The sequence below is a fragment of the Sphingomonas sandaracina genome (assembly GCF_036663695.1).
GTDB lineage: Bacteria > Pseudomonadota > Alphaproteobacteria > Sphingomonadales > Sphingomonadaceae > Sphingomonas.
The window spans coordinates 676,694-733,139 of record NZ_JAXOJK010000003.1 but is presented as its reverse complement, the minus strand read 5'-3'; the positions used below and the strand labels follow the sequence as shown (position 1 = coordinate 733,139).

Sequence of the window (56,446 nt, the reverse complement as noted above, 5' to 3'; positions counted from 1 at the left end):
CAAAGCCTCCTACCGCAAGTGCGAGCAAGGCCAGCCGGGCGTTGACAGGTGGAACACGAGACGTGGCAGTGGATTGGACGGTATCGATCATGCGGCTTAGTTCGCAGTTGCAGCATGAACCTTCAAGACATCCGCGGCCGATCAATTGTCAGCCGCAGCAAAGCCTGGGTTCGCCAACGCCCCTAAACGTTCGACATCTACCGTCTAGACAGCGTCCACGATAGGCGCGGTCATGATCACACGCAGCCCGGGCATGTTGTCGTCATGCTCGATCGTGCCGGACAGCCCGGCGACGATCGCGTTCATCATCCGGCTGCCGAAGCCCTCGCGCGTGCCGACCTTGCCCGACCCTTCGTCGGCGACGATCAGGCGCAGCCGGTTACGATGCTGTTCGAGGGCGATCAGGATCGGGCCGGGGTGCCCGCCATACGCATATTTGCTCGCGTTGATGACGAGTTCGGTCAGAACCAGCCCGATATTCACGGCACGATCGGTCGGCACGAGGATGGGCGCGAGATCGAGCCGCATGTGTGCCGCCCACTCCGCTCCCAACGAGGTCTTCATGTCGCCCGCGAGCTCTTCCAGATAGCGCGAGAGATCGACCGACTCGACCTGATCGTCGCGGTACAGCCGGCGATGCACGAGCGCGACCGCCGCAAGTCGTGCCTGCGCCTCGGCGAGATGCTCCTTCACCTTGGCATCGTCGGACGCCTTTGCCTGGAGCGCGAGGAACGCAGCGACCAGTTGAAGGCTATTCTGGACGCGGTGGTTGACCTCCTTCATCAGGACGTCCTTCTGCGCGATCAGCACGTCCTTGTCGGCTAGAGAGCGCTGCAGGTCGGCGTTGAGCAGTCGGAGCCGCTGGTTGATATGCGCGTCGTGGAACGCGCGGCGCAGGCGGTGGGCGGCCTCGATCTCTTCCAGCGTCCAGCGTCGCGAACGTCCCGACACGATCTGCGTCCAGGACTGGAACGAGGTGCGCGGCGTCAGCACCGCAGTCGGATCGAGCGACACCGCCTTGTGCGGATTACCCGCCCATTCGACCTCCTCAGCCTGTTCGGCGCGGAACCAGAACAGCATCGCGCCCTCGTCGATCAACGGCATCGCCAGCATCCCGCTGGCGCAGGCGCGATACGCTTCCGCGCGCGGCAACAGCGAGGGAAGTTCGTGCGTCGCCAGCGGCTCGATCCCGCTGCGCGCGCAGACCCAGGCGGCAAGATCGCGAATTTCGTCATGCGCGGGGCAGACTCCGTCGGTATCGACGATCGTCCCTTGCACGAACGCGAAACCGTCGGCGTCGAGCATCCGCCGCAGATCGTCGCGCAACGTCACGACGATGCTGCGCGGCGCGGGTTCGGTCGCGAGCTTGGCGATCACCGCATCCTCGGCACCGCGCAGGCGCAGCCGTTCGCGGTAGATCTCGGCCTCTTCCTTCGCGCGAATCTGCCGTGCGAGACCGCTTGCCAGCGTCGCCGAAGCGGCGCGGATGTCGGGGCTCAGACCACGCGGCGTGGCGTGATGGCAGGCGATCAGGCCCCAGAGCAGCCCGTCCTTGACGATCGAGATCGAGGCCGATGCCGCGACCTCCATGTTCGCGAGATAGCGCAGGTGGATCGGCGAAACGCTCCGCACCGTCACGTCGCTCAGGTCGATCGTTTGAAACCCCGCGGGACGCAGAACCGCGGGCGCATAGTCGATCGTCGGGATCGTCCGGGTGCGATTGCGTATGTACAGCGCGCGCGCCTGCTTCGGAATGTCCGATGCCGGGAAATGATGGTTGAGGAAGGTGCCGAGGCCGGCTGCCTTGTCCTCCGCCATGACACGCCCGGCATCGTCGTCGAGGAAGCGATAGATCATCACCCGGTCGAACCCCGTCAACTGACGGAACGCGATCGCGGCACGCTCGCACAAGGTGATCAGATCGGTCGCGCGTTCGAACATCGTGATCATCGGATTGAGCCGGCCGAGCATCTGCGTGGCGGTCATCGGCGCGGTATCGACGGGTTCGAGTTCGGCCAGCAGATAGTCACCGCTGCGGTGGATCGTGACCTCGAAGCGTTCGCGATTGCCCATAATCGGCGTGCCGACGAGTCCGCCCGGCGGCACGTCGTCCGCCTGCACGGCATGCCCCGTCAGCTGCGACAGATCCGCGCCGAGCCATTCGGCCGCCAACCGCCCCTCGATGTCGCCCGCCCCCGCGACGATCGTCAGGGATACGGCATCGGCGACCAGCAACAGACCATGTGGCTGGATCGAGCCGGGAATGTGGATCTGCTCACGGTCGCACGCCGTCAGGTTCAGGCCGCTGTCCTGAACTTGCGCCTGATCAAGCTCGGTGACGTCTACTTCGTTCTGCGTAGTCATCGGCCAGGGCTCTCCAGTCAGTAAGACCGCTGTGGCGTTCCTTGCGGAACAAAGCAAATACCCGGAGAGGCAATCGTATCGATAGGATCATGCCGGCGGGGCAGATGCGCCGTAGCGCCGCGCGATGATGGCGCAGGCGATCAGCTGCAGCTGGTGGAACAGCATGACCGGCAACAGGATCACGCCGACTTGTGCAGGCGGGAACAGCACGCCGGCCATCGGGACGCCCGAGGCGAGGCTTTTCTTCGACCCGCAGAACTGGAGAACGATCGCGTCCTCTCGCGGGAGCTTCATCAGGCGGGCGACGGCGAACGTCAGAGCGAGGACGAACGCCAGCAGCGCGGTGCAGAGAAAGCCGATCAGGATCAGGTCGCCGATCGACACCTTGGTCCATAGCCCCTTGACGACCGCCGCGCCGAACGCACTGTAGACGACCAGCAGGATCGAACCGCGATCGACCACGGTCAGCATCGCCTTGCGCCACGTCACCCATGCGCCGATCCATGGCCGCAGCAGATGCCCCGCGACGAACGGGACCAGCAGTTGCAACACGATCGCCTGGATACTTTCGATCGAGATCCCGCCGCTGCCCGAGACGTTCATCAGCAACGCGACGAGGGCGGGCGTGACGAGGATGCCGAGCAGGTTCGAGAACGACGCGCTGCACACCGCCGCGGCGACGTTGCCGCGGGCGATCGCGGTAAAGGCGATAGACGACTGCACGGTGGAGGGAAGCAGGGTGAGGAACAACAGCCCGGCCGCAAGCGGACCGGTAACGAATGGCAGCGCGGTCAGCCCCAGCCCGAACACCGGGAACGCCACGAACGTCACCGCCAGCACCGCCAGATGCAGCCTCCAGTTGCGCAGGCCCGACAGGATCGCATCACGCGACAGCTTGGCGCCGTGCAGGAAGAACAGCAGGACGATGCCGATATCCGCTGCATAGCCGACGACCGGCGCCATTTCGCCACGCGCGGGCAGCAGGCTGGCCAGCACCACGGTGCCGAGCAGCATCAGGATGAACGGCTCGAAGACCGCCAGGAAGCGTCCGATCATGGATGCGCCTTCACATAGGCATCGAGCGTCGCGAGGTGACCGCTGAGCGCCTCGTCGTCGAGGAAGCTGCCGAGAAAACTGTTGCGGGCGAGCGTCACGACCTGCTCGCGCGATAGATTTTTCGCGCGGGCCGTCTGCCGGAAATTCTCGCCGATATAGCCGCCGAAATAGGCCGGGTCGTCCGAATGGATCGTCGCGCGCAGGCCGAGATCGAGCATCCGGTCGATCGGATGATTCTCGAGCCGGTCGACATTGCGCAAGGCGACATTCGACAACGGGCACACCGTCAGCGTCATGGCATCGCGCGCGAGCCTTGCGACCAGCGCCGGATCTTCCAGCGCACGGTTGCCGTGATCGATGCGGTCGACCTGCAGGATGTCGAGTGCTTCGTGGATGTACGCGGGCGGGCCCTCCTCGCCGGCATGCGCGCACAGCATCAGCCCGGCATCCGCCGACGCCGCGAACACGCGCGCGAATTTCGAGGGCGGATGGCCGACCTCGGACGAATCGAGGCCGACACCGATGAACTGGTCGAGCCACGGCTCGGCTTGGGCAAACGTCTTGAACGCGTCCTCCTCGTCGAGATGACGGAGGAAGCTCATGATCAGCCCAACACTCATGCCGTGCCGGGCCTGCGCCTCGTCGATCCCCGCGAACAGACCGCGTGCGACCACGTCGAACGGAATGCCGCGATGCGTGTGCGTCTGTGGATCGAAGAAGATCTCGGCATGCACCACGCCATCCTGGGCGACGCGGTCGAAATAGGCGACCGCCAGATCGCGGAAATCCTCCTCGGTCTGGAGCACCGCGGCGCCCGCGTAATAGATGTCCAGGAACGTCTGGAGATTGGTGAAGCTGTAGGCCGCACGGACGTCCTCGACGCTCTTGAACGGGATCGCCACCTTGTTGCGTTCGGCCAGCGCGAACATCAGTTCGGGCTCCAGACTGCCCTCGATATGCAGATGCAGCTCTGCCTTGGGCAGGTTCGTGACGAAGTCGCCGTTCGGGATGGGGTGTGTCATGATCCGTCCTGTCGTTTGGCCGCGTTGGCTGCAACCATTCCGGCCGCCATGCACTACCGCAAGTGCGAAAGCCGTTGCATGACAATCCTGTCACGTTACCGAGCGCCGATACTCGACCATTTGCGAAGGACATAATCGATGGCCACAGGATTGGTCGCGCTGCTCGACGACATCGCCGGAATCACCAAGCTCGCCGCCGCCAGCCTCGACGATATCGGCGCGGCGACCAGCAAGGCAGGCAGCAAGGCGATCGGCGTCGTGGTCGACGATGCCGCGGTGACCCCGCGTTACATGGTCGGGTTCGAGCCTAAGCGCGAACTGCCGATGATCGGCAAGATCGCGCTCGGCTCGTTCCGCAACAAGCTGATCTTCATCCTGCCCGCGGCGTTGGCCCTGAGCGCGTTCGCACCCTGGGCGCTGACGCCGCTGTTGATGATCGGCGGCACGTATCTGTGCTTCGAAGGCGCGGAGAAGATCCTGGAAGCATTCGGCGGCGGTCATGCCGAGGAAGTCGTCGCCGAGCCGGTCGACGCGGCGACACTGGAAAAACAGAAGGTTTCGGGCGCGATCCGTACCGACTTCATCCTGTCCGCCGAGATCATGGTGATCGCACTGTCCGACGTGGCAACCAAGCCGATCTGGGAACAGGCGATCGTGCTCGCCCTGGTCGGAATCGTCATCACGATCGCGGTCTACGGCGTGGTCGCGCTGATCGTGAAGATGGACGATATCGGTCTCCATCTCGCGCAACGCAGCAGTGCGTTCGTCCAGGCGATCGGCCGCGGATTAGTCAAGGGGATGCCGCTCGTGATGTCGGCACTTTCGGTGGTCGGGACGGCGGCAATGGTATGGGTTGGCGGCCAGATCATCGTCCACGGGATCGAGACGTTCGGGTTCACGACGCTGCCGCACTGGATTCATGACACGGCAGAAGCCGCCGCGCATGCGGTGCCGTTCGCGAAAGGTGCTGTGAACTGGGCGATGAACGCGTTCTTCTCAGGGGTGGTCGGATTGATCCTGGGCGGCGCGATCGCGCTGGGGCTGCATGCGGTGAAGAAGCCCAAGGCGCACTGACCGCGAGAACGTCGTCCGCCCTCCCTTGTTCTCCCGCGAAGGCGGGAGCCCAGACTGGGTCCCCGCCTTCGCGGGGAAACACGTCGCGGTTGGTTATGAGGCGCCACCATCACAAAACACCACCCCGGCGAAGGCCGGGGCCCAATTGGGGAACGGAAGTAATGGCGGACAGCACCTCGTTACTCGGACCTACCAATTGGGCCCCGGCCTTCGCCGGGGTGGTGCTCATTTAGCCGGGGTGTCGGCATAGGGAGGGAGAGAGGCAGCTCCTACTTAGCCGTCCACTTCCCCATCCAGCCCAGCACTTCCCCATACCATTGCCGCGAGTTCTTCGGTTTCAGTACCCAGTGATTCTCGCCTGGATTGACCAGCAATCGCGACGAAATCCCGCGGCGCTGCAACGCGGTGAACGTCGCCAGTCCTTGCGTGTACGGAATGCGGAAGTCCTTCTCGCCGGTGATCACCAGCATCGGCGTCTTCCACTTGGCGACGTAGTTGACGGGGTTCCATTTCTCGAACGCCTGCGGGTCCTCGTAATAGGCCTTCCCGCCATGCTCCCATTCGTCGAACCAGAGTTCCTCGGTCTCGTACGCCATCGCGCGTGCGTCGAACACGCCGTCATGCTGGACGATGCACTTGAAGCGATCGGGCCATTGCCCCTCGATCCAGTTCATCATGTAGCCGCCGTAGGACGCGCCGAGCGCGCAGGCGTTATCGGCGTCGAGCCATGCGAACTTGGTCGTCGCCGCCGCCAAGCCCTTCTTCAGATCATCGAGCGGCCAGCCGCCCCAATTGTTGCTGATCGCATCGGTGAAGCCCTGCCCGTAGCCGGTCGACCCGTGGAAATCGACCGCAACCAGCCCGTAGCCCGCACCTGCGAACACCGCCGGGTTCCAGCGATACGACCAGCTGTTGTTGCTCGATCCCTGGGGACCACCGTGCACCATGTACGCGATCGGCACCTTGCCGGTGGCGCCGTACGGCTTCACCGCATAGCCCCAGACGGTATCGGCATTCGCACCCTTGAACGAGAACCGCGTGACGGTCGGCATGTCGATCCCGGCAAGTCTGGCGGCGTTGACCTGGGTCAGCCGCTGAGGCGCGCCAGTGCCGGCAATGCGGTAGAAATCGTCGGGCGCGGTCAGGCTGTTCATCGCCACCACGACGCCGCGCGGTGTGACCGCCACCGCACCGACATGGCCCTCCTGCGTCAGGCGCGTGACAGCGCCGCTCTTTGCATCGACGCGGAACAGCGGCGTCTCCTGCGTGTCGTCGGCCGTGACGTAAATCGACCTCGAATCAGGCGCCCAAGCGATCGATCCGACCGACCGGTCCCAGCGCTCGGTCAGCGACAAGGTCTTGCCGCTCGCGATATCGCGCAGGGTCAGCACCTGCCGGTCCGCCTCGAACCCAGGCCGCCGCATCGCGAAATAGGCGAGCGTACGGCCATCGGGCGACACCGTCGGGAGGTTGTCGGTCGCCATGTTCGCCTTGGTCAGGTTGACCGGTGCAGCCGAGCCGTCCGCGGATACCGAGAAGATGTCGAGATTGGTCGACAGCGCCTCGATCCGGCCCGCCTCGCGCAGCGCGAAATACACGGTGCGACCGTCTGGGCTCCACGCCACTTCCTCGGCGCCGCCAAAAGGCTTGGAGGGCGTATCGCCGACCAGCGCGCCGACCAGAGGAACGCCGTTGCCGGTCGCACCGGACGCAGTCAGCGGCAAGACGAACAGCTGTGAGCGCGTGCCGTCAGCCCACGTATCCCAGTGGCGCACGAACAACTGGTCGTACGTCCGGCCAGCGCCCGCGTTCGGATCCTTCTTTACCATCGCCGGCTCCAAGCTGGGCGCGCCCGGCTTGCGATCGGCCCAGACGAGCAGCTTGTCGCCGGTCGGCGCGACCTTGAAACCGCTGAACCCGCCCTTGAAGCTGGTGATGCGCCGCGGCGTGCCACCAGTGACGGGCACCGACCAGACCGCATCCTCGCCGCCCTTGTCCGAAGTGAAATAGACCGTGTTACCGACGATCTGCGGGTCGTTTTCGTTCACCTGCGGATCGGCCAGCAATTTGACCGGCGCGGCGCCCGGTTTGCTCAGATCGACGCGCCAAAGATCGTAACGCCCCTTGTCGGCGGCGAGATCGGTCTCGCGCTGCGCCCAGACGAGCCAATGCCCGTCCTGCGACGCGGTCGGCGTGCCGACACGGCTGAGCATCGTGACGTCGTCGATGGTAAGCTGTCGGGCGGCGGCGGGAGCACTTGCGAAGGCAAGGACGGCAAGGCTGGCGGAGAGCATGATCTTCATGGCGTGGAGCATAGGATGCTTGCGGGATCGCGCGCAATCGCGAGGTTGCGCTTGGCATGCTCGACAATTTCGGCACTAACGCTGGGATGCCGCTCAAGCATTCCTTCGCCCCGATCGCCGACGTCGATGCCCGCTTGCTAATACTGGGCAGTTTGCCGGGTGACCGTTCGCTCGCGGCGCAACGCTATTACGCGCACCCGCAGAACCAGTTCTGGCGGTTGATGTCCCCGGTCGTCGGTCGCGATCTCGTACCGCTCGACTATGACGACCGCCTCGTCGTGCTGCGCACGCGTGGTGTCGCGCTGTGGGACGTCATCGGATCGGCGCGGCGTGTGGGCAGCACCGACGCCGCAATCGTCGACGCCGAGGGGAACGACATCGTCGGCCTTATCGGCCGCCTGCCCCGGCTTCGCGCGATCGCGTTCAATGGCGGCATGGCGTGGAAACGCGGCAAGACGCTGCTGGGCCACGGCGCCGGCCACGCTGCGCTCGTCCCGCTGCCGTCTAGCAGCCCCCTCCATACGATCGGCCTCGCCGCCAAACAGCCGGAATGGAGCAAGCTCGCGGCATTCCTGGACTGACGGATCGCTAGGTAAGTCCTTCGCATACTGGCGTATCCTACCGCGGTGCGGCAGAAGCGGCGCCATGTCGCTAGAATCGCTCATTTCACACTACGGCCTGGCCGCGATATTTCTCGGGGCGGCGTTCGAAGGCGAGACGAGCGTCGTTACCGGCGGGTTGCTGGCACACCAGCATCTGTTGCCACTGGTCGGGACCGCGGTGGCGGCGGTGACCGGGTCGATCTTCGCCGATCAGCTGTTCTTCTTCGTCGGCCGGCGTTACCGGGATACGCCGCGGGTCCGGCGGATCGCCGACAAGCCGGCCTTCGCCAAGGCGCTCGATACGCTGGAGCGGCATCCGACGATCTTCATCCTCGGCTTCCGTTTTCTCTACGGACTGCGGACGATCAGCCCGATCGCGATCGGCACCTCGCACGTGCCGGCGCGGACGTTCATGCTGCTCAACGCAATCTCGGCACTGGTGTGGGGCGTCGTCTTTACCGGAATCGGCTATATCTTCGGGCACAGCCTGATCGACGTCGTCGACCAGATCGTGCCGCGGCATAAGCTGCTCGGCGTCGCGGTCCTTGCTGGCGTCGCCGCCCTGGTTATCGCCGGCCTGAGAATTTGGCGCGGACGGCGTACCGCGTCGGCGGCCGGTTCGCGGGAAACCGGCCTCCGACGCGGCTGAAGCACTCAGACGTCGAGGTTGGCGACGTTCAGGGCGTTGTCCTGGATGAACTCGCGGCGCGGTTCGACGACTTCGCCCATCAGCTGGGTGAAGATCTCGTTCGCGCTCTCCGCGTTGATCGCGGTCACGCGGAGCATCGAGCGGACCGACGGGTCGAGCGTGGTTTCCCAGAGCTGTTCCGCGTTCATCTCGCCCAGCCCCTTGTAGCGCTGGATCGCAAGACCTTTCCGTCCCGCGGTCAGGATCGCGTCGAGCAGGTGGCTCGGGCGCGAGACCTGTGTCGAGCCGCGTGCGGCGACGGCGGTGACCGAACCGATCACGCCGGCACCGGCCTCCGCACCCTCTTCCGCCTCGGGCTCCTCGACCTGCGAGGCCTTGCTCGCGGGCACGAGATTCGAGGTGTGGGCATAGCTTTCGGCGTGCTCGCCCGACAAGGCGTGCAGCTTTCGCGCCTCGGCGGACACCAGAAAGCTGGCCTCGATGATGTGGTGGTCGGTCACGCCGCGCCACGCACGCTGGAAGTGGATGCCGCCGTCTTCGGTCAGCACCGCGGTCCAGCGAGCATCGCCATCGTCGAGTTCGAGACGACGGGTGACGGTTTGCAGTCGCGACGTGCGATCCTCGACCAACGCTTCCGGATCGAACACGCCGCCGAGCGCGAGTGCCTCGATCATGCCTGCATCGTAGCGCTTGGGGACGTAGCGCATCAGCGTTCGCATCCGGCGCGCGTGATCGACCAGATCCTTCAGGTCGCGACCCGAACGACCGCCACCGGGGCCGTCGAGCACCATCGTACCGACGCCCGCATCGACCAGATATTCGTCGAGCGCCGCGTCGTCCTTCAGGTACACCTCGGACCGCCCCTTCGTCGCCTTATATAGCGGCGGCTGGGCGATGTAGAGATAGCCGCCCTCGATGATCTTGGGCATGTGGCGGTAGAAGAGCGTCAGCAGCAGCGTGCGGATGTGCGCGCCGTCAACGTCTGCGTCGGTCATGATGACTATCTTGTGATAGCGCAGCTTGTCCGCGTTGAAGTCGTCGCGAATACCCGTGCCCATCGCGGTGATGAGCGTGCCGATCTCGCGGCTCGACAACATGCGGTCTTCACGCGCGCGCTCGGTGTTGAGGATCTTGCCGCGGAGGGGGAGAATCGCCTGGAAATGGCGGTCACGGCCCTGTTTTGCCGAGCCGCCTGCCGAATCACCCTCGACGAGGAACAGCTCGGACTTGGCGGGATCGCGCTCCTGGCAGTCGGCGAGCTTGCCGGGCAGCGAGGCGATGTCCATTACGCCCTTGCGGCGTGTCAGTTCGCGGGCGCGCTTGGCTGCCTCGCGGGCGGCGGCGGCGTCGATGATCTTGGCGACGATCGCCTTGCCGTGTGCTGGGTTCTCTTCCAACCATTCGGCCATCTTGTCAGCCATCAGGCTTTCCAGAGGCTGGCGGACTTCGGACGAGACGAGCTTGTCCTTGGTCTGGCTGCTGAACTTGGGATCGGGCAGCTTGACCGAGACGATCGCGGTCAGGCCTTCGCGCATGTCCTCGCCGGTGAGCTGGACCTTTTCCTTCTTCAACATACCGGATTTCTCGGCGTAGTTGTTGAGGGTACGCGTCAGCGCGGCGCGGAACGCGGCCATGTGCGTGCCGCCATCGCGCTGTGGGATGTTGTTCGTGAAGGCGAGGACGTTTTCGTAGTAGGAGTCGTTCCACTGGAGCGCGACGTCCATCGTGACGTCGTCGCGGGTGCCCGTGATCGCGACCGGCTCGGGCATCAGCGGCACCTTGGCGCGATCGAGATACTTCACGAACGCGGCGATCCCGCCCTCGTAATAGAGCTCGACAGTCTTCATTTCCTCATGCCGCGCGTCGGAGAGGAACAGGCGGACGCCGGAGTTGAGGAAGGCGAGCTCGCGATACCTGTGTTCGAGCTTGTCGAAGTCGAAATCGGTGATCTTGAAGGTGGCGGGCGACGGGAAGAAAGTGACGCGCGTACCCTTCTGACCGTCCGTCGCGGGGCCGACGACCTTCAGCGGTGCGACGGCATCGCCGAACGCGAAGCGCATGTAATGCTCCTCGCCGTTGCGCCAGATCGTCAGGTCGAGCCATTCGCTGAGGGCGTTGACGACCGAAACACCGACGCCGTGCAGGCCGCCCGAGACCTTGTACGCGTTCTCGTCGTTGGTGTTCTCGAACTTACCGCCGGCGTGGAGCTGAGTCATGATGACCTCGGCCGCCGACACGCCTTCCTCTGTGTGGATACCGGTCGGGATGCCGCGACCGTTGTCGGTGACGCTGACCGAGCCGTCGGCGTTGAGGACGATGTCGATCCGGTCGCAATGCCCCGCCAGCGCCTCGTCGATCGCGTTGTCGCTGACCTCGAACACCATGTGGTGGAGGCCGGACCCGTCGTCGGTGTCGCCGATGTACATGCCGGGGCGTTTGCGGACCGCGTCGAGGCCCTTCAGGACCTTGATCGAGTCCGCGCCATAGTCGCCCATGTTCGGGAGGTTGGGATTGTTGGTTTCGGGGTTGGATGCCATGCCGAGTATATAGGCATTCGGAGGCCGAAACGGAAGCGAAATGGCCTGTGGGGGCTGGGGTGCGCGGGAGTGAAGTACAGGAAGTGCAGACGCTGGGAGCGTTTCGCGGGAGCTGTGCACTTCACTCGACGGGCGCACGGGTTTCGAAGGGGTTCGGATCGCCATGCGTGGAGGGTGGCCGGGTGAGGCTGTGTAGGACAGCGGCTTGGTAGCACGCGCCGGGCATGTCCCTCTTGCCTTGGTGAGAGGGAAGGAGGAGCCATAGGCGACGGGAGGGTGAGGGTCAGTTGGGATTAGCGTCCCGAACCTCACTCCCCCTCACCCTTCCCACGGCAAGCGCCGCGAGCCCCTTCCCTCTCCCCTGAGGGAGAGGGAGACCGTTCTTAGAAACGATCGGCGCGCTGGCCGAGCAGCGTCACCTCGACGCGGCGGTTGAGGCGCATGCCGGCGGCCGTCGCGTTGGTTGCGACCGGCTGGTTCTCCCCGTGGCCGACCACGCTGAAGCGGGCGCGGACGACGTCCATGTCGTCAAAGGCCTGGCGAACGCTCGCCGCACGCCGCTCCGATAGGTCCTGGTTATGCGCGTCCGTACCGCGCGAATCCGTGAAGCCGTCGATCGCGACACGGACGCCGGGGTTGCCGCGCAAATAGCGGGCGAGCGGCCGCAGCTTCTCGATGGCGCCGGGACGCAGGACGTCGCTGTCCGTGCGGAACAGCACGTCCTCCTGCAGCGTCAGCGTGGCACCACGAGGCGTCTGCCGAAAGCCGTAGTTGCGCATCGCGCCGCGGTCCCATGTGGTCACGGTCTCGACCACCGTGCCGCCGCGGTTGCCACGATAGCCGCTCGGATCGCGACCATAGGCGTCCCAGTCGAACCGGTCGCGACGGGGGCCTGCAATACGCGCGAATTCGCGGTTGGCATCGTCGGCTTCCCGGCGGCTGATCCGGCCGTCGCCGTTCGCGTCGAAGTTCGGCATCACGAACGCGCGGCCGCGCGGCGTATTGCGCAGTTCGGGGAAGAGCACCGGCACGCCTGCGCCTTCGAGACGATAGCCCGGGCGCGACCAGGGGGCACGGCTCATGTCGTAGCGGCCCTCCGGGCGTCCGCCGTCACGGGCTTGCGCGAAAACGGGGGCGGTGGTTGCTGCGACCATCAATACGCCAAGGGCAGCGCGCGTCAAATTCCGGGTCATTACGATCTCTCCGTGTCTTCGATGGACGGAGGTTTGCCCGCGCCCAGTTGAACGCGCCGTGAGTCCGATCGACAGGGCGCGTTCAGGCTAACGCCCGACCGCGATCCGTGTCGCCTGCGCGCCGATCGCGTCGAACAGCGCGTCTTCGGTGCCGGTCATCCACACCTGCCCGCGCCCTGTGAGCCGAACGAACAGCGCCGCGCGACGGGCGGGATCGAGGTGCGCGGCGACCTCGTCCAGGAGCAGCACGGGGGGCTGCCCGGTGCGTTCGGCGACGAGGTCGGCGTGCGCGAGGACGATGCCGAGGAGAAGCGCCTTCTGTTCGCCGGTGGACGCGAGCGACGCGGCGCGTGCCTTGTCGAGATGGGTGACGATCAGGTCGACGCGGTGGGGTCCGCTGAGCGTGCGCCCGGCCGCGGCATCGCGGGCGCGGCCCTGCGCTAGTTCGGCTTGGAGGCGATTGGTGTCGCCGGCCCAGCCTTCAAGTGTCAGGCCGGCGCGAGGGAATGGGCTGTCGTTCTGGTGCGCGAGCCTCGCCCCAAGCAGGCTGACGGTCTCGCGTCGGGCCGCGTCGACAGCGGCGCCGTGCTCGGCCATCTGCGCTTCGAGCGCGGAAAGCCAGTCGCCGTCGGGGCGGCCTTCGTCGGCGAGCAGGCGGTTTCGCGCGCGCATCGCGGCGTCGTAGCGGGCGGCGTGGTGGGCGTGGCTCGGGGCGAGTGCCAACGTGAGGCGGTCGAGAAAGCCGCGACGTTCGCCGGCGGGGGCGACGAAGAGGCGGTCCATCGCGGGCGTGAGCCAGAGGATCGTAAGCCACTCGGCGAGCGCGTTGGCGGTGGTGGTGGCGCCCTGGATGCGAACGATGCGGCGTTCCGGGGCGGAGGCGAGCGTGCCGGTTGCGACGTCGACTTCGCCGGCTGCGGGTGCGTCCTGCTCCTCTTCTAACTCCCCTTCCGCTTGCGGGAGGGGTTGGGGGAGGGGCGCGTTTTCCTCGCGAGCGGACGCCAGTACGTACGTCGCGCCCTCCCCTAACCCCTCCCGCAGGCGGGAGGGGGAAAGCGTGGCGGCGACGCCGAAGCCGCCTGCCCCGCCTTGCCGCGCCATCTCGCCGAGCGCAGCCCTCCGCAATCCGCGGCCGGGCGCTAGCAGCGACACCGCCTCCAGGATATTCGTCTTGCCCGCACCGTTCTCGCCGGTCAGCACGACGAACCCTGGTCCCGGCGTCAGCGTCAGGTCGGCGTGGTTGCGGAAATCGGTGAGGACGAGGCGCGAGAGCATTGCCTCGGCCTTAGAGCAGTTTCGAAACCGATTGCATCGCCCTTTTCCCGTATAGCCCGAGCGACGCCGGAGGGCGTGACCCAAGCACCGGTGCTTCGACTTCGCTCAGCACGAACGGGGTAAGGGACCGATCCCATCACAGCCGCGCTAGCGACGCGCCCAGTCCTCTATCGCGCATCGCGTCAGGCGGCGATCCGCTCCGGCGCGATTGCGGGTGCCGCCACTGCGGTCGCCGCCTTCTGCGTGCTGAGATACGATGCGAGCGCCGGTCCGAGTTCGCGCTGCGCCCGCAGATACGCGACCGGCGTGACGATGCCGAGCCGTTGGCGCGCGGCATCCAGCGGTTCGTGGAGCAGCTCGAGATAATCCTCGCCAGACACCCACTTCGCTTTCCGCCCGTTGCGATAGCCTTCCCAGACCGCCTTCGCGAACAGCTTGCTGCCGGTGACGCGCATGCTCTTTAGCGCCGCCGCCGAGCCGATCAGCGCCCAGCCGAGCCCGCCGACCTGCGCGTAACTGAACGCAACGAGCGCCGCCTCGCCCATGCTCTCGTCCGCCTTGTAGCCGGTGAGCACGTGCCAGATGTCGTGCGTATCGCGCACCCGCCGGCCAAACCACGCGTACGGATGCGCCATATCGTCCTCGCTTGGCTCGAGCCGCGAAACCTCGACCAGCCCGTCCGCCGAATAGCCCGTCGTCTCGAGGAAAGTGCGATACGCCGCCCCGACCGTGCCCGGCGCAAAGCTCGCGACGAACGTGGGGTCGGAGAAACGCTGCGCCAGTTCGACCCGGTCATAGGCGATCCGCCCGCCCTGCTCGGAAGCGATCAGCCGCGCATAGTTCATCGGCGCATTGCCGACGTTCAGCGCGCGCATGATCCGGAACACCTGCGTGGTGTCGTCGCCGTTCGCGAGCAATTTCTTGATCGCATCGAACGCCGTACGCCAATCGCGACGACCGGTCGTACCGGGAAACGGAGGAAGCTTCGCCATCGAGTCGACTCCTTACTGACATTGCTGTTAGTATGGCGGCACGGGTTGGGCGTCAAGTATCACCGATGGCCGCGATCATGACGTCGACGGCGCGAGCACCCTCGATCATGCCTTTGTCGAGCGTGGCGAGCGCGAAGCTTCGACGTTGTGCAATCGCCACATGCAGTGCGTCACTGGCGCGCAAGCCCCGCGATCCGGCATCAACCAGCGTCGCGGCACGATCGAAATCGGCAGCTTCGACTTCGACGATCGCCAGACCTAGCGCGGTCCGGCGCCACGCCTCAGCTGCAACGTCACGTCGATCGCGCGAGAGCACACCCATTCGGTGCTTCATTGCAAAGGCGCTAGCAACCTCGGTCGCGACCCAGCGGCTGATAACGAGATCGTCCTGCCGTTGGCGTTCGATCCAGGCTGCGGCAAGATCGCTGCGTGTTTCTTCGACGAACAGCGCGACGATCAACGATGCGTCGCAATAGATCATCAAAGGAGGTTCTGTCGGCGCAATTCCTCGACCGTGGTCGTATCATCGGCAGCGGCCCCAGCGCGAACCTGGCGGAGGGCCTCCCAATCGATCACTGGCCGTGGGCTCTCCACCGGCACGAGTCGCGCGACGGGTCGACCGCGTCGCGTAATCTCCAGCGTCTCGCCAGCCTCGGCGCGGCTGACGAGTTCGCTCAGATGCGCCTTGGCATCCGCAAGCTTGAAAGCCTCCACGACTCGCTCCTGACCAGTTGGATAACCAACTTAGTCACGAGCGAGACGATCAGCAATCAACTCACACCCGCATCGGCATAAGCACGTACAGCGCGGGCGACTTGTCGTTCTCGCGAATCAGCGTCGGGGCGGCGGCGTCGGCGAGGTGTACCTCGACCATGTCGCCGTCGATCTGCGCTAGAATGTCCATCAGGTAGCGGCTGTTGAAGCCAATCTCGAACGGGAGCGCAACGTAGTCGCCGGGGACTTCCTCCGCCGCGGTGCCGTTTTCGGGCGAAGTCACCGACAATGTGATCTTGTCGCGGTCGAGCGCCATTTTTACGGCGCGCGTTTTCTCCGTCGCGATGGTGGAGACGCGGTCGACGCCTTCCATGAAGCTCTTGGGGTCGATCTTCAGGATCTTGTCGTTGCCGGTCGGGATCACGCGGCTGTAATCCGGGAACGTGCCGTCGATCAGCTTCGAGGTCAGGATCGCCTGGCCGAGGTCGAAGCGGATCTTAGTCGGCGACAGCGAGACGCCGACCGAACCGTCGACCTCGTCGAGCAGTTTGCGCAACTCGCCGATGCATTTGCGCGGCACGATCACGTCGGGCATCGATTCGGCACCCTCGGGACGCGGCAACGTCACACGCGCGAGGCGATGGCCGTCGGTCGCGGCGGCCTTCAGCACCGGGTTCGAGCTGTCGCCGTCGGCGACGTGGAGGAAGATGCCGTTGAGGTAATAGCGCGTCTCTTCGGTCGAAATCGCGAAGCGCGTCTTGTCGATGATCTGCTTGAGCGTCTCGGCGGGCAGCTCGAACTGGGTCGGCAGTTCGCCTTCCGCGATCACCGGGAAATCGTCGCGCGGCAGCGTGCCGAGCGAGAAGCGGGCGCGGCCTGCGACGATGCTCATCCGGCCTTCCGACGCGGCGAGCTGGACTTGGCTACCCTCGGGGAGCTTGCGCGCGATGTCGAACAACGTGTGCGCGGACACGGTGGTCGCGCCGGGCTGGTCGACTGCGGCTGCGATCGATTCGTTGATCTGGAGATCAAGGTCGGTCGCCATCAGCTTGAGCGTGCCTTCGGCGGTCGCCTCGATCAGCACGTTCGACAGGATGGGGATGGTGTTGCGCCGCTCCACCACGGACTGGACATGGCTCAGCCCCTTGAGGAGCGTTGCGCGTTCGATCGTCGCCTTCATCAAAATTCCCCCCGCCACCGCAGCCGGACTCGGGGCTGGGGGCAATCCGCAGATGGCTTACCCAACAACAAAGGGTCGGAGCAAGCGCCCCGACCCTTCTTTGATGACGGTAAACGTCGCGTTAAAGCGCGATCAGAAGCGGAAGCCGTAGCTTGCGACGACCTGGTGACGATCGGTGTCGACGTCGAATCGACCACTCGTGCCGCCGGTCGCGTAATCGATGTTGCCGCGCTCATAGTTCGAATAGCGATATTCGAGCTTGGCATAGCTGTTCGGGCCGACGGCGTGCTCGGCGCCCGCACCGACGCGCCAGCCGTTGAGCTTGAAGTTGTTGTCGGTGGTCTGGCTGGTGTCGCCGGCCAGGACGTTAAGCTTCGAATTGGTGTAGCCGCCCTTGACGTAGAGCATCGTCGTCGGGGCGACGACATAGCCTGCGCGCGCGCCGACATAGATGTCGCGGCCCTGCTTGACGCGGCCATAGCCGAAGTCGCTGGTGAAATCGTTGCGGTCGCTCTTCGCGGTCGAGCCGGTCAGTTCGGCTTCGGCGCCGAGCACGACGTTGTCCGAGGTCGCGATGTCGTAGCCGATGCCGCCGCCATACAGCAGGCCGCTGATCTTCTGGTCGTCGCGCCCGTTGTTGTTCGACACGCTGCTGCCGGCGCCGGTGTGGTCGTAGCCGAGCGTGCCCTCGACGCGGGGGCCGGTGAAGGTCGGGTTGGTCTGTGCGAGGGCGGGGGCGGCTACAGCGGTGGTGGCGAGCAGCGAGACGGCGATAAGCTTACGCATTGGGTTACTCCATTGATGTCTTCGTCACACCCCTGCCAAGATAGGCAAACGCGGGATGGATCGCTCCAATGGACCAGCGCGCGCGGCGTTGCATGAACCCCAGATAAACGCGGAAATCCGTTGCTTTTGCGCCACAGGGGGTTGAAATGCGGGCCATGACTCCAAGCCAACGGCAGGGTGAAGCGGACGCCCGCCCAACCGGTACTCCGCCCTCGCGACAGGGGCGCGATTTCGTCGCGCGGCACGGCGAAACCGTCTTCAACGCGGCGCACCGGTTGCAGGGCGACGCCGCGCATACGCCGCTGACACGCGCAGGTTTCGCGCAGGCGGACGAGCTTGGGCGTGCGTTGCGCGGGGTGCTGGGGGTGAAGCCGGCGCTGACCTTGTGGGCGTCGCCGACGGGCCGCGCGTTGCAGACGCTGGCGGTGATCTGCGAGCATCTGGAGCTGGACTGGCACGGCGCGCGAACCGATCCTCGGCTGGTCGAGATCGACATGGGGTCCTGGGGCGGGCGCTATTATGCAGACGTGATCGACGAAGTGGGGCCGGTGATGCTGCCGGGCGGGATGCTGAAGCCCTCGCCCGACGGCGAGACCTATGCGCAGATCGCCGTGCGGGTCGGCGGGTGGCTAGCGGATACCGCGGCGGATGCCGGTGATCGGCTGGTGATCATGCACGGGGTTTCGAGCCGGGTGATGCTGGGGGTGATGACCGGCGCGGCGGTCGATCCCGTGCTGGGTGCGCCGGTTGCAAAGGGGTTGCCGCAAGGGTCGGTCACGCTGGTGGAGAACGGGCAGGCCACCGTGCCGCATCTGGGGACGGGGTTCGCGCCGGCGTGAGCTTCGGTTGGGTCGGAGGTCTTACTTTCAGGCTGCGGACTTCTGCTCCCCCCCCTGGAAGGGAGGGGTTGGGGGTGGGTCGGCTTCCGCATGGTCGAACCGTTGGGACTCAAGCTGGCCGACCCACCCCCTGCCCCTCCCTTTCAGGGAGGGGGGTTGTGTTGCGTTTGGTGTTGGCGGTGGGGGCGCTAGCGATCGCTGCTCCCGCGGCGGCGCGGGACACGATCGGCATCTACAAGGGTTGGGGAGCGTTTCGTGATGCGACCCCGCCGCGCTGTTTTGCGATCGCGCGGCCGGTGATGGCGGGGGGGCGCGCTTCCGGGTTTGCCAGCGTGGCGACGTGGCCGAAGCGGGGTTTGCGAGCGTCGCTGTATGTGCGGCTCAGTCGTGAGCGGGATCGGTCTGCGGGGGTTACGCTGACCGTCGGGGAGCGACGATTCGTGTTGGTGGCGAACGGGCTGGATGCCTGGGCCAGCGATGCGCCGAGTGACCGGGCGATCGTCGCGGCGATGCGGTCGGGACGGAGCATGAGCGTGGAGGCGGTGGGGGTCGGTGGGCGGCCGTTTGCGGATGTGTATGCGCTGTCGGGGGCGGCCACGGCAATCGATGCGGCTGTGCTGGCGTGTAGCTGACCGCTCCTCGCACGCTTTTCACCACCCCGGCGAAGGCCGGGGCCCAATTGGGGGACGGGCATGATGAAGCGAGGTCCTCCGTTACGAGCACCTTTCCAATTGGGCCCCGGCCTTCGCCGGGGTGGTCGTGACGACGGGCTGAGCGTCATTATTGTCGCCCCCCAATTGGGCCCCGGCCTTCGCCGGGGTGGTGGCCTTCTTGGTGAAGGCCTGGATCGGACGGACAGACTTCTTCCCGCTTCCCGCAGCCAGTAGAAAAAACAGCAGAAATCCGCTATGGGCGCCCGCATGCAGACTGCCGCGAACCTCATGCCTATCCCTGGGCACATCGATCCCGTGCCCGTTCCCCGCAGCTTCGTGCCGCGCAGCGATGGGCGGATCGACCTGCTCGGGCTGTCGCTCGCCGATCTGCGGATGGCGTTGGAGACGTCGCAGCTCGAGGAGAAGCAGGCCAAGCTGCGCGCCAAGCAGCTGTGGCACTGGATCTACAATCGCGGTGCGACCGAGTTTTCGGCGATGACCGACATCTCGAAGACGATGCACCCGTGGCTGGAGCAGCGCTTCGTGATCGGCCGGCCGAACGTGGTCGAGGCGCAGGTGTCGACCGACGGCACGCGGAAATGGCTGCTGCGGTCGGATGACGCGCAGGATTACGAGATGGTGTTCATCCCCGACGCGGATCGCGGCACGCTGTGCGTGTCGAGCCAGGTCGGCTGCACGCTCAACTGCACCTTCTGCCACACCGGCACGATGCGTCTGGTACGCAACCTGACCCCGGCCGAGATCGTCGGCCAGGTGATGCTCGCACGCGATTCGCTGGGCGAATGGCCGAGCCAGCCCGAGGGGCGGATGCTCACCAACATCGTGATGATGGGGATGGGCGAGCCGCTCTATAATTTCGAGAACGTCCGCGATGCGTTGAAGCTGGTGATGGACGGCGCTGGCCTCGCGCTTAGCCGCCGCCGGATCACGTTATCGACGTCGGGCGTGGTGCCGATGATGGCGCGCGCGGGGGCCGAGATCGGCGTGAACCTAGCCGTGTCGCTGCACGCAGTGACCAAGGAAGTGCGCGACGAGATCGTGCCGCTCAACCGCAAATACGGCATCGAGGAATTGTTGCAGGCGTGCGCGGACTATCCCGGCACCAACAACGCCCGGCGCATCACGTTCGAATATGTGATGTTGAAGGACAAGAACGACTCCGACGACGACGCGCGCGAGCTGGTGCGGCTGCTGCGGAAATACGAGCTGCCGGCGAAGGTGAACCTCATTCCGTTCAACCCGTGGCCGGGTGCGGCCTATGAGTGTTCGACGCCGGAGCGGATCAAGTCGTTCTCCAGCATCGTGTTCGCAGCAGGCATCTCGGCACCGGTGCGGACGCCGCGCGGGCGCGACATCGATGCGGCGTGTGGACAGCTGAAGACCGCATCCGAGAAGAAGAGCCGCGCGCAACTGGATCGCGAAGCGGCTGCCCCCGCCCCCGCCCCCGCCCCCGCCCCCGACGATGCGAACGCCGAAACGACCGCTTTTGCTTGAGTGGAGTGCGATTGCGCTGGCGACGGGAGCCGGCGTTCTCGGCGGTGCGATGAACGCCTTGGCGGGCGGCGGCAGCTTCGCGACGATGCCGACTCTGATCGGGCTCGGCGTGCCCTCGACCTTCGCGAACGCGACGAGCAACGTCTCGCTCCAGCCGGGCGCGATGGCGAGCGCATGGGCATATCGGCATGGGCTCGGGCCGATTTCCGGCGTCGGCATGAAGACGATGGCGGGGGTCACCTTCGTCGGTGGGCTGGTCGGCAGCCTGTTGCTGGTGGCGACGCCGGCCAGCGCGTTCGACGTCATCGTGCCGTGGCTGTTGCTGTTCGCGACGCTGGCGATCGCGTTCGGCACGCGCGCATCGCTGTGGCTGCGCGCGCGGGTCGAGATCGGGCCGAAGTCGCTGGTCGCGGTGCAGGCGTTGCTCGGCATCTATGGCGGTTATTTTGGCGGTGGCGTCGGGCTGATGCTGACCGCGGCCTGGGGATTGCTGTCGGGCGCAACGCCTGCGACGCTCGCGCCGCCGCGGACGTTGATGCTGGCGGTCGCCAACCTTGCCGCGACGATCATCTTCATCGCGATGGGCATGGTGGTGTGGGCGCTGTGCGTGCCGATGCTGATCGGCGGGATCGTCGGCGGGCATTTCGGGGCGAAGCTCGGCCTGGTTTTGTCGCCGCGCGTGATCCGGGTGTGGACGCTGTTGGTGACGATCGCGACGACGATCGTGTTCTTCTGGAGGGCGTACGGCTATTTGATCGCCACCCAAACTTGATTGCCCGCCACCCCAGCGGAAGCTGGGGTCTCGTGCGGCGGGGCGCGCGCGTCGTTACAGGGATATCTAGCTTACGCTGGGATGACGAATTTGGGGGCAGATCGAGGTGTCAGCCCGGTCGGCGCATCTTGAACAGCGCATCCTCGGTTATCGCGAAGTAATCCGCCGGGCCGCCGCCACGCAGGATCGGTTGCGCGCGGGCCGTCTGGTACACGCCGTCCTCGAGCATCGCCGGGTCGATGTGGATCGCGACCGCTTCGCCGAGCACCAGCCACTGGTCGAGTTCGCGGCCTTCCTTCGTTTCCAGCCGGATCAGCTGCGTCAGCTTGCACTCGAACTGCGCGCGGGAGGCGGCAACGCGCGGCGGCTTTACCTTGGTCGACGCCGCCATCTCAAGCCCGGCGAGCGCGAACTCGTCGACGTCGGCAGCCACGTTGGCCGCGGTCGTGTTCATCGCGTCGCCGAGATCGCGCGTGACCAGGTTCCAGACGAACTCGCCGGTCGCCTCGATATTGGCGACGCTGTCCTTCCAGCCCATCGACGAAAAGCCGATCAGCGGCGGGGAATAGTTGAACAGGTTGAAGAACGAATAGGGCGCTAGGTTCGCCACGCCGTCCCTGGACACCGTGCTGACCCAGCCGATCGGGCGCGGGGCGACGATCGCGTTGAGCGGATCGTGCGGAAGGCCGTGGCCGTTCGCGGGCTCATAAGAATGCCATTCGGTCATGCGCTGCGTTCCTGCTATGTAACCTGTTGATTGCCCTAGAGCGAAGACCAAGCATGAACGATCCCGCCCCAATCGTACCCGCGCCCCTTATCATCAAGCGCCACCGGCTGGCGACGCGCGTTTGGCACTGGGTGACGGTGGTGGCGATGTTCATCATGATCGGCAGCGGGATCGGCATCCTGAAAGCGCATCCGCGGCTGTATTGGGGGCGCTACGGTGCGAATTTCGATACCGCGTGGACGACGCTCGACCAGTGGCCGACCTGGCTGGTGTCGCTGCTCAACCTGCTGACGATCCCGGTGAGCTACAACCTTGCCATCTCGCGGCGCTGGCATCTGCTGTTCGCGCTCGTGCTCAGCTTCGCGCTGCTCGGGTTCATGATCGTCAGCCTGATCAACAAGCATTTCCAGCGCGACCTTCGCGTCCGTGCCGCCGAGCTTACGCCGCGCGCGCTTGCGCATGACGTGAAGGGCCATCTGGCCTTCCGCTTTCACGATCCCGAGCGGCCGTCCGCCTATAATATCCTGCAGAAGCTGTCGTACGTGGCAACGATCTTCGTGTTGATCCCGGTGATGATCCTGACCGGGCTCGCCATGTCGCCCAACATGGATGCGGCGTGGCCGTGGCTGCTGGAGGTGTTCGGCGGACGGCAGTCGGCGCGCTCGATCCACTTCATCGCGGCCACGGGCCTCGTGCTGTTCAGCATCGCGCATCTCGCGCTGGTGATCCTCGCGGGGACGTGGAACGAGGTGCGGTCGATGATTACCGGGCGCTGGGCAGTACCCGCCCACGCCGAGGAGGACGTCGCATGAGTTCGCTGATTACCCGCCGCTCGGTAGTCGTCGGCGCGACGATCGGTGCAGGCGCGCTGCTGACCGGCTGCGACAAGATCGCCGCGAACCCAGAGGCGCGGAAGATCCTGTTCATGGGCGAGGATATGAACCGGGGGCTGCAACGCGCGCTGACCAACCGCAACGCGCTGGTGCCCGAGTTCAGCCCAGCGCAGATGTCGCCGATCTTCCGGTCGAACGGCACGCGCGATCCGGGGACGGCTGCGTATAGCGCGATGGTCGCCAATAATTTCGCGGACTACCGACTCACGGTCGGCGGGCTGGTCGATCGTCCGCTGTCGCTTTCGCTGTCGCAACTCCGTCGGATGCCGTCGCGTGCGCAGATCACGCGGCACGATTGCGTCGAAGGTTGGAGCGCGATCGGCAAATGGCAGGGGCCGAAGCTCGGCGCGCTGCTGACCGCCGCGAAGATCCGCGACACGGCGCGCTATATCGTCTTCACCTGCGCCGATCTCTACGGCGGCGCGCCCTATTACGAGTCGGTCGACCTGGTCGACGCCTTCCACCCGCAAACCATCCTCGCCTGGGCGCTCAACGACCAGGTGCTGGACGTCGCGCACGGCGCCCCCGTCCGGCTGCGCGTCGAACGGCAGCTCGGCTACAAGCACGCCAAATACGTCATGGCGATCGATGCGGTCGAGAGCCTCGCCGGGATCGGCAAGGGCAAGGGCGGATACTGGGAAGATAATGTAGATTATGACTGGTACGCCGGGATCTGAGCCGGCGCGAGGGCTAGCGCATTTCCGTACCAGTCATTAGCTAACCCACCATGGCACTTTTCGATCGTTTCCTGGCCCGGCAGGTGAAAACCGGCGAACTCACGCTCATCCATGCCGACGGCACGACCAAGCATTTCGGCAAGCCCGACCCGGCTTATAACCCCGTCACGATCCGCCTGACCAAGCCCGGTGTCGCCGGCGCGATCGTCCGCCACCCGGCGCTGGGCGCGGCGGAGGCGTTCATGGACGGGCGCCTCGTGATCGAGCGCGGCGACATTCGCGATCTGGTCAATCTGCTCAAGGGCAACAGTCCGTGGGAGCGGGGCGGCGGGCTCAATCCGTCGCTGCCGATCAAGCTGCTCGACACGATCGTCCACCGCGTCGACCGGGTGAACATGGCGCGCCGGTCGAAGAAGAACGTCGCACATCATTACGATCTGTCGGACCGGCTGTACGATCTGTTCCTGGACGCGGACCGGCAATATAGCTGCGCGTACTTCACCGATCCGGGCAACAGCCTCGAGCAGGCGCAGGGCGACAAGAAGGCGCATATCGCCGCCAAGCTGGCGATCGAGCCGGGGATGCGGGTGCTCGATATCGGCTGCGGCTGGGGCGGGATGGCGCTGTACCTGCATGCGAAGACCGGGGCGGAGGTGCTCGGCGTGACGCTGAGCGAGGAGCAGCTGAAGGTCGCGCGCCGCCGCGCCGAAGAGGCCGGGGTCGCCGAAAAGGTGAAGTTCGAACTGATCGATTACCGGGCGCTGACCGGGACGTTCGACCGGATCGTGTCGGTCGGGATGTTCGAGCATGTCGGCCCGCCGCAGTACAAGGCGTTCTTCCGCAAGTGCCGCGACCTGCTGACCGAAGAGGGCGTGATGTTGCTCCACACGATCGGCCGGATGGGCGGGCCTGGCGTGACCGATACGTTCACGACCAAGTACATCTTCCCCGGCGGCTATAATCCGGCGCTGTCGGAGATCGTGCGCGGGTATGAGGGGCTGAAGTTCTTCCCGACCGATATCGAGGTGCTGCGCGTCCATTACGCGCTGACGATCGACCAATGGTACGACCGGACGGTGGCGGCGAAGGACGCGGTCGTCGCGCTGTACGACGAGCGGTTCTACCGGATGTGGACCTTCTACCTGGCCGGCGCGGCGGCGGCGTTCCGCACCGGTGGCATGGTCAATTACCAGATCCAGCTGTCGAAGAGTCGGATGACGTTGCCGTTGACACGCGACTACATGATCGAACGCGAGCGGGCGTTGCGCGAGGGGTGACCTAATCCCCTCCCTTCCAGGGAGGGGAATCTGGCGTGGCTCAACGATGTCCCTGCACCTCGGCCTTGGCCGCAGCGCGCTCGTCGCCGCCGATCTTGCCGTCCTTGTTCGCGTCGTATTTTGCGAAGGTCTCGGCGAGCAACGCCTGCGCCTCGGCTTGCGTGACCTTGCCGTCCTTGTTCTTGTCGGCGCTCGTGAACCAGAGGTCGGCGAGGCGCCGGGCGTGGACCGGGTCCGGACGCCCTGCCCCGACCTTCATGTTGCCGATCCGCGCCTGCACCTCGGCCCGCGTAAGCACGCCGTCTTTGTTGGTGTCCGACACGGCGAACTCCTTCTTGAACTTAGCCGACGCGGAGGCGCGGGTTTCCTGCGCGAGCGCAGGGGTCGCGAGGCCGGCAAGAGCGATGAGGGTCAGCGTTTGGCGTAGCACGATCGAAGTACTCCAGTGAATTTGCGGCGCGGGTAGCGCGGACCGGTTGTACGCGCCATGAACGCGGGAGTTTCACGGGGGGAGTTTCACCGGGGGAGTTTTAGGGGGGTAGTCTCAGGGGCCGGTTGCATGCAGGCCGCCTACCGCATAGGGGCGCGGGCATTGGATACTGCCCGAAGGACATGCCCGTGACCGATCAGATCAATCCCGCCGGCGGCGCTGGAATCACCGGAATCAATCGCGTCGTGCTCGCCTATTCCGGTGGGCTGGACACTAGCGTGATCCTGAAATGGCTTCAGCAGACGTATAAGTGCGAAGTCGTGACCTTCACCGCCGATCTCGGCCAGGGCGAGGAGCTCGAGCCGGCGCGCGCCAAGGCCGAGATGATGGGCGTGAAGCCCGAGCACATCTTCGTCGACGACCTGCGCGAGGAGTTCGTGCGCGACTACGTGTTCCCGATGATGCGATCGAACGCTCTGTACGAGGGGCTGTACCTGCTCGGCACCTCGATCGCGCGGCCGCTGATCGCCAAGCGCCAGATCGAGATCGCCAAGATGGTCGGCGCCGACGCGGTCAGCCACGGCGCGACCGGCAAGGGCAACGATCAGGTTCGCTTCGAGCTCGGCTATTACGCGCTGTCGCCCGACATCAAGGTGATCGCGCCGTGGCGCGAGTGGGATCTCACCAGCCGCACCAAGCTGATCGAGTTCGCCGAACAGCACCAGATCCCGGTCAGCAAGGACAAGCGCGGCGAGTCTCCCTTCTCGACCGATGCCAACATGCTGCACACGTCGTCCGAGGGTAAGGTGCTCGAAGATCCGTGGGACGAGGTCCCCGACTATGTCTATTCGCGCACCGTGAATCCCGAGGACGCGCCTGACGTCCCGGAATACATCACGATCGATTTCGAGCGCGGCGACGGCGTGGCGATCAACGGCGAGGGCATGAGCCCGGCGACTTTGCTGTCGACGCTGAACGAGTATGGCCGCCGTCACGGGATCGGCCGCCTCGACCTGGTCGAGAACCGCTTCGTCGGCATGAAGAGCCGCGGCATGTACGAAACCCCCGGCGGCACGATCTATCAGCTCGCACACCGCGGCATCGAGCAGCTGACGCTGGATCGTGGCGCGGCGCATCTGAAGGACGAGCTGGCACCGCGGTATGCCGAGCTGCTGTACAACGGCTTCTGGTTCAGCCCCGAGCGCGAGATGCTCCAGGCGGCGATCGACCACAGCCAACTGAAGGTGTCGGGCACGGTCCGGCTGAAGCTCTACAAGGGCGGCGTGTACGTGGTGGGCCGCAAGTCGCCCAATTCGCTGTATTCGGAGAAGGTCGTGACGTTCGAGGACGATCAGGGCGCCTATGACCAGCGCGACGCGGAAGGCTTCATCAAGCTGAACGCGTTGCGCCTGCGGTTGCTGGGGCGGCGCGACCGGTAAGGCCATCACCTGATCCGGCGATCATTGCGCGTTAACCAAATATCATGGACTAGAAAGGCAAGGTCGTTCTTCTGATTCGGGAGAATTGACGTGCTGGCTGCGGTTCATGACAAGTTGGTGTTCGGCCGTCGGGTTCGACGTCTGGCCGCCGTGATCGCCGAACGGCTGCCCGCCGACGCGCGAGTGCTTGATGTCGGATGCGGCAGCGGCGACCTGGCCGTACTGATCATGCAGACGCGGCCAGACGTCACGATCGAGGGAATCGATGTGCTGGTCCGTCCCAACACGGCGATCCCGGTCCATGCGTTCGACGGCGCGCATATCCCGTTTGCGGACAACGCGTTCGACGCGGCGATCGTCGTTGACGTGTTGCATCATACCGACGATCCCGAGGCCGTGCTCGCCGAGATTGCGCGGATCGCGCCGATGGTGATCATCAAGGATCATCTGCGTGACGGCATCGCGGCGAACACCACGCTGCGCTTCATGGACTGGGTCGGCAATGCCGCCCACGGCGTCCGGTTGCCGTACAACTATCTGTCGCGCAAGGAATGGAACAGCATCTGGCGGACGCTCGACCTCGGCGTCAGCAGGTTCGCGAACCGGCTGTCGCTGTACCCGCGCCCCTTCTCGTGGGTATTCGATCGCGGGCTGCATTTCGTCACGGTGCTGTCGCGCTGAACCGAAGCGCGGTTTGGCGGGCATGAAAAAGGGAGAATACGGCAACCGTATTCTCCCTTTTTCATGCCCGCCAAACCGTCACAGATCGGGTCGCGTATCGATCAACCCGATCAGGAAGCTGGTGAACATCGTCTGCAAGCCAAGCACGCTAGCCAGCATCGCGGGGATTGCGGCCCGCATCATGTGAACCGGTTCCATCGGGCCGAAACCGGTGCGACCCCATTGCAGCAGGAGGGCGAGACTGCCGGCGAGCCCGAGTAACAGCAGCGCACCTCCCAGGATGCAGCCTCGTTCCACGCTGAAATATCGACGGAATTGTTCTACCCGCGGGCTGGTCGGCCATAGTCGGCTAGCGACACCGTACAGCCGCGCAAGCACACCGAAACCGATCAACTGGCTGCCGAGCAACGTGGCCATCGCCGCGAACAGCATCGTTGTCGCGCTGAGTTCGACACCCGCAAGCTCAATGCCGCCGGTAGCCAGCGCGGCGACGCCCGCCCCCCCTGCGGTTACGCCGACCAAGCCGGGATAGACGAACAAGTACCGCGGGGCGTAGGTCAACAGGAACCGGAGATGCCGCCAGCCGTCGCGCCAGGTGCGCAGATGCGGTGGGCGACTGCGTCCGTCGCACGCCAAAGTCGTCGACACCTGCCGCACGTCGAGACGATGCATGACCGCCTTGACGATCATCTCGCTGGCGAACTCCATGCCGGGCGACCGCAAGCCCAGACCGAGTACAGAATCGCGCCGGAAGCCGCGAAGCCCGCAATGGAAATCGCCGATCCGCGCGTTGAACAGGCGACGACCGAGAAAGCTTAGGACGGGATTGCCGAGATAACGGTGCAGCGGCGGCATGGCACCGCGTGCGATGCCGCCCTGGAAGCGATTGCCCATCACGAGCTCGCCCCCCTCGCGCAGCGCCGTCACGAACGGCATCAGCGCAAGAAAATCATAGCTGTCGTCGGCATCGCCCATGATGACGAACCGACCGCGCGCGGCAGCGATACCCCCCAAGAGAGCTGCGCCGTATCCGCGCGCCTCGACGCCGACGAGCCGGGCGCCCATCGCGTTGGCGATCTGGCGCGAGCCGTCGGTCGATCCGTTGTCGGCGATCACCACCTCGCCGACGATTCCGCTCGACCGCAGGAATGCCTGCGCCTTGCGGATGCAGAGTGCCAGCGTCTCCGCTTCGTTGAGGCAGGGCATGACGATCGACAGTTCGACCGCATCCTCAGCCTTGATCCCTGACGGTTCGCGTTCGACGATCGGCGACTGATAGGCCAGCACTGTCGGCATGGATGATCCTCCCTTGCCTGAAGGCTTACGGACCGAACGCTAAAAAGAGGGTTAACTATTCATCGTTAAGCCGGCCCGGTTCGACATAGGATATCGCATGCAAAACCCGCCGATCGACGTCGTCGCCACCAATACTCGACGAAGCACGGTTCGCATCGACGTGATCGTCGCGCTGGTTCTGGCGACGCTCTTGTCGATTTGCTGGACGATCACCGACTGGTCCCGGATCGGGCGGCTGATCCTGCCCGATGCCGACGACATGATGCGACTGGCGCAGGTCCGCGACTGGGTGAACGGCCAGGCGCTCAACGACTGGACGCAGTACCGGATGGCGCCCCCGTTCGGCACGCCCATGCACTGGTCGCGATTGAACGATTTCGGTATCGCCGGCATCATTGTGGCGGCGACCCCGCTGATCGGGCGCCACGGTGCGGAGATCGCCGCCGTCATACTCTACCCGGCGGTGCTGTTCGCGTTCAACATAGCCCTGTCGGCGAGGATCGCACGACGTCTATGGGGTGACCAGGCCGGTATCGTCGCGGCGATCCTGGCGGCGCTCGCCTATCCGGGCATCACGTTGTTCATTCCGGGACGGATCGATCATCACGCGCTCCAGATCGTCGTCATCGAAGCGACGGTTCTCGCACTGATGCATCGACCAACGATCGCCAGTGGCATCCTGGCGGGGTTGGCCGTCGCCGTGAGCCTGGTCATCGGCCTGGAGACCGTCCCGCAGGTCGCCATGCTGGTCGGTACGATCGCAGTGTTCTGGGTCGTGAACGGACAGGACGAACGGCGGCGTCTGGCGGGGTTCGCGGCGGCACTCGGAGGGATGACCGGCGTCTCCGTGGTCGCGATGCGCCCGACCTATTGGTCGGTCGAGCTGTGCGATGCCTTCACGCCGGCGTCTGCGACCGGCACGCTGGCGGTCGCCGCGGCGCTGGGTATGCTGGCCTATGCGACGCCATGGCTGTCCGGTTGGCGATCGCGGCTGTTCGTCGGCAGCGTGGCCGGCGTAATTGCACTGGGCGGAACGCTGGCCGCCTATCCGGTATGCCTGAGCGGGCCTTATGGCCTGGTCGATCCGTTCCTGCGGGCCGCCTTCCTGCCGCATATCGACGAAGCCAACAGCATCTTCGCGCAGGCGTCGGCGGCGCGAACCTTGTCGATCGGCGGACTGTTGCTCGTCGGCTGTATCGTATCCGTCTGGATGGTCGCACGCGCCCCCGAAACATGGGCTCGGGCCATGCCGGTCGTCGGCGTGATCCTCGTCTCGGCGCTTGTCACGCTGTCGCAAGCGCGGGGGACCTATATCGGCGCGCCGATGGTCGCCCCCGTGCTGGCCGGGCTGATCCTGGCGGCGCGGCGCCGATCGACATGGCAGACACCCGCTCTGATCGCGGCCTGGCTGGCGTCCGCGGGCATAACCTATGCCGAAGCCCCCGTGGTGGCGGTGCGTGTCCGCAATCCCGGCGTCCGCATTCCCGCCGCAACGACCCCACAGATCTTGTGCAATACGGGCGATGCATGGGAGCAGGTCGATCGCTATCCGGCGGGCGTCGTGATGGCGCCGACGAACATGGCGTCCTACCTCATCGGCGCGACGCATCTGTCGACGGTCGGCGCCGGCTACCACCGCAACAACCGTGGCAACATGGCGATGTACCGCTATTTTCTCAGCCGCCCCGATCGCAGCGCGGCGATCGCGCGGGCGTGGAACGTGACCTATGTCGCTTTCTGCCCGGGAGATTTTTCCGAGATCGACGTGACCCACAGCTATCCGGACAGCCTTGCGACGATGCTGCAAACCGGCCGCCCTCCGGTGGGCTTCGTACGTCTCCCCTTGCGTGGGGCAAGACTACACCTCTATCGCATCCGATAGCGACGTTGCAGTAGTGGGGAATGAGTGGACGACGGCATGACGGGGCGGCTGAACTGGTGGCAGACGCGTGGCTTCGTCGTGGCGGTCGCGCTGGCGTCGATCATACCGTTGCTGTGGCCGGAGATCCCGCCGCTGGTTGACCTGCCGGGGCATATGGGGCGCTACCGCGTCCAACTGGCGATCGGCGATAATCCCTGGCTTTCGCAATGGTATAACTTTCGCTGGCAGATGATCGGCAACCTCGGCATCGACCTGTTGATCGAGCCGCTGGCGCCGATCTTCGGGTTGCAGCTGGCGGTGAAGCTGATCGTGATGGCGATCCCGGCGCTGACCGTGACGGGGCTGCTGTGGATCGCGCGCGAGGTGCATGGGCGAATCCCGGCGACCGCGTTGTTCGCGCTGCCGCTTGCCTACAGCTATCCGTTCCAGTTCGGGTTCGTGAATTTCGCGCTGGCGATGGCGCTGGCGCTCAACCTGTTCGCGCTGTGGCTGCGGATGGGGCGGCTCAAGCGGACGCGGCTGCGCGCGGCGATCTTCATTCCGGTCTCGTGCCTGTTGTGGCTATGCCACACGTTCGGCTGGGGCGTGCTGGGCGTGCTGGCGTTCTCTGCCGAGCTTATCCGCCAGCATGATATCCGCCGCGACAGCGATCCCAAGAGCTGGGCGCATGGCTGGTTCAGGGCGTGCATCCAGGCGGGGCTCAACTGCCTGCCGCTCGCGTTGCCGATGGTGATGATGGTGGTGTGGCGATCGGGCGATCATGTCGGCGGCAAGACGCAGGACTGGTTCAACTGGCGCTGGAAGATGAACTGGATCACGATGGTCCTGCGCGATCGGTGGATGGCGTTCGACATCGCCTCGGTCACAGTGCTGTTCGTGATCCTGTTCCGCGGCGTGCGCGACCAGACGATCGAATATTCGCGCAATCTGGGGCTGTCGGCGCTGTTCCTTGCGGCGGTGTACGTGCTGTTGCCGCGGATCGTGTTCGGGTCGGCCTATGCGGACATGCGGCTCGCGCCGTTCGTGCTGGCGATCGCGGTGATCGCGCTAAGGCCGCGGCATGGATTGTCGCTCCGCGGTGCGGCGGTGCTGGCGGTACTGGGGTTCGCGTTCTTCGGCGTGCGGCTGGCGGGGACGACGGTCAGCTACCTGATGTACGACCGCAGTTACGACCAGGCGATCGCGGCGATCGATACGGTCCCGGAGCGGTCTCGCGTGGTGTCGTTCGTCGGGCGGCGGTGCCGTGACGACTGGGCGTATTCGCGGCTCGAACATGTGCCGGCGCTGCTGCTGGAGCGGCGCCTCGCCTATACCAACGATCAATGGTCGATGGCCGGTGCACAGTTGCTGACCACGAACTATGCGGCGGCCAAGGGCTTTGCGCATGATCCGTCCGAGGTGGTCAGCGACATCCGCTGCCGTGGTCAGTTCTGGCGGCCGATCTCGATGGCGCTGGAGAAGTTTCCGCGCGATGCGTTCGATTACGTGTGGCTGATCCACCCGCCGAAGTTCGATCCCGCGCTGGTCCGCGACCTGACGCTGATCCGGCGCGACGGCACCAGCCTGCTGTACCGGGTCAACCGGACCGCTTCGCCCCCGTCGGCTGCTCGCCCCGCCGGAACGGAGTAAGCTCGCCGAGATACTCCTGCTGCTCGGCGACGGCTTCGCGCTCGCGGACGAGATAGTCGGCGATCGCACGGCGGAAGCTCGGGTCGGGAATATAGTGCGCCGAGTATGTCGCGACCGGGGCATAGCCGCGCGCGAGCTTGTGTTCGCCCTGTGCGCCCGCCTCAACGGTCTGCAGGCCGCGCGCGATGGCGGCGTCGATCGCCTGGTAATAGCAGAGTTCGAAATGGAGGAACGGCACCTCCTCGGTCGCGCCCCAATAGCGACCGTAGAGCGTGTGTTCGCCGATCAGGTTGAGCGCGCCGGCCACGGCCACGCCATCGCGCTCGGCGAGGATCAGCAGGACCTGGTCGCCCATCGTCTTGCCGATCCGGTCGAAGAAGCTGCGCGTCAGGTACGGTTGACCCCATTTGCGGGCGCCGGTGTCCTGGTAGAACACCCAGAACGCATCCCAATGCGCAGGCGTGATGTCGGCGCCGGTGAGGTGGCGGATCGTCAGGCCTTCGACGGCGGCGGCGCGTTCCTTGCGGATGGCCTTTCGCTTGCGACTGGCGAGCACCGCGAGGAAATCGTCGAAGCTGGCGTAGCCGTCGTTCTGCCAATGGAACTGCGTGCCCTGGCGGATCAGCCAGCCTGCCGCCTCGAACAGCGTCACTTCGTCGGGGTCGATGAAGGTGGCGTGGGCGGAGGACAGCCCGCTCTGGTCGGTCACCGCCTCGAGCGCGGCGATCAGCGCGGGGGCTTGGTCGCGGTCGCGGAGCAGGAGACGTGGGCCGGGCACCGGGCTGAACGGCGCGGCGATCTGGAGCTTGGGGTAATATTGCCCGCCTGCCCGCTCCCATGCGTCGGCCCAGCCTTGATCGAACACGTATTCGCCTTGGCTGTGGCTCTTGGCATAGGCCGGCGCGATCGCGGCGGGCTTGCCGTCGGGGCCGTCGACCACGATCGGCAGCGCCTGCCAGCCCGAGCGGCCGCCGACGCTCTTCGAGGTTTCGAGGGCGGACAGGAAGGCGTGGCCGACGAACGGGTTGGCTGTGCCGGCGCAGGCGTCCCAATCCTCGGCCACGATCGAGGTGACGCCTTGGGCGATGCGGGCGGTGACGGCGTTCATTGACGCCTAGGTAGAGACGCGCGGGCGCGCCTCCAAGGAGGTCAGGCGGAAACCTGCACGATCGCATCGATCTCGACCGCGGCGCCGAGCGGAAGGACGGGAACGCCGACCGCCGAGCGCGCGTGCTTGCCGGCATCGCCGAACAGCGCGACCATCAGGTCGGAGGCGCCGTTCGCGACCTTGGGCTGGTCGGTGAAATCGCCGGTCGAATTGACGAACACGCCGAGCTTCACGATCCGCTCGACCCGACCGAGCGTGCCGAGTGCCGCCTTCATCTGCGCGACGAGCATGAGCGCGCAGAGCTTGGCGGCTTCCTGCGCGTCTTCGAGCGAGACGCCGTCTCCGACGCGGCCGGTGACCAAGGTGCCGTCCTTGAACGGCAACTGGCCCGAGATGTGGAGCATGCCGTTCGCCAGCACGGTCGGGACGTAGGACGCCACGGGTGCGGCAGCCTGCGGGAGGTTGAGGCCCAGCTCTTCGAGCTTGCGGTCGATACGATCGGTCATGGGGGCGGTATCACCACAGGGGTGGGGGATGGGTCAAGTGACTCGCCGACCCAGCCCGTCGATCGCCCCCCCCTGCTCCCCTCCCTGGAAGGGAGGGGCTGGGGGTGGGTTGGTTTCCGCATTGCGAGGAACCCGCAAGACCAACGCCGGCCTACCCACCCCCAACCCCTCCCTTTCCAGGGAGGGGGGACCGATGCGCCTTGAGCGAAAGGGGCGGCTCAGGCGTCCGCGGCCACGCCCGCTTCGAACCGTGCGGCGATCCAGTCCGCCGCCTCGCGCCAGTCGTCGATCCGGGCATGCGCCTCGGGCGCTTTCGGCACGGTCACCGCCAGCGTCGGCTCCGAGACCATGTGCAACCGATGCACCCCCGGCGCGTGCCTTGCGACCGACTCGTGATGCACCGCGAGGTCGTCGACGAAGACCGTGACCGGCGAACCATATTCCGCGACCAGGCGCGACACCGGCGTGCCCTTGCCGCCCTGGTTGCACTCGACCCGGTGGGCGATGCCGAACTTCGCCAGCTGCTCGATTCGCGGCTGGCGGCATTCGTCCTGGAGGTTGGTGAGGATGACGATGTCCGCCACCTGCGCCAGCCGCTCCAGCGCCTCGACCGCGTGCGGCACCAGGGTCTGGCGGTGCATCTCGGCGGGGAAGAACTCGGACAGCATCGCCCACATGTCCTCGCGCGATGGCGGCGGTCCGCCATCGCGCCGGGTCATCGCGGTCGAGAAATCGCTGTGCTGGATGGCGAAGTCGATGTCGTGGCGCTCGTCGAGCCACACGCCGAAATGCTTGACCATGTGCAGCAGCACTTCGTCGCAATCGCTGATCAGCAACGGCTTCATGCGTCGAACTCCCCGTGGTCCAGTCTGGCGTGCGCGCGGACCAGCGCCTCGGGCTTCACGCCAAGCGATTCGGCGCAGGCAATCAGGTCCGGCTCATGGTTTTCGAGGAAGCCGAGCGCCGCCGACAGCACGGTCGGGTCGCTTGCCCGTGCGCGCAGATCGTGCGGCTCCAGGCCGGTCACCGACAACAGCCGCATCGCGCGGTCGGGCTCGACCAGCGTCCATACCAGCGCGCGCAGGGCGAGCGCTTCGGCGTCTTCGTTTGAATCGCGGTCGCGCATTGCCTATCGTGCCCTCTTTCCTAATAAGGTGCGGCGGTGACAAAGAAGGTGCTCGTTGTCGAGGACAACGAACTGAACCTCAAACTATTCTGCGACCTGTTGCGCGCGCATCAGTTCGCCGTCGAACCGGTCCGCGACGGCCGCGACGCGGTGGCGCGCGCGCGTGACTTCATGCCCGACCTGATCATCATGGACATCCAGATGCCGCACGTCACCGGCTACGAGATCATCCTCGAGCTGAAGGCGGACGACGATCTGAAGGCGATCCCGGTGATGGCGGTGACGGCCTATGCCGGGCGCGAGGACGAGGAGCGGATCCGGGCGGCGGGCGCGGACGCGTACGTGTCGAAGCCGATCAGTCTGGCGCGGTTCATGGATGCGGTCGGGGCGTTGATCTGAGGCGGGTGAACTGAGGGGGGCTCGCGAGCCTATAAACGTTCTTTACCCTTCCCCGTCACGGCGTCTCAATCCGTGATCCGCTGCCTAACCCAACTTCCGTTCGTGCTGAGTAGAGACCGAGTAGCTCCGTGAGGAGCGTATCGAGGGCTCGTATCGAAGCATGGGTTCCACGCGCCAACCTGTCCTTCGATACGCCGTCTCGATACGCCGCCTGCGGCGACTACTCGACGGCTACTCAGGACGAAAGGGAGGGGGGAGCGCGGTACTCGGTTGAACGCGTTTCGCAAACGCCAAAAGCCGCGGGGGTTGCCCGCGGCTTTTCGAATCGTCGCAATCTATCGGCGGTTTGCACCGCCGACCGGATTACTTGATCTTGGCTTCCTTGAACTCGACATGCTTGCGCACGACGGGATCGTACTTCGAGAAGGAGAGCTTCTCCGTCTTCGTACGGGGATTCTTCTTGGTGACGTAGAAGAAGCCGGTGTCAGCGGTGCTGAGAAGCTTAATCTTGACGGTGGTCGGCTTGGCCATGAGCCCAAATTCCTATGGCTTGAAAATGCGAAAGCGGCGAACTGATGCCGCCGCTCGATCAAGCGCGGCGCATGGCGGACCCCCGGCGCGAAGTCAAGCTTTGCCACGCGATATGACGGCCAGTAGCGCATTTAACTGCGCCTTTACCACCACGGGCGCAACGTCCATGCAGAGAACAGGAGGCGGGATCATGGGGCAGGCAGTGCGGAACGCATCGGTGCAAGCGGTCGGGCGAATCGACGATATGATCGCCGTGAAGGCCGATCTCGCCGCGCGAATCGCGGCGATCGACGTCCGCGCACCCTATGCCCGGCCATGCGACATCGCCACTGAGATCGATGCGATACGCATCATTGCCCATAGCAACGGCCTCAACCCCGCCGTTACGGTCGCGCATTTCGTCGATTCGGCGCTGTCCCGCGGCGAGCACGGCGCGCTGGTCCATGGCTGGCTCGGCATCCTGCGCGATGCGGTGGGCTGCGAACGGCAGGACCTGCAGGCCTGTCACGCCTTTGCCGCCGCCTGCTCGGTCCGACTGGCCGGATAGCGCATGGACGCACTCATGGCGGCGTTGGTTGCCGCCGCGCTGGCGCAGGTCGGCGATCGGACCGCCTGGCTCGCCGCGATCCTGTCGGACCGCCTGCGTCGGCCGGGCCTCGTCATCGCCATGGCGGCGCTGGCGATCCTCGCCGCGAGCAGCGTGGCGGCGGCACTCGGCATGGTGATCGGTCCGAAGCTGGCGCCCAACGCCAGGCAACTGCTGCTCGCGCTCGCCTTGCTGCTGCAGGGTGGTGGCGCGTTTTTCCCCGCCAAAATGCCCGAGCGGCTCGACCGGTGGCAGATCGGCGCGGTCGCGACCGCGTTTCTCGGGCTGTTCATCCTCGCGTTCGGCGATGGCCTTCAGTTTATCGCCCTCGCCCTCGCGGCGCGCTCCCCCATCCCGGCGCTCGCCGCGATTGGCGTGACGCTCGGTTCGCTCGTGGTGATCGTGCCCGCCGCGGTGATGGGCGAGACCGCGTGGCGCCGATTGCCGCTGAAGCCGCTGCGCATCGCGATCGGCGCGCTTTTCCTGATAACCGGTATCGTCCTCGCGCTTGGCGCCTTGCGACTGGTGTAGGCGGCGCAGCCGGACGCATCGTTACGATACTGGAACCAACCGCGGCTCGACCGGTTAGTGGAGCTTCCATCCTGTTCGGAGGCCGACATGCTGAAACTCGCGATCACTTTCCTCGTCATCGGCCTGGTGCTTGCGCTGCTCGGCTTCGGCGGCATCGGCGGCGCCTTTATCGGTATCGCGAAGATCCTGTTCTTCGTTGCGATCGCGTTGTTCGTGATCTTCCTCGTGCTCGGGCTGCTTGTCGGCAAGGGGATCAAGAACGCGATCGACTGACACGGTTTTTGTGGTTTGAAACGACCGTCGTCGGATCGTCCGGCGGCGGTCGTTTCGCATCTGCATCCGTTCGGGCAGCAGGCGCGTTGAACGATGATGCATGCTTTCGCCGCCCTGCTCGACTCGCTCACCTATACCCGGTCGCGTAATGCCAAGCTGAAGCTGATCGCCGATTACCTGCGCGCGACGCCCGATCCCGATCGCGGCTGGGCGATGGCGGCGCTGACCGGCGATCTCGATCTGCGCGGCGTGAAATCGGCGGTGATCCGCGGATTGATCGAGGCGCGGGTCGATCCGGTGCTGTTCAGGATGAGCCGCGATTATGTCGGCGACACTGCGGAGACGGTCGCTTTGCTGTGGCCCGAGCCGGTCACGCCGGTCGACCCGACGCCGCTGTCGATCACCGATGTCGTAGAAAGGCTCGCCGCCCTGTCACGCGCCGATGCCCCTGCCGCGCTGGCCGACATGCTCGACCGGTCCGATGCGGAGGAACGGTTCGCGCTGCTCAAGATGGCAACGGGGGCGCTGCGGATCGGCGTGTCGGCGCGGCTGGCGAAGACCGCGCTCGCCGATGCGTTCGGGCTCGATGTCGATGCCGTCGAAGAGGTCTGGCATGGGCTCGACGCGCCCTATCCGAGCCTGTTCGCCTGGGCGGAAGGGACCGGCGAACAGCCAACGCCGGCCGACGTGCCCGTGTTTCGACCGTTCATGCTCGCACACGGCCTGGAGGACCTGCGCGTCGACCTTGTCGAGTATGCCGCCGAGTGGAAATGGGACGGCATCCGTGTCCAGATCGTCCATGTGGCCGGCGAAACGCGACTCTACAGTCGGACCGGCGACGACGTGACGGGCAGCTTCCCGGAAATCGCAGCCGCGTTTCGGACGCCGGGCACGGTCGACGGCGAGTTGCTGGTGAAGGGCGAGCATCAGGGTGGTACGTTGGAGGACGGCGGCGGGGCGGCGAGCTTCAATGCGCTACAACAGCGACTTGGCCGCAAGACCGTGTCGGCCAAGATGCTCGCCGATTATCCGGCCTTCGTCCGGCTTTACGATCTGCTGATCGACGGCGAGGAGGATCTGCGTGCGCTGCCTTGGACCGACCGACGCGCGCGACTGGAGGCGTTCGTGCCGCAGCTCGACACCGAGCGGTTCGACCTGAGCGCGGTGATCCAGGCCGATGACTTCACCGCGCTGGAGGCCATCCGCGCGACCTCGCGCGATGCGGCGATCGAAGGCGTGATGCTCAAGCGTCGCGATTCGCCGTATGTCGGGGGGCGCCGTGCGGGGCTCTGGTACAAGTGGAAGCGCGATCCGCTGACCGCCGATTGCGTCATGATGTACGCGCAGCGCGGCTCGGGACGGCGCTCGTCCTATTATTCGGACTACACCTTCGGCTGCTGGACCGAGGAGGGCGAACTGCTCCCGGTCGGCAAGGCGTATTCTGGGATTACCGATGAAGAGCTGAAGATGCTCGACAGCTTCGTCCGCAACCACACGCAGAAGCGGTTCGGCCCAGTGCGCGAGGTCGAGAAGACGTTGGTGCTGGAGATCGCGTTCGATTCGCTCCACGATTCGAAGCGCCACAAGTCCGGCGTGGCGATGCGCTTTCCGCGGATCGCCCGGATTCGGACGGACAAGCCCGCCGCCGAGGCGGACCGGATCGAGACGCTCAAACGAATGATCACGTAATCCGCGCGGCGTGGAATCAAGCGGTGGACCGCGCTATCGCGTCGCTTTCCAATACGCGCAGGACACCCTCGTGACGATATACAAGCATTCGCGCAGTGCGTCCCGACGCTGGCGTCGCGGGGCCTGGGTCACCGGGATACTTTCGGCCATCGTCGTCCTGTTCGTGTATCTTGCAGGATATTTCGATCGCGATCCGGTGCATGTGTATCCGGCGATCGGCGTACGGGCGTCGGGCGCGCCACCGATCGCGGTGGTGAACTTTTCGGGCGACATGGGGCTGCGGTTCCTGCTCGGCGCGTCGACCTCGCGCGGGCTGACCGAGCACGGCATCCCGGTCGTCGGGGTCACGACGCCGGCATTGTTCGGGCACCACCGAACCCGCGCCGAACTGGATTCGATCGTCGCAGACGGCGTGCGGACGGCATTGGCGAGGACCGGCGCTCGGCGGATCGTCGTGATGGGGCAGTCGTACGGCGCGGACATCGTCCAGACCGGACTGGCCAACCTGCCGACGGACCTGCGCCAGCGCGTGGCGGCGATCGTGCTGATCCTGCCGGGCGACACCGTCTTCTACCGGGCCGATCCGTCCGGGCTGCTCTACGATCATACGACGCCGGACGACATGGGCGCGACGACCGGCAACAGACTGACCTGGGCGCCCGTGACGTGCATCTACGGCGTGGAGGAAACCGACAGCCTGTGCCCGCTGCTGACGATCGCGAACGGGCGCAAAATTGGCATGCCGGGCGGCCACAACATCCGCCACGATGCGGACGGGCTGCTGGCGCACGTCCTGGCGGCGATCCGCGCGGCGGCACCGGAAGCCGGAATACGCCGCCCGCTCACCGCGGCGCGGGGGCGATCCTGATCTCGAACAGCGTGGGCCAGTATTTGCCGGTCACGAACAGTCGGTCCGCCTTCGCGTCCCAGGCGATGCCGTTGAGCACCGCCTCTGGATCGGTCGCGGCGACCTCGGCGACCAGCGGGCGGAGGTCGATCACCGCACTAACCTTGCCGGTCTTGGGATCGATGCGGACCAGGAAGCCCGTGTGCCAGACGTTCGCGAGCAGCGTGCCGTGGACATATTCGAGTTCGTTGATCTCGCGCACCGGTCGACCATCGATCGTCACCGAGACGCGACGGCGCTCTTTCATGGTCAGGGGATCACGGAAGATAATGTCGGGGCTGCCGTCGGACTGTAGAAACGACACGCCGTCGCTGGTAAGGCCCCAACCTTCGCCCGTGTAGCGGTTCTCGCCCTTGGGTTTCAGCGTGCGGACGTCCCAGCGGTGCGCGATGCCGTCATGCCAGGTGAGGCTGACGAGCTGATCCTTCCAGAGCGCCAGGCCTTCGCCGAACTGCGCCGGATCGATTCGCGCCTTGGCGAGCACCTTGCCGTCCTTGAGAGACACGCGGCGGACGTCGGATTGCCGCTCCTGCCCCGTGCTCTCGTACAGCGCACCGTCGTGCCAGAGCAGGCCTTCGGTGAAGGCGGTCCGATCATGCGGATAGCGTGCGACGATCGTCGCCGACAGCACCGGGACGCGCGCTTCCGGAGTCGCAGCCGCTTGTGCCTGGGCGGGCGCGGCCGACGAGAAAGATGATGAAACGAGAACGGCCGGCCCCGCCAAAGCGAGACCGGCCATAATCGTCATCCTACCAAACATGGTGGGATCGGTCAGCTGAATCAGCCGCCTGCGCTCAGGTTCACCGCTGCGTACTTGCCGCGACGATCCACCTCGAGCTCGAACTCGAGCTTGTCACCCTCGTTCAGCGTCGACATGCCAGCGCGCTCTACGGCCGAGATGTGGACGAATGCGTCAGGCTGTCCGTCGTCGCGCTGGATGAAGCCGAAGCCCTTCATCGCGTTGAAGAACTTGACCGTACCGGTCGCCTTCTCGCCGGTGAGCTGACGCTGTGCGCCACCCGCACCACCATCACGATCGCGATCGCCACCACGTGGTGCGCCCGGGCCGGCATCACGGTCACGCGGCGGACCGCGATCGGTGACGGCCATCGGCTCGCCGTCGATCTTCAGATCGGTTGCCGAGATACGGCCGCCGCGATCGACGAGCGTGAAGCCGAGCGGCTGACCCTCGGCGAGTGCGACCATGCCAGCCTGCTCGACTGCGCTGATGTGAACGAACACGTCCTCGCCGCCGTCATCGCGAACGACGAAGCCGAAGCCCTTCTGCGCGTTGAAGAACTTTACGACGCCCGTGCCTTCGCCGACGACCTGGGGAGGCATGCCGCGACCAGCGCCGCCACCACCGCCGCCGCCCGAGAAGCCGCCGCCGCCGCCGCCGCCGCGGTAACCACCACCGCCGCCGCCGCTGCCGCCACCGAAGCTGCTGCCGCCGCCGTAGCTGCTGCCACCGCCGCCGCCGTAGCTCGAGCCACCGCCGCCGCCATAGCTGCTGCCACCGCCGCCGCCGCCGAACCGGTCGCCGCCGCCACCGAAGCTGCTGCCGCCGCCGAACTCGTTATCGCCGCCGCCGAAGCTGTCGCGCTTGTCGCGGCCACGCCCGCCACGGTTCCCGCGGCCACCTTTATCGAAACCCATAAGCTCTGTTCGTCTTCCCGGTTCGCCCGCAAATTTCTCAAAAACCCTTGTGCCGGACGACGAACGCAGGTTTTCCAGCGCGAAACCTTTTGCGCCTTGAGAACACCCGTAGCGCAAAATACAAGCCGTCGCGAATAGATTCTGATCTGCGAGCGGTCTATTCGGTTCGATAATGACGCAGGTGTCGCTTGCCAGCCACGCCTCGTCGCAGGAGACCCTCGCGAGCCATCTTATCGCCCGATTCGCGATGGCCATGACGATAGAGCCATTGAGCGTTCAGGCGCGGACCGCTACGGCCACGCAATGACAGTTCATCTCCACGAAGGCGACATCCCCGCCGATCTGTTCGCGGCCGGTGCCGCGATCGCCGTCGATACCGAGACGATGGGGCTTATCACCCCGCGCGACCGGCTGTGCCTGGTCCAGCTGTCGGATGGCGGCCCCGACGAGCATCTCGTCCGGTTTGCCGCCGGTGCGGGCTATGACGCGCCCAATCTAAAGGCGTTGCTGGCCGATCCGGCACGGGTGAAGCTGTATCACTTCGGCCGATTCGATATCGCCGCGGTCCAGCATTATCTCGGCGTGATCGCGGCGCCCGTCTATTGCACGAAGATCGCGTCGCGGCTGGTGCGGACCTACACCGATCGCCACGGCCTGAAGGAACTGGTCCGCGAACTGCTCGGCCAGGATATCTCGAAGCAGCAGCAATCGTCCGACTGGGGCAGCCCCGAATTGTCCGACGCGCAAAAGGATTATGCCGCGTCCGACGTGCGTTTCCTCCACCGGTTGCGCGCCGAACTCGACAAGCGCCTGATCCGCGAAGGCCGTATGGAGCTCGCGCAGGCGTGCTTCGACTTCCTGCCTGCTCGCGCCGCACTCGATCTTGCCGGCTGGCCCGAGATCGACATCTTCGCGCACGCATGACCCAAATGGCGCCGCCCTCCCCGACGGCTCGCCGTGCGCGCACCGCGCGGCAGGACTGGGCCGCGCCCGGTGGCAGCCACGATCGTTTCGTGGCGATCGCCCGCGTCGGGCTGCCGACCGCGATCGGCGTGCTGGCGGCGTTTCTCGTCATGGCACCGTTGACGGCGGGGGGCGACGTGTCGTTCCTGCTCGACAAGAACAAGGTCGACGTCGCGCAGGAGCGGATGAAGATCCAGGCGGCACGCTATCGCGGCGAGGATGCCAAGGGGCAGGCGTTCACGCTCGACGCGAAGTCGGCGATCCAGAAAAGCTCGGCCGAACCGATCGTTCAGCTCAACCAGCTCGCCGCGCAGATCCAGCTGACGGACGGCCCTGCAAACATAAAGGCGAACACCGGTCGCTACGACATGGACACCGAGAAGGTGCAGCTGTTCGGGCCGCTGAACGCAACCGCGGCGGGTGGCTATGACCTGAAGACCACCAATGCGACGATCGACATGAAGGCGCGAACGCTAGAGAGCGGTGGTGCCGCGACCGGCACCGTCCAACAGGGGACGTTCAGCGCAAACAAGCTGCGCGCGAACCTGGAGGAGCGCACCGTGACGCTGGATGGCAATGCCCGCTTGCGGATCATCCCCAGAGGGCCGAAATAGCTATCATGCGCGCTACCCCAAAACCTGCCGGCCAGATCCTCTTCGGGATGTCCGCCCTGATCCTTTCGACGTTGCTCTCGACGGCGCTTCCGACGATGGCGGTCGCGCAACAGCCGCACAATTCGAATGCTCCGATCAATTTCAGCGCGGACCATATCGAATTGCAGGACAAGGCGAACCGCGCCGTGCTGTCGGGCAACGTCGCCGTCAAGCAGGCGGAAATGACGCTCAATTCGTCGCGGATGACGGTCGCGTATACGGGCCAGGTTATCGGCGGAAACCCTCAGGTCTCGCGGCTCGACGCGTCGGGCGGCGTGACGGTGAAGCGGCCCGATCAGACCGCCAAGAGCCAGTATGCGATCTACGACCTCAACAAGCGCGTGATCACGATGCTGGGTGCGGTGACGCTCAATCAGGGCGGCAATACCGTCAATGGCGGACGACTGACGATGAACCTGGATACCGGGCGTGCGGTGATCGACGGGTCTTCGGTCGGCGGGAGCAGCGGTGCGACCAACGGCGGCGGCACCGTGACTCAGTCGGGCGGCCGGGTGAGCGGTACGTTCTCCGTTCCGAAGCGCAACTGACCGCAACCGGCATAGCGCGGCGGCGAGGGCTTTCCCCTCGGGGGCTTTCCCCTTACGCCGACGTCATGCATGTTTCCTGCCAACCCGCGACTGCGTAAAGCGTTCGGCAACCAATCTTTGCGAGGCTTGATCCCATGGACGCCACCACGCTGCCCCCGATCGAGGACGTAGAGCCGATTTCCGAGCCGCCGGTGAGCAACGGGCTGCAGGTCGTCTCGATCGCCAAATCATATGACAAACGCGTCGTGCTGACCGACGTGTCGGTATCGGTCGGTCGCGGCGAAGTCGTTGGCCTGCTCGGGCCGAACGGCGCAGGCAAGACGACGTGCTTCTATTCGGTGATGGGATTGGTGAAGCCCGATTCGGGCCGCATCATGCTCGACGGCGAGGACATCACGAAGCTGCCAATGTACCGGCGCGCGATCCTCGGCCTTGGCTATCTGCCGCAGGAAACGTCGATTTTTCGCGGGCTGACGATAGAGAAGAACATACTGACAGTGCTCGAACTGTCCGAGCCGGACAAGGCGGCACGCGAGCGGAAGCTCGATACGCTTCTTGAGGAATTTGGCCTCACCCGGCTCCGCGCGGCGCCGGCGATGGCGCTGTCGGGCGGCGAGCGGCGGCGCGCGGAAATCGCGCGGGCGCTCGCGGCCGATCCGTCGATCATGCTGCTCGACGAGCCGTTCGCCGGCATCGATCCGATCTCGATCGCCGACATCCGCGATCTGGTGAAGGACCTCAAGCGCCGCGATATCGGCGTGCTGATCACCGACCACAACGTCCGCGAGACGCTCGAGATCGTCGACCGCGCCTACATAATCTATGACGGGCGGGTGCTGTTCTCCGGCTCTCCGACGGAACTGGTCGCCGATGCCAACGTCCGCCGCCTGTATCTCGGCGAGGGCTTCTCGCTCTAAGCGTATGGGCATACCCCTTCCTCCGTTCGCCCTGAGCGAAGTCGAAGGGCAGCCTCGCGAGCCGTTGCCTCGACGTCGCTCAGCACGAACGGACGGGGTGTCATGAGCCTCGCTCCTCGTCTGGACATCCGCCAGTCGCAGTCGCTGGTAATGACGCCGCAGCTGCAGCAGGCGATCAAGCTGCTGGCGCTGTCGAACCTGGAGATTGAGGGGTTCATCGCCGAGGAAGTCGAGCGCAACCCGCTGCTCGAAGCCAGCGCCGCCGAGGACAGCGACGCGCCCGACCGCGAGCCCGTTCCGGAGGTGCGCGACGAACGCGTCGCCGCCGACGACCTCGTGGCGGGTGCCGGCGGAGGCGACGAACCCGCACTCGACGTCGACTACGCCACCGAAAGCCACCAGCAGGACAGCGTCGCTGACGGCGGCAGCGGTATGGACGGCGCTCTCTCGATGACCGGCGCGAGTGCGGGGGGCGCGGGTGGCGAGGACGGTCCCGATCTCGACGCCTTCGCCAATACCAGTCTCAGCCTAGCCGATCATCTGCTCGCTCAGGCCGGGCCGGCAATTCCATACGACGACGCGTTCATCGCCGCGCACCTGATCGACCAGATCGACGAGGCGGGATACCTGACCGTGTCGTTGCTCGACATCGCCAGCCGGCTTGGCGTGCCGCTGATCCGCGTCGAGCGTGTGCTGGCGACCATCCAGACCTTCGACCCGACCGGAGTCGGCGCGCGCGATCTTGCGGAATGCCTCGCGTTGCAGGCGAAGGAGGCGGACCGCTACGATCCGTGCATGGCGCGGCTGATCGACAATCTCGACCTGCTGGCGCGGGGCGAACTCTCGCGGCTCAAACGCATGTGCGACGTCGACGACGAGGATATGGCCGACATGATCCGCGAACTGCGCGGCTATGATCCGAAGCCGGGGTGCCGGTATGGTGGCGAACCCGCGCAATCGGTGACGCCCGACCTGTTCGTTGCGCGCACCAAGGCGGGCTGGGCGATCGAGATCAACGCGACTACCCTGCCTCGGGTGCTGGTCAACCGCAGCTATTACACCGAATTGTCGGGCGGGCAGCAGGACAAGGCGTCGAAGGCGTGGCTGTCGGACTGCCTCGCCAGCGCGAACTGGCTGGTGAAGGCGCTCGACCAGCGCCAGCGGACGATCATCAAGGTCGCGACCGAGATCGTGAAACAGCAGGAGGCGTTCTTCCTGAAAGGCGTCGCGCATCTCCGCCCGCTGACGTTGCGCCAGGTGGCGGACGCGATCGAGATGCACGAATCGACCGTCAGCCGCGTGACGAGCAACAAATACGTCTCGTGCGCGCGCGGGCTGTACGAACTGAAATACTTCTTCACGAGCGCGATCCAGTCGGCGGACGGCGGCGAGGCGGTGTCGGCACAGGCAGTGAAGTCTGCGATCCGCGCGCTGATCGATACCGAGGGCGCCAAGATCCTGTCGGACGACACGCTGGTCGACCTGCTCAACGCCAAGGGCTTCGACATCGCGCGACGCACGGTCGCGAAGTACCGCGAGGCGCTGGGGATCGGGAGTTCGGTCCAGCGCCGCCGGGCGCGGACGCTCGAAGGCGCTTGAGCCGCGCGCGCGGATCAGTCGTCCTCGTCTTCGAACCCGACAAGAGCGAGCGCACGCGCCTTGATCTGGCGGGTCATGCACCAGTGGACCAGTGCGTCCTCGCGGCCGTGCGTGACCCACACCTCCCGAGGCGCGATTTCCGTCAACGTGGCGATAAGTTCGTCCCAGTCGGCGTGATCGCTGAGGATCAGCGGCAGTTCGACGTTCTTCTGGCGTGCCCGGCCGCGCACGCGCATCCAGCCGCTCGCCATCGCAGTGATCGGATCGGGCAGACGCCGTGACCAGCGATCGTTGAGCGCGCCCGGCGGGCATATCACGACATGACCCGCCATGTCCGCCTTCTTCGCGTCGGCGACCGGGAGCAGTTCGCCGAGCCGCACGCCGTGCTCGGCATACAGGTCGCACAGTCGCTGGAGCGCGCCGTGGATGTAGATCGGGGCCTCATGGCCGCGCTCGCGTAGTTCGGCGATCACGCGCTGCGCCTTGCCGAGCGCGTAGGCGCCGACGACGACGCAGCGGTCGGGATTGCCGTGCAAGGCAGCGATCAGCTTGTCGATCTCGTCGCCGGTGTCGGGATGGCGGAAGACCGGCAGGCCGAAGGTCGCCTCGGTGATGAAGACGTCGCATTTGACGGGCTCGAACGGCGTGCAGGTCGGGTCCGCGCGGCGTTTGTAATCACCTGAAACGACGATCCGTTCGCCGCGGTAATCGAGCACGATCTGCGCGGAGCCGAGCACATGGCCGGCGGGGACGAAGCCGATGTCGACCTCGCCCATCCGAATCGTCTCGCCGTAAGCGACCGGATTGCCGGCTTGCGGACCGTAGCGCGCATCCATGATCGCGAGCGTTTCGGGCGTGGCCCAGACGGCTTTGTGGCCACCGCGCGCGTGATCGGCGTGTCCGTGGGTGACGAGCGCCTTGGCAGTCGGGATCGACGGATCGATCCACGCGTCGATCGGCTTGACGAGGATGCCGTGCGGGTGCGGTTCGAGCCAGTCGCCGAGTTTTGCCATGGTGTGAGTAACGCGTGACCCTGGGATGCGGTGCCGTGACACTCTGCGCGGGCGTAGTGCCGTGACCGATGTCTTCGTCATGCCGGACTGGTTCCGGCATCCACGGTTCCGCGGAATCGAGAGGGGTGAGATCGCGGAACGGTGGACCCCGGAACGAGTCCGGGGTGACGGGGTGTTGGTGGGCGCGCCCCCTGTTCGAGACGAGCCTGAATTGAGGCGGCATTGCCGTCGTGGAGCCGTCTCGCTGCCAAACGATCCTCCCTCGCCAGGGGGGGACGGAGGGGGGGCACGGGACCGAGGTTTCGCGTGCCGCCCCCTCCGTCTGGCAAGCGCCAGCCACCTCCCCCTGGCGGGGGAGGATCAGTTACCGCCGCCCGCCGACCTTGATCGTTGCTAGGATCGCATCCATCCGCGCCGCCGCGACCGCCTGGGGCGGTGCGTTGCGGCTGGCGGGGGCACCCGCCTTCACCGCGTACGTGACGCGGTCGATCGCGTAGCAGGCGCCGTTTATGACGCTGCGGAAGTTGGTCGCGCTTACCTGCTGGCTCATGCCGGCATCGCCGTTGGTGTAGACGGTCCAGCGATGGCCGCCGAGCATCCGGTTCGGCAGGCGCTTGGCACTCCCCGAGACCATGCCCGCGGTGCCGCAGGTCGCGACCACGCCTGCGCTGCGGCTGAAACCGACCTGGACCAGTTCGGTCACCTGCCCCTGCCCGTCGGTCGGCCGGGCGACTTCCCAGAAGCGGACGATGCCGACGCCGCGCCCGACCGGCGCGGCGTCCCACATCTGTCGCCAGCCGCGGTTCATCAGTGCACGACCCGCAAAGTTGCGCGTCGGCGTCAGGCTTGAGGCATAGGACAGTCGGACGATACCGCCGCCGCCGACGAACGACTTGTTGGCGGCAGTGGCATTGGCGAAGGGCAGGAGTGCGAGCAACGGCAGGGGTAGGAGATAACGAAAAAGCGACACCAATGGTCTTTCACAACAGAGCTTTGGCCAAAGTGGCGGTCGTTCCGCACACGATCCATAGCGGTGCGGTGCGGCGCCCCCATATGACGACGATGCGTGAACAGGCCGTGAGCGACCTCCCCTCCCCGTTGGAAAACTGGTTTGCCACGCGGGGTTGGCGACCGCGGCGGCATCAACTGGAGATGCTGGCCGAGGGGCGTGCGGGGCATCATGCGCTGCTGGTGGCGGCGACCGGCGCGGGGAAGACGCTTGCTGGGTTCCTGCCGACGCTTGCCGAACTGATCGAGGCGCCCACAAACGGCCTGCACACGCTTTACGTCTCGCCGTTGAAAGCGCTCGCGGTCGACGTGCAGCGCAACCTGCTGACGCCGATCGACGAGATGGGCGTCGACATCCGCGTCGAGACCCGCACCGGCGACACCCCGTCCGACCGCAAGGCGCGGCAAAGGATCAAGCCGCCGCAGATCCTGCTGACGACTCCTGAATCGCTGTCCTTGCTACTGAGCTACCCCGACAGCATCACGATGTTCGAGAACCTCCGCACGATCGTCGTCGACGAGGTGCATGCGTTTGCGACCGGCAAGCGCGGCGACCTGTTGTCGCTGTGCATGGCGCGGCTCCAGAAGATTTCGCCGGGGATGCGCCGCGTCGCCTTGTCGGCAACGGTAGCGGACGCGGACGGCTATCGCGCGTGGCTCGCGCCCGACGGCGATATCGACCAGGTCGCGATGGTCCGCGGCGAGCCCGGCGCGGACCCCAACATCGCGATCCTGCTGCCCGAGGGGCGCGTGCCGTGGTCGGGCCATTCGGGCCGCTACGCCGCCGCGCAGGTGATGGCCGAGATCGAGGCGCACGAGACCTCGATCGTGTTCTGCAACACGCGCAGCCTCGCCGAGCTGATCTTCCAGGATCTGTGGAAGGTGAACGCGAACAACTTGCCCATCGGCGTCCATCACGGGAGCTTGGCGAAGGAGGCGCGCCGGAAAGTCGAGAACGCGATGGCCGAGGGGAAACTGCGCGCGCTGGTCGCGACGTCGAGCCTCGACCTGGGGGTCGACTGGGGCAATGTCGATTGCGTAATCCAGATGGGCGCGCCGAAAGGATCGTCGCGGCTGTTGCAGCGGATCGGCCGCGCCAACCACCGGCTCGATGAATCGTCCGAGGCGACCATCGTGCCGGGCAATCGCTTCGAATATCTCGAGGCGCGCGCAGCGCTCGACGCGGTCGAGGTAGGCGAACTCGATTCGGACATCTTCCGCGTCGGAGCGCTCGACGTGCTCGCGCAGCATGTAATGGCATGTGCGTGCGCGGCGCCGTTCCGCGAGGCCGACCTGCTCGACGAGATTCGCTCCTCGCTCCCCTATTCCGCGCTGCCGACCGTGACGTTCGAACGCGTGCTGCATTTCATCAGCGACGGCGGCTATTCGCTGAAGGCGTATGACCGGTTCAAGCGGCTGACCAAGGACGCGGATGGGACGTGGCGGGTGAGCCACCCGAAGTTCATCGGCCAGCATCGGCTGAATGCAGGCATCATCGTCGAGGCGACGATGCTCAACGTGCGGTTCGGCAATGGCCGCGTGCTCGGCCGCGTCGAGGAGGCATTCGCCGCGCAGCTGAGCCACGGCGATACGTTCTTCTTCGCCGGGTTGAGCTTAGAGGTGATGAAGATCGACCTCGAGGATCTGGTGGTGCGTGCGACGTCGAAGCCTGCGCGGATCCCGACCTATGGCGGCAGCCGGATGCCACTGTCGACCAACCTCGCCGACCGCGTCCGCGGGTTTCTGGCGCATCCGGGCGAGTGGGCGCGCTTTCCCGACGACGTCCGCGAATGGCTGGAGATGCAGGCGTATCGATCCGTGATGCCCGAACCTGGCCAGTTGCTGGTCGAGACGTTCCCGCGCGAGGGGCGGCATTACATGGTCGCGTATAGTTTCGAGGGGTGGAACGCGCACCAGTCGCTCGGCATGCTGATCACGCGGCGGATGGAGACGCAGGGGCTGAAACCGCTCGGCTTCGTCGCGAACGACTATGCGCTGGCGGTGTACGGGTTGGAGAAGATCACCGATCCAGCCGCACTGTTCTCGGCGGATATCCTCGAACACGAGTTCGTCGAATGGGTGCAGCAATCGCATCTGTTGAAGCGCGCGTTCCGTGAGGTCGCGGTGATCGGCGGGCTGGTCGAGCGGCAACATCCCGGCAAGCGCAAGACCGGCAAGCAGGTCACGTTCTCGACCGACCTGATCTATGACGTGCTGCGCAAGTACGAGCCGACGCACCTGTTGCTGGAGGCAGCGTGGGCGGATGCGCGCGCGCGGATGACCGACGTGGGGCGGCTCGCGTCGTTGCTCGACCGGGCGGCGGCGACAATGGTGCATGTCGATCTGGAGCGGGTGACGCCACTGGCGGTGCCGGTGCTGACGCTGATCGGGCGGGAGAAGATCTCGACGAACAGTTCGGACGATGCGTTGCTGATCGAGGCGGAGGCGATGATCGCGGATGCGATGCGGCCGGATTGAGCAACCTGAAGTCGACGGCATCCGATCACTACGGAATTCCAAAATTCACCACCCCGGCGAAGGCCGGGGCCCAATTGGAAAGGTGGCCGTAACGAAGCGCTGCCCTCCATTAGCAACGTCCCCCAATTGGGCCCCGGCCTTCGCCGGGGTGGTTGCGTTTGGGCGGGGGCGTTCTTCACTAACAACGACAGTTGCTCCCGCGCGAAATCAGGCGCAGCATTTGCAGCATGTACGAGTGGCTGGCCCCTCTACTGCTAGTCATCGCCGCCCAAGCCAGCGCTCAGGACGCCGCCCCGCCACGCCCCAATGCTGCACCCCTGCCGAGCGCAGCATCTGCAACAGAGCCCGACCCCGCCACGCTCCTGTTCGGTGACGACAAGACCCGCATGACCGTGCCGGTCACGATCGCCGGCGCAGGCCCCTTCCCCTTCATCGTCGATACCGGCGCGCAGCGTACCGTGATCGCGCGCGAGCTTGCCGCCACGCTCGGCCTTGCGCCCGGTCGGATCGTCCGCGTGACCGGCATGACCGGATCGAACAGCATCGGTACCGTCATGATCCCCTCGCTGAAAGTGAGCGTGATCGGCAGCAAGGCGATCGAGGCGCCCGCGATCAGCGCGATCAACCTGGGGGCACGCGGGCTGCTCGGGATCGACACGCTGCAGGATCACGCCGTGACGATCGACTTCGACACCAAGACGATGACCGTCACCCCTTCACGCAAACGTCTGAAGCGCGACCGCGCAGGTCCCGACGAGATCGTCATCCGTGCGCGCAGCTTGTTCGGCCAGCTCGTCGTCACCGACGCTTATTGCAACGGCATCCGCATTCGCGTGATCCTCGATACCGGCACCTCGGTCAGCATGGCCAATGGCGCGCTTCGCCGGAAGGTGACGCGGAAGGGGTTGGGCAGCGCAGCGACGTCGCAGCCCGTGTCGTTGACCGGCGTCACCGGCGAAACGATCGTCGCCGACTACACGACGATCGACCGCGTCACGATCGGCAGCCTGACACTCGGCGACCTACCCGTCGCGTTCACCACGATCGACGCGCCGCCGTTCCGCCAGTTCGGCTTGGCCGCGCGCCCCGCGATGTTGCTCGGGATGGACGTGCTGCAGTTGTTTCGCCGCGTCGACATCGACTTCGCCAATCGCGAGGTGCGGCTGACCTTGCCGCGCGATGCACGCCGTCGCGGCAAGGCGGGCCGCTGAGGTTGCGCAACCGTGCGTTCGCTGCAACTCTTCCCGAGGCAACAAGGGGGACGACGATGCGCGCGACTGGCTGGTTACTCACGGCGGCGATTCTGACGACACCACTCTCGGTACAGGCGCAGTCCCGACCCGACCAGAAGGCGTTCCACGGGCTCTACAAGGAACTGGTCGAGACCAACACGACGCTCTCCGCCGGCAGTTGTACGCAGGCGGCGGCGCAGATCGGCGCGCGGCTGAAGACGGCGGGCTATGCCGATGCCGACATTACCTATTTCTCGGTGCCCGAGCATCCGAAGGACGGCGGGCTCGTCGCGGTGCTGAAGGGATCGGACGCGTCGCTCAAGCCGATGCTGCTGCTCGCGCATCTCGACGTGGTCGAGGCGAAGCGCGAGGATTGGGTGCGCGATCCGTTCAAGCTGATCGAGGAAGGCGGCTATTATTACGCGCGCGGCACCGTCGACGACAAGGCGCAGGCGGCGATCTGGTCCGACGCGATGATCCGCTTCAAGACCGGCGGGTACACGCCGAAGCGGACGATCAAGCTCGCGCTGACCTGCGGCGAGGAGACGACCTTCGCGTGGAACGGCGCGCAGTATCTGGCGAAGGCGAAGCCCGACCTGATCGCGGCCGAGTTCGCGCTGAACGAGGGCGGCGGCGGGCGGCTCGACGACAATGGCAAGCGCCAGTTGCTGGCGATCCAGGTCGGCGAGAAAGCCGCGCAGAACTACACGTTCCTGGCGACCAATCCGGGCGGGCACAGCTCGCAGCCGATCCCTGCCAACGCGATCTACGAACTCGCTGATGCGGTGACGGCCGTGCAGGGATACGAGTTTCCGGTGAAGTTCACCGACACGACCAAAGCGTTCTTTGCGGCGAGCGCCAAGGCGATGCCGGGCGAGATGGGCAGCGCGATCACGCGGCTGCTCGCCAACCCCGAAGACAAGGCGGCGGATGCGATCGTCAGCCGCGACAAGGCGATGCATTCGACGCTGCGGACGACCTGCGTGGCGACGATGCTGAACGCGGGCCATGCCGAGAACGCCTTGCCGCAGCGCGCGACCGCGAACATCAACTGCAGGATCTTTCCGGGGGAGACGGTGGAGGGCACGCTCGCCAAGCTGAAGGAGCTGGCGGGGGCGAAGGTGACCGTGACGGCGAACCAGCCAGTGCGACCGACCGCGATCCCGCCGACGCTGGATCCCAAGATCATGGGTCCGGTGACGAAGGTCGCGGCGAAGCACTTCCCCGGCATTCCGATCCTGCCGCTGATGTCGACCGGCGCGACCGACGGGATCTTCTTCGAGGCGATCGGCATCCCGGTCTACGGCGCGCCGGGAATGTTCATCGACAAGGACATGGGCGGCATGCACGGCCTCAACGAACGCATCCGGGTGGCATCGTTGTATGATGGCCGGGATTACCTGTTCGACCTGGTGAAGGCGTTCGCGGGGTGACCTCTCACATCCCTCTCCCCATCGGGGAGAGGGAGGGAGGAGCCAAAGGCGACGGAAGGGAGAGGGGCGTGAGGCTCGCGACGTGCGTCCCAACGCCCTCTCCCTTCCCACGGCAAGCGCCGCGGGCCCCTTCACTCTCCCCGGAGGGGCGAGGGAGGTTGGTTACACCGTGACCTGTTCGCCTAGCTCAAGCACCTTGCCCGGTGGGATCTTCAGGAAGTCGGTCGGGTCGCTCGCGTTGCGCTGCAGGAACAGAAAGATCCGGTCCTGCCACGGCGGCATTCCCTTTTCCGCATCGGGCTTCAGCGTGTTGCGGCCGATGAAGAACGAGGTCCGCATCGGGTCCAGTCCAAGCTGCTCGGTCTTGTTGCCGACGCCGAGATCACGCGGGACATCGGGCGATTCCATGAAGCCGTAGGTCAGCACGACGATCGAGAAATTCTCGTCGACACGCTCGACCTTGGCGCGCTGCGATTCCTCGACGAACGGCCGATCCGCGGTGCGGATGCTACAGATCAGGTTGCGCTCGTGGAGCACCTTGTTGTGCTTGAGGTTGTGCAGCAGCGCGCCGGGCGTCGCGTGCGGGTTGGCGGTCAGGAACACCGCGGTCCCCGACACTCGCTCCGGCGGCCGCTTCTCCAGCGCCGAGGCGAGATCGCTCAGCGGGATGCTCTGGCGCTTTTCGAACGCGCTGACGATCTTCTTGCCGCGCACCCAGGTGAAGATGATCAGCCCGATCGACGCGGCGATGACCAGCGGCACCCAGCCCCCTTCGATCACGCGCAGGATGTTCGCGCCGAAGAAGATCAGGTCGAGCGTCAGGAACGGCAGGATCGCCGCCAGTGCGAACGGGCGCGACCAGTTCCAGCGGTGACGGACGACGATGTAGGCCAGCAACGTAGTGACCACCATCGTGCCGGTCACCGCGATGCCGTAGGCGGCCGCCATCGCCGACGACGTCTTGAACTGGATCACCAGCACCAGCACGCCGATTAGCAACAGCCAGTTGATCGCAGGCAGGTAGATCTGCCCGGCGAACACGGCGGACGTCTGGCGGATGCGCAGGCGGGGGAGCAGGCCGAGCTGAATCGCCTGCTGCGTCAGGCTGAATGCGCCGGTGATGACCGCCTGGCTGGCGATGACGGTCGCGAACCCAGCCAAGATGATCAGCGCGGGGCGCAACGGTTCGGGCGCCATCAGGAAGAACCAGTCCTGGTTCACGAACGGGATGCCCTGGCGCGCCGCATCCTCGAGCTTGGAAAGCGCGAACGCCCCCTGCCCCAGATAGTTGAGCGCGAGTGCGGGGAAAACGAGGAAGAACCAGCCGATGCGGATCGGCAGCTTGCCGAAATGGCCCATATCCGCGGTCAGCGCTTCCGCGCCGGTGACCGTCAGGAAGACAGCGCCCAGCACGAACAGCCCGGTGACGCCGTGCGTGGCGAGAAACGAGACGCCGTACGTCGGCAGGAACACGCGGACGATCGAGGGTTCGTCGGCGATGTGCCAGATGCCCAGCGCGCCGATCGCCACGAACCACAGAATGCAGACCGGGCCGAACAGCTTGGACACCTGCGCCGTGCCGCGCGCCTGGATCATGAACAGCGCGATCAGGATAACGATCGTCAGCGCACGGACGACGCCCTCGTTGAAGATATGCGCCGCGCTCGGGATCGTCCGCAGCCCCTCCATCGCGGACAGTACCGACAGCGCGGGCGTGATGATCGCATCGCCGTAGAACAGCGAAGCCCCCGCTGCGCCGAGCACGATCGCGATCTTAGAGCGCATCCCAAGCGCACGGCGGGCAAGCGCTGCCAGCGCCAGCACGCCGCCTTCGCCCTGGTTGTCGGCGCGCATCAGGAAGATGACGTATTTGACGGTGACGACGAGGAACAGCGACCACAGCGCGAGGCTCAGGACGCCTAGAATTTCGCTCGGATCGATGCCGCCGGCGGTCGTCTGGCCCAGCGCCTCGCGGAACGCGTAGAGCGGGCTGGTGCCGATATCGCCGAACACCACGCCGATCGCGCCCACGGTAAGTGCAGCCAGCGCCGGATGCGGGTGCAGGTGCGCCGCCGACAGGTTGGCGCCCGAATCAGCAAGCGTTTCGGGCACTGCGGCAGTTTGGGGTGTTCCGGCTACCGACGACATGGCGCGAGACGCGCTCCTCTTGGAGGGACGGCGCGCTTTACGCCGATTGCAGGCATGTGCAAGTCCCGGCGGTCTTGGCGGATGGCCGCTTGATTCGGCGCGGCGGGGGCGGCATGGCGGGCGGATGGTTCCCTTTTCGTTCGGCGGACATGCGCTTCTGGCGTTGGCGCAAGGCGCGCTGTTCTGGCCGGAGCGGCGCGCCCTGCTGGTCGCCGACCTGCATTTCGAGAAAGCGAGCTGGTTTGCCAAGCGTGGCCAGATGCTGCCACCCTATGATTCGATCGCGACATTGGCCGATCTCACCGCGCTCGTCGCGGCGACCGGGGCGCGCGAAGTCTGGTGTCTCGGCGACAGCTTCCACGACAGCGACGGGTGCGAGCGATTGCCCAAACGGGCGCAGGACATGCTGCGGGCAATGACTGACGGCACGCGCTGGACGTGGATCACGGGCAATCACGATCCGGCAATCCTCGATCGGTGCGGTGGAGAGGTCGTGGACGAGGCCGTCGTCGACGGGCTTGTGCTGCGGCACGAGGCGGACCGGGCGGAGACGCGGCCGGAACTGTCAGGGCATTTCCATCCCAAGCTTCGGTTGCGCGTGCGGGGGAAACAGGTGGCGCGCCGGTGTTTCGTGGCGACCACGACGAAGCTGATCTTGCCGGCGTTCGGGTCGCTGACCGGCGGG

55 protein-coding genes (2 of these 55 cut by a window edge) are annotated in these 56,446 nt (G+C 65.8%); 29 read left to right on the top strand and 26 right to left on the bottom strand.

From position 1 onward, the window contains the following. The 4 genes from U1707_RS12855 to U1707_RS12840 form a co-directional block, all read right to left on the bottom strand. On the bottom strand, window positions 1-91 hold the 5' portion of the coding sequence (locus U1707_RS12855; RefSeq protein ID WP_332800437.1) for an MFS transporter. The gene continues 1,106 nt to the left of window position 1, outside the view; the window shows 91 of its 1,197 coding nt (coding positions 1-91); it begins with the start codon at window positions 89-91; its stop codon lies beyond the left edge, outside the window. Between the two features lie 113 nt (window positions 92-204). After that, complete coding sequence (locus tag U1707_RS12850; RefSeq protein ID WP_332800436.1) at window positions 205-2,364, bottom strand: histidine kinase dimerization/phosphoacceptor domain -containing protein; 2,160 nt, start codon at window positions 2,362-2,364, stop codon at window positions 205-207. Between the two features lie 87 nt (window positions 2,365-2,451). Next, window positions 2,452-3,420, bottom strand: a complete 969-nt coding sequence (locus U1707_RS12845) for a bile acid:sodium symporter family protein (protein ID WP_332800435.1) — start codon at window positions 3,418-3,420, stop codon at window positions 2,452-2,454. Beyond that, window positions 3,417-4,442 carry an adenosine deaminase gene (locus tag U1707_RS12840; RefSeq protein ID WP_332800434.1) on the bottom strand — a complete coding sequence of 342 codons (1,026 nt, stop codon included), beginning with the start codon at window positions 4,440-4,442 and terminating at the stop codon, window positions 3,417-3,419. The genes U1707_RS12845 and U1707_RS12840 overlap by 4 nt, the downstream gene beginning before the upstream one ends. A gap of 138 nt (window positions 4,443-4,580) precedes the next feature. On the opposite strand from U1707_RS12840, the gene U1707_RS12835 reads away from it, so the two are divergent. Then, window positions 4,581-5,516 (top strand): DUF808 domain-containing protein, encoded by a 936-nt coding sequence (locus U1707_RS12835; protein ID WP_332800433.1) that lies wholly within the window; start codon window positions 4,581-4,583, stop codon window positions 5,514-5,516. Window positions 5,517-5,785: 269 nt separating this feature from the next. Here U1707_RS12835 and U1707_RS12830 read toward each other — a convergent pair whose 3' ends face one another. Continuing rightward, window positions 5,786-7,819, bottom strand: coding sequence for a S9 family peptidase (locus U1707_RS12830; protein WP_332800432.1), 2,034 nt, complete (start codon window positions 7,817-7,819; stop codon window positions 5,786-5,788). A 56-nt stretch (window positions 7,820-7,875) separates the two neighbouring features. Here U1707_RS12830 and U1707_RS12825 point away from each other — a divergent pair, with 56 nt between their 5' ends. Beyond that, window positions 7,876-8,400 (top strand): DNA-deoxyinosine glycosylase, encoded by a 525-nt coding sequence (locus U1707_RS12825; RefSeq protein ID WP_332800431.1) that lies wholly within the window; start codon window positions 7,876-7,878, stop codon window positions 8,398-8,400. A gap of 64 nt (window positions 8,401-8,464) precedes the next feature. Beyond that, complete coding sequence (locus U1707_RS12820; protein WP_332800430.1) at window positions 8,465-9,070, top strand: DedA family protein; 606 nt, start codon at window positions 8,465-8,467, stop codon at window positions 9,068-9,070. A gap of 5 nt (window positions 9,071-9,075) precedes the next feature. On the opposite strand, the gene gyrB is transcribed toward U1707_RS12820, so the two are convergent. From gyrB to U1707_RS12780, 8 genes are all read right to left on the bottom strand, one after another. Continuing rightward, a complete protein-coding gene (gyrB, locus tag U1707_RS12815; RefSeq protein ID WP_332800429.1) occupies window positions 9,076-11,607 on the bottom strand; it encodes a DNA topoisomerase (ATP-hydrolyzing) subunit B in 2,532 nt (843 codons plus the stop codon). A gap of 383 nt (window positions 11,608-11,990) precedes the next feature. Further along, window positions 11,991-12,800, bottom strand: a complete 810-nt coding sequence (locus U1707_RS12810) for an OmpA family protein (protein WP_332800428.1) — start codon at window positions 12,798-12,800, stop codon at window positions 11,991-11,993. 87 nt (window positions 12,801-12,887) lie between these two features. Next, window positions 12,888-14,075, bottom strand: a complete 1,188-nt coding sequence (locus tag U1707_RS12805; RefSeq protein WP_332800427.1) for a DNA replication/repair protein RecF — start codon at window positions 14,073-14,075, stop codon at window positions 12,888-12,890. Between the two features lie 182 nt (window positions 14,076-14,257). Continuing rightward, a complete protein-coding gene (locus U1707_RS12800; protein WP_332800426.1) occupies window positions 14,258-15,067 on the bottom strand; it encodes a Coq4 family protein in 810 nt (269 codons plus the stop codon). Window positions 15,068-15,119: 52 nt separating this feature from the next. Next, window positions 15,120-15,548 carry a type II toxin-antitoxin system VapC family toxin gene (locus U1707_RS12795; protein WP_332800512.1) on the bottom strand — a complete coding sequence of 143 codons (429 nt, stop codon included), beginning with the start codon at window positions 15,546-15,548 and terminating at the stop codon, window positions 15,120-15,122. Further along, window positions 15,548-15,781: a type II toxin-antitoxin system Phd/YefM family antitoxin gene (locus U1707_RS12790; protein ID WP_332800425.1), complete on the bottom strand. Its 234-nt coding sequence runs from the start codon at window positions 15,779-15,781 to the stop codon at window positions 15,548-15,550. The genes U1707_RS12795 and U1707_RS12790 overlap by 1 nt, the downstream gene beginning before the upstream one ends. A gap of 61 nt (window positions 15,782-15,842) precedes the next feature. Continuing rightward, the gene (gene dnaN / locus U1707_RS12785) at window positions 15,843-16,961 is read right to left on the bottom strand and encodes a DNA polymerase III subunit beta (RefSeq protein ID WP_056017955.1); all 1,119 of its coding nucleotides are present in this window, start codon (window positions 16,959-16,961) and stop codon (window positions 15,843-15,845) included. Between the two features lie 132 nt (window positions 16,962-17,093). Then, the gene (locus U1707_RS12780; protein ID WP_332800424.1) at window positions 17,094-17,747 is read right to left on the bottom strand and encodes an outer membrane protein; all 654 of its coding nucleotides are present in this window, start codon (window positions 17,745-17,747) and stop codon (window positions 17,094-17,096) included. A 155-nt stretch (window positions 17,748-17,902) separates the two neighbouring features. On the opposite strand from U1707_RS12780, the gene U1707_RS12775 reads away from it, so the two are divergent. From U1707_RS12775 to U1707_RS12760, 4 genes are all read left to right on the top strand, one after another. Next, window positions 17,903-18,586 (top strand): histidine phosphatase family protein, encoded by a 684-nt coding sequence (locus U1707_RS12775; protein ID WP_332800511.1) that lies wholly within the window; start codon window positions 17,903-17,905, stop codon window positions 18,584-18,586. 158 nt (window positions 18,587-18,744) lie between these two features. Then, complete coding sequence (locus tag U1707_RS12770; protein ID WP_443025693.1) at window positions 18,745-19,218, top strand: invasion associated locus B family protein; 474 nt, start codon at window positions 18,745-18,747, stop codon at window positions 19,216-19,218. Between the two features lie 288 nt (window positions 19,219-19,506). After that, window positions 19,507-20,754, top strand: coding sequence for a dual-specificity RNA methyltransferase RlmN (rlmN, locus tag U1707_RS12765; RefSeq protein WP_332800423.1), 1,248 nt, complete (start codon window positions 19,507-19,509; stop codon window positions 20,752-20,754). Next, window positions 20,747-21,526: a sulfite exporter TauE/SafE family protein gene (locus U1707_RS12760; protein WP_332800422.1), complete on the top strand. Its 780-nt coding sequence runs from the start codon at window positions 20,747-20,749 to the stop codon at window positions 21,524-21,526. Before rlmN ends, U1707_RS12760 begins: the two co-directional genes overlap by 8 nt. A 109-nt stretch (window positions 21,527-21,635) precedes the next feature. On the opposite strand, the gene U1707_RS12755 is transcribed toward U1707_RS12760, so the two are convergent. Next, a complete protein-coding gene (locus U1707_RS12755; protein WP_332800421.1) occupies window positions 21,636-22,253 on the bottom strand; it encodes a flavin reductase family protein in 618 nt (205 codons plus the stop codon). Between the two features lie 53 nt (window positions 22,254-22,306). Here U1707_RS12755 and U1707_RS12750 point away from each other — a divergent pair, with 53 nt between their 5' ends. The 3 genes from U1707_RS12750 to U1707_RS12740 are packed head-to-tail and all read left to right on the top strand — an operon-like array spanning window position 22,307 to window position 25,100. After that, window positions 22,307-23,065: a cytochrome b/b6 domain-containing protein gene (locus U1707_RS12750; protein WP_332800420.1), complete on the top strand. Its 759-nt coding sequence runs from the start codon at window positions 22,307-22,309 to the stop codon at window positions 23,063-23,065. Then, the gene (locus U1707_RS12745) at window positions 23,062-23,823 is read left to right on the top strand and encodes a molybdopterin-dependent oxidoreductase (RefSeq protein ID WP_332800419.1); all 762 of its coding nucleotides are present in this window, start codon (window positions 23,062-23,064) and stop codon (window positions 23,821-23,823) included. The genes U1707_RS12750 and U1707_RS12745 overlap by 4 nt, the downstream gene beginning before the upstream one ends. A 50-nt stretch (window positions 23,824-23,873) precedes the next feature. Continuing rightward, window positions 23,874-25,100 carry a class I SAM-dependent methyltransferase gene (locus tag U1707_RS12740; RefSeq protein ID WP_332800418.1) on the top strand — a complete coding sequence of 409 codons (1,227 nt, stop codon included), beginning with the start codon at window positions 23,874-23,876 and terminating at the stop codon, window positions 25,098-25,100. Window positions 25,101-25,140: 40 nt separating this feature from the next. On the opposite strand, the gene U1707_RS12735 is transcribed toward U1707_RS12740, so the two are convergent. Next, the gene (locus tag U1707_RS12735) at window positions 25,141-25,530 is read right to left on the bottom strand and encodes an EF-hand domain-containing protein (RefSeq protein ID WP_332800417.1); all 390 of its coding nucleotides are present in this window, start codon (window positions 25,528-25,530) and stop codon (window positions 25,141-25,143) included. A gap of 224 nt (window positions 25,531-25,754) precedes the next feature. On the opposite strand from U1707_RS12735, the gene U1707_RS12730 reads away from it, so the two are divergent. Together U1707_RS12730 and U1707_RS12725 are read left to right on the top strand one after the other, a co-directional pair. Beyond that, on the top strand, window positions 25,755-26,969 hold the full coding sequence (locus tag U1707_RS12730; protein WP_332800509.1) for an argininosuccinate synthase: 1,215 nt from the start codon (window positions 25,755-25,757) through the stop codon (window positions 26,967-26,969). A 90-nt stretch (window positions 26,970-27,059) separates the two neighbouring features. Then, the gene (locus tag U1707_RS12725; protein ID WP_332800416.1) at window positions 27,060-27,650 is read left to right on the top strand and encodes a class I SAM-dependent methyltransferase; all 591 of its coding nucleotides are present in this window, start codon (window positions 27,060-27,062) and stop codon (window positions 27,648-27,650) included. A gap of 78 nt (window positions 27,651-27,728) precedes the next feature. Here the strand turns inward: U1707_RS12725 and U1707_RS12720 are convergent, their stop codons facing one another. Continuing rightward, a complete protein-coding gene (locus tag U1707_RS12720) occupies window positions 27,729-28,946 on the bottom strand; it encodes a glycosyltransferase family 2 protein (protein WP_332800415.1) in 1,218 nt (405 codons plus the stop codon). 97 nt (window positions 28,947-29,043) lie between these two features. On the opposite strand from U1707_RS12720, the gene U1707_RS12715 reads away from it, so the two are divergent. Together U1707_RS12715 and U1707_RS12710 are read left to right on the top strand one after the other, a co-directional pair. Next, the gene (locus U1707_RS12715; protein WP_332800414.1) at window positions 29,044-30,828 is read left to right on the top strand and encodes a hypothetical protein; all 1,785 of its coding nucleotides are present in this window, start codon (window positions 29,044-29,046) and stop codon (window positions 30,826-30,828) included. Between the two features lie 36 nt (window positions 30,829-30,864). Continuing rightward, the gene (locus U1707_RS12710) at window positions 30,865-32,457 is read left to right on the top strand and encodes a hypothetical protein (RefSeq protein ID WP_332800413.1); all 1,593 of its coding nucleotides are present in this window, start codon (window positions 30,865-30,867) and stop codon (window positions 32,455-32,457) included. Here the strand turns inward: U1707_RS12710 and U1707_RS12705 are convergent. The 4 genes from U1707_RS12705 to U1707_RS12690 all read right to left on the bottom strand — a co-directional run bounded on the left by U1707_RS12705 (window position 32,405) and on the right by U1707_RS12690 (window position 35,197). Beyond that, window positions 32,405-33,565, bottom strand: a complete 1,161-nt coding sequence (locus U1707_RS12705) for a GNAT family N-acetyltransferase (protein ID WP_332800412.1) — start codon at window positions 33,563-33,565, stop codon at window positions 32,405-32,407. The two genes, U1707_RS12710 and U1707_RS12705, sit on opposite strands and share 53 nt — an antisense overlap. Before the next feature lie 41 nt (window positions 33,566-33,606). Further along, window positions 33,607-34,071 (bottom strand): RidA family protein, encoded by a 465-nt coding sequence (locus U1707_RS12700; RefSeq protein ID WP_332800411.1) that lies wholly within the window; start codon window positions 34,069-34,071, stop codon window positions 33,607-33,609. Window positions 34,072-34,289: 218 nt separating this feature from the next. After that, a complete protein-coding gene (locus U1707_RS12695) occupies window positions 34,290-34,916 on the bottom strand; it encodes an HAD family hydrolase (RefSeq protein WP_332800410.1) in 627 nt (208 codons plus the stop codon). Then, window positions 34,913-35,197 (bottom strand): DUF3572 domain-containing protein, encoded by a 285-nt coding sequence (locus U1707_RS12690; protein WP_332800409.1) that lies wholly within the window; start codon window positions 35,195-35,197, stop codon window positions 34,913-34,915. Before U1707_RS12690 ends, U1707_RS12695 begins: the two co-directional genes overlap by 4 nt. Window positions 35,198-35,233: 36 nt before the next feature. Here U1707_RS12690 and U1707_RS12685 point away from each other — a divergent pair, with 36 nt between their 5' ends. Next, window positions 35,234-35,596, top strand: a complete 363-nt coding sequence (locus tag U1707_RS12685; protein ID WP_332800408.1) for a response regulator — start codon at window positions 35,234-35,236, stop codon at window positions 35,594-35,596. A 363-nt stretch (window positions 35,597-35,959) separates the two neighbouring features. Here U1707_RS12685 and rpmG read toward each other — a convergent pair whose 3' ends face one another. Continuing rightward, window positions 35,960-36,127 (bottom strand): 50S ribosomal protein L33, encoded by a 168-nt coding sequence (gene rpmG / locus U1707_RS12680; RefSeq protein WP_055881863.1) that lies wholly within the window; start codon window positions 36,125-36,127, stop codon window positions 35,960-35,962. A gap of 166 nt (window positions 36,128-36,293) precedes the next feature. Here rpmG and U1707_RS12675 point away from each other — a divergent pair, with 166 nt between their 5' ends. From U1707_RS12675 to U1707_RS12655, 5 genes are all read left to right on the top strand, one after another. After that, a complete protein-coding gene (locus tag U1707_RS12675) occupies window positions 36,294-36,674 on the top strand; it encodes a hypothetical protein (RefSeq protein ID WP_332800407.1) in 381 nt (126 codons plus the stop codon). A 3-nt stretch (window positions 36,675-36,677) separates the two neighbouring features. Then, window positions 36,678-37,244, top strand: coding sequence for a TMEM165/GDT1 family protein (locus U1707_RS12670; protein WP_332800406.1), 567 nt, complete (start codon window positions 36,678-36,680; stop codon window positions 37,242-37,244). Window positions 37,245-37,331: 87 nt separating this feature from the next. Then, window positions 37,332-37,517, top strand: a complete 186-nt coding sequence (locus U1707_RS12665) for a DUF1328 family protein (RefSeq protein WP_332800405.1) — start codon at window positions 37,332-37,334, stop codon at window positions 37,515-37,517. A 96-nt stretch (window positions 37,518-37,613) separates the two neighbouring features. After that, a complete protein-coding gene (locus U1707_RS12660) occupies window positions 37,614-39,206 on the top strand; it encodes a cisplatin damage response ATP-dependent DNA ligase (protein WP_332800508.1) in 1,593 nt (530 codons plus the stop codon). A 70-nt stretch (window positions 39,207-39,276) separates the two neighbouring features. Next, complete coding sequence (locus tag U1707_RS12655; protein ID WP_332800404.1) at window positions 39,277-40,074, top strand: AcvB/VirJ family lysyl-phosphatidylglycerol hydrolase; 798 nt, start codon at window positions 39,277-39,279, stop codon at window positions 40,072-40,074. On the opposite strand, the gene U1707_RS12650 is transcribed toward U1707_RS12655, so the two are convergent. Next, window positions 40,049-40,852: a glutaminyl-peptide cyclotransferase gene (locus tag U1707_RS12650; RefSeq protein ID WP_332800403.1), complete on the bottom strand. Its 804-nt coding sequence runs from the start codon at window positions 40,850-40,852 to the stop codon at window positions 40,049-40,051. The genes U1707_RS12655 and U1707_RS12650 overlap by 26 nt on opposite strands. 41 nt (window positions 40,853-40,893) lie before the next feature. Continuing rightward, window positions 40,894-41,769 (bottom strand): cold-shock protein, encoded by an 876-nt coding sequence (locus U1707_RS12645; protein WP_332800402.1) that lies wholly within the window; start codon window positions 41,767-41,769, stop codon window positions 40,894-40,896. 303 nt (window positions 41,770-42,072) lie between these two features. Between U1707_RS12645 and U1707_RS12640 the strand changes: the two genes are divergently transcribed. The 5 genes from U1707_RS12640 (at window position 42,073) to rpoN (ending at window position 46,449) form a co-directional block, all read left to right on the top strand. Further along, entirely contained in the window at window positions 42,073-42,693 is a 621-nt protein-coding gene (locus tag U1707_RS12640; protein ID WP_332800401.1) for a ribonuclease D, read from the top strand. Next, window positions 42,690-43,346, top strand: a complete 657-nt coding sequence (gene lptC / locus U1707_RS12635; RefSeq protein ID WP_332800400.1) for an LPS export ABC transporter periplasmic protein LptC — start codon at window positions 42,690-42,692, stop codon at window positions 43,344-43,346. Before U1707_RS12640 ends, lptC begins: the two co-directional genes overlap by 4 nt. 47 nt (window positions 43,347-43,393) lie before the next feature. Continuing rightward, window positions 43,394-43,933 carry an LptA/OstA family protein gene (locus tag U1707_RS12630; RefSeq protein WP_332800507.1) on the top strand — a complete coding sequence of 180 codons (540 nt, stop codon included), beginning with the start codon at window positions 43,394-43,396 and terminating at the stop codon, window positions 43,931-43,933. A gap of 134 nt (window positions 43,934-44,067) precedes the next feature. Continuing rightward, window positions 44,068-44,850, top strand: a complete 783-nt coding sequence (lptB, locus tag U1707_RS12625; protein WP_332800399.1) for an LPS export ABC transporter ATP-binding protein — start codon at window positions 44,068-44,070, stop codon at window positions 44,848-44,850. A gap of 102 nt (window positions 44,851-44,952) precedes the next feature. Further along, complete coding sequence (gene rpoN, locus U1707_RS12620) at window positions 44,953-46,449, top strand: RNA polymerase factor sigma-54 (RefSeq protein WP_332800398.1); 1,497 nt, start codon at window positions 44,953-44,955, stop codon at window positions 46,447-46,449. A gap of 14 nt (window positions 46,450-46,463) precedes the next feature. Here rpoN and U1707_RS12615 read toward each other — a convergent pair whose 3' ends face one another. Then, window positions 46,464-47,462: a ligase-associated DNA damage response exonuclease gene (locus U1707_RS12615; RefSeq protein ID WP_332800397.1), complete on the bottom strand. Its 999-nt coding sequence runs from the start codon at window positions 47,460-47,462 to the stop codon at window positions 46,464-46,466. 364 nt (window positions 47,463-47,826) lie between these two features. Then, entirely contained in the window at window positions 47,827-48,432 is a 606-nt protein-coding gene (locus U1707_RS12610) for a hypothetical protein (RefSeq protein WP_332800396.1), read from the bottom strand. Window positions 48,433-48,515: 83 nt separating this feature from the next. On the opposite strand from U1707_RS12610, the gene U1707_RS12605 reads away from it, so the two are divergent. From U1707_RS12605 to U1707_RS12595, 3 genes are all read left to right on the top strand, one after another. Next, a complete protein-coding gene (locus U1707_RS12605; protein WP_332800395.1) occupies window positions 48,516-50,948 on the top strand; it encodes a ligase-associated DNA damage response DEXH box helicase in 2,433 nt (810 codons plus the stop codon). A 227-nt stretch (window positions 50,949-51,175) separates the two neighbouring features. Beyond that, window positions 51,176-52,159 carry an aspartyl protease family protein gene (locus tag U1707_RS12600; RefSeq protein WP_332800394.1) on the top strand — a complete coding sequence of 328 codons (984 nt, stop codon included), beginning with the start codon at window positions 51,176-51,178 and terminating at the stop codon, window positions 52,157-52,159. 56 nt (window positions 52,160-52,215) lie between these two features. Beyond that, window positions 52,216-53,613, top strand: coding sequence for a M20/M25/M40 family metallo-hydrolase (locus U1707_RS12595; RefSeq protein ID WP_332800393.1), 1,398 nt, complete (start codon window positions 52,216-52,218; stop codon window positions 53,611-53,613). 162 nt (window positions 53,614-53,775) lie between these two features. On the opposite strand, the gene U1707_RS12590 is transcribed toward U1707_RS12595, so the two are convergent. After that, window positions 53,776-55,761 (bottom strand): potassium transporter Kup, encoded by a 1,986-nt coding sequence (locus U1707_RS12590; protein WP_332800392.1) that lies wholly within the window; start codon window positions 55,759-55,761, stop codon window positions 53,776-53,778. Window positions 55,762-55,885: 124 nt separating this feature from the next. Here U1707_RS12590 and pdeM point away from each other — a divergent pair, with 124 nt between their 5' ends. After that, window positions 55,886-56,446: the 5' portion of a ligase-associated DNA damage response endonuclease PdeM gene (gene pdeM, locus U1707_RS12585; RefSeq protein ID WP_332800391.1), read on the top strand. It continues 102 nt past the right edge of the window; the window shows 561 of its 663 coding nt (coding positions 1-561); it begins with the start codon at window positions 55,886-55,888; its stop codon lies beyond the right edge, outside the window.

Coding starts and splice junctions, on each gene's coding strand:
- U1707_RS12720 (WP_332800415.1), bottom strand. CDS start 28,946: ATGCCGACAGTGCTGGCCTATCAGTCGCCGATCGTCGAACGCGAACCG.
- U1707_RS12700 (WP_332800411.1), bottom strand. CDS start 34,071: ATGACCGATCGTATCGACCGCAAGCTCGAAGAGCTGGGCCTCAACCTC.
- rpmG (WP_055881863.1), bottom strand. CDS start 36,127: ATGGCCAAGCCGACCACCGTCAAGATTAAGCTTCTCAGCACCGCTGAC.
- U1707_RS12825 (WP_332800431.1), top strand. CDS start 7,876: ATGCTCGACAATTTCGGCACTAACGCTGGGATGCCGCTCAAGCATTCC.
- U1707_RS12645 (WP_332800402.1), bottom strand. CDS start 41,769: ATGGGTTTCGATAAAGGTGGCCGCGGGAACCGTGGCGGGCGTGGCCGC.
- U1707_RS12775 (WP_332800511.1), top strand. CDS start 17,903: ATGACTCCAAGCCAACGGCAGGGTGAAGCGGACGCCCGCCCAACCGGT.
- U1707_RS12650 (WP_332800403.1), bottom strand. CDS start 40,852: ATGGCCGGTCTCGCTTTGGCGGGGCCGGCCGTTCTCGTTTCATCATCT.
- U1707_RS12820 (WP_332800430.1), top strand. CDS start 8,465: ATGTCGCTAGAATCGCTCATTTCACACTACGGCCTGGCCGCGATATTT.
- U1707_RS12845 (WP_332800435.1), bottom strand. CDS start 3,420: ATGATCGGACGCTTCCTGGCGGTCTTCGAGCCGTTCATCCTGATGCTG.
- U1707_RS12675 (WP_332800407.1), top strand. CDS start 36,294: ATGCAGAGAACAGGAGGCGGGATCATGGGGCAGGCAGTGCGGAACGCA.
- U1707_RS12745 (WP_332800419.1), top strand. CDS start 23,062: ATGAGTTCGCTGATTACCCGCCGCTCGGTAGTCGTCGGCGCGACGATC.
- U1707_RS12665 (WP_332800405.1), top strand. CDS start 37,332: ATGCTGAAACTCGCGATCACTTTCCTCGTCATCGGCCTGGTGCTTGCG.
- U1707_RS12795 (WP_332800512.1), bottom strand. CDS start 15,548: ATGATCTATTGCGACGCATCGTTGATCGTCGCGCTGTTCGTCGAAGAA.
- U1707_RS12715 (WP_332800414.1), top strand. CDS start 29,044: ATGCAAAACCCGCCGATCGACGTCGTCGCCACCAATACTCGACGAAGC.
- U1707_RS12800 (WP_332800426.1), bottom strand. CDS start 15,067: ATGGCGAAGCTTCCTCCGTTTCCCGGTACGACCGGTCGTCGCGATTGG.
- U1707_RS12590 (WP_332800392.1), bottom strand. CDS start 55,761: ATGTCGTCGGTAGCCGGAACACCCCAAACTGCCGCAGTGCCCGAAACG.
- U1707_RS12835 (WP_332800433.1), top strand. CDS start 4,581: ATGGCCACAGGATTGGTCGCGCTGCTCGACGACATCGCCGGAATCACC.
- U1707_RS12695 (WP_332800410.1), bottom strand. CDS start 34,916: ATGAAGCCGTTGCTGATCAGCGATTGCGACGAAGTGCTGCTGCACATG.
- lptC (WP_332800400.1), top strand. CDS start 42,690: ATGACCCAAATGGCGCCGCCCTCCCCGACGGCTCGCCGTGCGCGCACC.
- U1707_RS12840 (WP_332800434.1), bottom strand. CDS start 4,442: ATGACACACCCCATCCCGAACGGCGACTTCGTCACGAACCTGCCCAAG.
- U1707_RS12690 (WP_332800409.1), bottom strand. CDS start 35,197: ATGCGCGACCGCGATTCAAACGAAGACGCCGAAGCGCTCGCCCTGCGC.
- rlmN (WP_332800423.1), top strand. CDS start 19,507: ATGCAGACTGCCGCGAACCTCATGCCTATCCCTGGGCACATCGATCCC.
- U1707_RS12830 (WP_332800432.1), bottom strand. CDS start 7,819: ATGAAGATCATGCTCTCCGCCAGCCTTGCCGTCCTTGCCTTCGCAAGT.
- lptB (WP_332800399.1), top strand. CDS start 44,068: ATGGACGCCACCACGCTGCCCCCGATCGAGGACGTAGAGCCGATTTCC.
- U1707_RS12850 (WP_332800436.1), bottom strand. CDS start 2,364: ATGACTACGCAGAACGAAGTAGACGTCACCGAGCTTGATCAGGCGCAA.
- U1707_RS12670 (WP_332800406.1), top strand. CDS start 36,678: ATGGACGCACTCATGGCGGCGTTGGTTGCCGCCGCGCTGGCGCAGGTC.
- dnaN (WP_056017955.1), bottom strand. CDS start 16,961: ATGAAGGCGACGATCGAACGCGCAACGCTCCTCAAGGGGCTGAGCCAT.
- U1707_RS12750 (WP_332800420.1), top strand. CDS start 22,307: ATGAACGATCCCGCCCCAATCGTACCCGCGCCCCTTATCATCAAGCGC.
- U1707_RS12605 (WP_332800395.1), top strand. CDS start 48,516: ATGACGACGATGCGTGAACAGGCCGTGAGCGACCTCCCCTCCCCGTTG.
- U1707_RS12805 (WP_332800427.1), bottom strand. CDS start 14,075: ATGCTCTCGCGCCTCGTCCTCACCGATTTCCGCAACCACGCCGACCTG.
- U1707_RS12710 (WP_332800413.1), top strand. CDS start 30,865: ATGACGGGGCGGCTGAACTGGTGGCAGACGCGTGGCTTCGTCGTGGCG.
- U1707_RS12640 (WP_332800401.1), top strand. CDS start 42,073: ATGACAGTTCATCTCCACGAAGGCGACATCCCCGCCGATCTGTTCGCG.
- U1707_RS12780 (WP_332800424.1), bottom strand. CDS start 17,747: ATGCGTAAGCTTATCGCCGTCTCGCTGCTCGCCACCACCGCTGTAGCC.
- U1707_RS12660 (WP_332800508.1), top strand. CDS start 37,614: ATGCATGCTTTCGCCGCCCTGCTCGACTCGCTCACCTATACCCGGTCG.
- rpoN (WP_332800398.1), top strand. CDS start 44,953: ATGAGCCTCGCTCCTCGTCTGGACATCCGCCAGTCGCAGTCGCTGGTA.
- U1707_RS12705 (WP_332800412.1), bottom strand. CDS start 33,565: ATGAACGCCGTCACCGCCCGCATCGCCCAAGGCGTCACCTCGATCGTG.
- gyrB (WP_332800429.1), bottom strand. CDS start 11,607: ATGGCATCCAACCCCGAAACCAACAATCCCAACCTCCCGAACATGGGC.
- U1707_RS12630 (WP_332800507.1), top strand. CDS start 43,394: ATGTCCGCCCTGATCCTTTCGACGTTGCTCTCGACGGCGCTTCCGACG.
- U1707_RS12740 (WP_332800418.1), top strand. CDS start 23,874: ATGGCACTTTTCGATCGTTTCCTGGCCCGGCAGGTGAAAACCGGCGAA.
- U1707_RS12810 (WP_332800428.1), bottom strand. CDS start 12,800: ATGACCCGGAATTTGACGCGCGCTGCCCTTGGCGTATTGATGGTCGCA.
- U1707_RS12600 (WP_332800394.1), top strand. CDS start 51,176: ATGTACGAGTGGCTGGCCCCTCTACTGCTAGTCATCGCCGCCCAAGCC.
- U1707_RS12595 (WP_332800393.1), top strand. CDS start 52,216: ATGCGCGCGACTGGCTGGTTACTCACGGCGGCGATTCTGACGACACCA.
- U1707_RS12755 (WP_332800421.1), bottom strand. CDS start 22,253: ATGACCGAATGGCATTCTTATGAGCCCGCGAACGGCCACGGCCTTCCG.
- U1707_RS12615 (WP_332800397.1), bottom strand. CDS start 47,462: ATGGCAAAACTCGGCGACTGGCTCGAACCGCACCCGCACGGCATCCTC.